58 protein-coding genes (2 of these 58 cut by a window edge) are annotated in these 57,671 nt (G+C 31.7%); 4 read left to right on the forward strand and 54 right to left on the reverse strand.

The features are described 5' to 3' along the window. A protein-coding gene (ptsG, locus tag AC0N0V_RS16800) for a glucose-specific PTS transporter subunit IIBC (protein WP_474459461.1) crosses the window boundary here: on the reverse strand, positions 1-567 show its beginning. It extends 1,503 nt beyond the left edge of the window; the window shows 567 of its 2,070 coding nt (coding positions 1-567); its start codon is at positions 565-567; its stop codon lies off the left edge, out of view. Positions 568-1,036: 469 nt separating this feature from the next. Beyond that, positions 1,037-2,467 carry an adenylosuccinate lyase gene (purB, locus tag AC0N0V_RS16805; protein ID WP_474459464.1) on the reverse strand — a complete coding sequence of 477 codons (1,431 nt, stop codon included), beginning with the start codon at positions 2,465-2,467 and terminating at the stop codon, positions 1,037-1,039. Positions 2,468-2,716: 249 nt separating this feature from the next. Here purB and AC0N0V_RS16810 point away from each other — a divergent pair, with 249 nt between their 5' ends. Continuing rightward, positions 2,717-2,935, forward strand: a complete 219-nt coding sequence (locus AC0N0V_RS16810) for a DUF378 domain-containing protein (protein WP_474459466.1) — start codon at positions 2,717-2,719, stop codon at positions 2,933-2,935. Between the two features lie 46 nt (positions 2,936-2,981). Here the strand turns inward: AC0N0V_RS16810 and AC0N0V_RS16815 are convergent, their stop codons facing one another. The 39 genes from AC0N0V_RS16815 to dprA form a co-directional block, all read right to left on the reverse strand. Beyond that, on the reverse strand, positions 2,982-3,242 hold the full coding sequence (locus AC0N0V_RS16815) for an HPr family phosphocarrier protein (protein WP_474459468.1): 261 nt from the start codon (positions 3,240-3,242) through the stop codon (positions 2,982-2,984). A 203-nt stretch (positions 3,243-3,445) separates the two neighbouring features. Next, on the reverse strand, positions 3,446-4,639 hold the full coding sequence (locus AC0N0V_RS16820) for a pyridoxal phosphate-dependent aminotransferase (protein ID WP_474459470.1): 1,194 nt from the start codon (positions 4,637-4,639) through the stop codon (positions 3,446-3,448). 53 nt (positions 4,640-4,692) lie between these two features. Further along, positions 4,693-5,538, reverse strand: coding sequence for a PHP domain-containing protein (locus AC0N0V_RS16825; protein ID WP_474459472.1), 846 nt, complete (start codon positions 5,536-5,538; stop codon positions 4,693-4,695). A gap of 204 nt (positions 5,539-5,742) precedes the next feature. Then, on the reverse strand, positions 5,743-6,099 hold the full coding sequence (locus tag AC0N0V_RS16830) for an SMR family transporter (protein WP_474459474.1): 357 nt from the start codon (positions 6,097-6,099) through the stop codon (positions 5,743-5,745). Next, positions 6,096-7,349: a hypothetical protein gene (locus AC0N0V_RS16835; RefSeq protein ID WP_474459477.1), complete on the reverse strand. Its 1,254-nt coding sequence runs from the start codon at positions 7,347-7,349 to the stop codon at positions 6,096-6,098. Before AC0N0V_RS16835 ends, AC0N0V_RS16830 begins: the two co-directional genes overlap by 4 nt. A 27-nt stretch (positions 7,350-7,376) precedes the next feature. Beyond that, on the reverse strand, positions 7,377-8,243 hold the full coding sequence (locus AC0N0V_RS16840; protein ID WP_474459479.1) for a decaprenyl-phosphate phosphoribosyltransferase: 867 nt from the start codon (positions 8,241-8,243) through the stop codon (positions 7,377-7,379). A 369-nt stretch (positions 8,244-8,612) separates the two neighbouring features. After that, entirely contained in the window at positions 8,613-8,873 is a 261-nt protein-coding gene (gene spoVS / locus AC0N0V_RS16845; protein WP_474459481.1) for a stage V sporulation protein SpoVS, read from the reverse strand. Between the two features lie 151 nt (positions 8,874-9,024). Then, positions 9,025-10,566 (reverse strand): ribonuclease Y, encoded by a 1,542-nt coding sequence (gene rny, locus AC0N0V_RS16850; RefSeq protein ID WP_474459483.1) that lies wholly within the window; start codon positions 10,564-10,566, stop codon positions 9,025-9,027. Between the two features lie 279 nt (positions 10,567-10,845). Further along, the gene (gene recA / locus AC0N0V_RS16855; RefSeq protein WP_474459485.1) at positions 10,846-11,907 is read right to left on the reverse strand and encodes a recombinase RecA; all 1,062 of its coding nucleotides are present in this window, start codon (positions 11,905-11,907) and stop codon (positions 10,846-10,848) included. Positions 11,908-12,350: 443 nt separating this feature from the next. Further along, positions 12,351-12,938: a CDP-diacylglycerol--glycerol-3-phosphate 3-phosphatidyltransferase gene (pgsA, locus tag AC0N0V_RS16860; RefSeq protein ID WP_474459487.1), complete on the reverse strand. Its 588-nt coding sequence runs from the start codon at positions 12,936-12,938 to the stop codon at positions 12,351-12,353. Next, positions 12,922-14,262 carry a 30S ribosomal protein S12 methylthiotransferase RimO gene (gene rimO, locus AC0N0V_RS16865; RefSeq protein WP_474459490.1) on the reverse strand — a complete coding sequence of 447 codons (1,341 nt, stop codon included), beginning with the start codon at positions 14,260-14,262 and terminating at the stop codon, positions 12,922-12,924. The genes pgsA and rimO overlap by 17 nt, the downstream gene beginning before the upstream one ends. 145 nt (positions 14,263-14,407) lie before the next feature. Continuing rightward, a complete protein-coding gene (locus tag AC0N0V_RS16870) occupies positions 14,408-16,666 on the reverse strand; it encodes an FtsK/SpoIIIE family DNA translocase (RefSeq protein WP_474459492.1) in 2,259 nt (752 codons plus the stop codon). A 125-nt stretch (positions 16,667-16,791) separates the two neighbouring features. Beyond that, entirely contained in the window at positions 16,792-17,520 is a 729-nt protein-coding gene (locus tag AC0N0V_RS16875) for a ClpP family protease (protein WP_474459494.1), read from the reverse strand. A 65-nt stretch (positions 17,521-17,585) separates the two neighbouring features. Further along, a complete protein-coding gene (gene dapG / locus AC0N0V_RS16880) occupies positions 17,586-18,791 on the reverse strand; it encodes an aspartate kinase (RefSeq protein ID WP_474459496.1) in 1,206 nt (401 codons plus the stop codon). Positions 18,792-18,847: 56 nt separating this feature from the next. After that, entirely contained in the window at positions 18,848-19,120 is a 273-nt protein-coding gene (locus AC0N0V_RS16885) for a YlmC/YmxH family sporulation protein (RefSeq protein WP_474459498.1), read from the reverse strand. A gap of 79 nt (positions 19,121-19,199) precedes the next feature. Then, the gene (locus AC0N0V_RS16890) at positions 19,200-20,498 is read right to left on the reverse strand and encodes a M16 family metallopeptidase (protein WP_474459500.1); all 1,299 of its coding nucleotides are present in this window, start codon (positions 20,496-20,498) and stop codon (positions 19,200-19,202) included. Between the two features lie 223 nt (positions 20,499-20,721). After that, entirely contained in the window at positions 20,722-22,833 is a 2,112-nt protein-coding gene (locus AC0N0V_RS16895; protein WP_474459502.1) for a polyribonucleotide nucleotidyltransferase, read from the reverse strand. Between the two features lie 169 nt (positions 22,834-23,002). After that, a complete protein-coding gene (rpsO, locus tag AC0N0V_RS16900; protein WP_474459504.1) occupies positions 23,003-23,266 on the reverse strand; it encodes a 30S ribosomal protein S15 in 264 nt (87 codons plus the stop codon). A gap of 123 nt (positions 23,267-23,389) precedes the next feature. Further along, on the reverse strand, positions 23,390-24,322 hold the full coding sequence (locus AC0N0V_RS16905; RefSeq protein WP_474459506.1) for a bifunctional riboflavin kinase/FAD synthetase: 933 nt from the start codon (positions 24,320-24,322) through the stop codon (positions 23,390-23,392). A 5-nt stretch (positions 24,323-24,327) separates the two neighbouring features. Next, the gene (gene truB, locus AC0N0V_RS16910) at positions 24,328-25,203 is read right to left on the reverse strand and encodes a tRNA pseudouridine(55) synthase TruB (protein WP_474459509.1); all 876 of its coding nucleotides are present in this window, start codon (positions 25,201-25,203) and stop codon (positions 24,328-24,330) included. A 36-nt stretch (positions 25,204-25,239) separates the two neighbouring features. Next, positions 25,240-26,199, reverse strand: coding sequence for a DHH family phosphoesterase (locus AC0N0V_RS16915; protein ID WP_474459511.1), 960 nt, complete (start codon positions 26,197-26,199; stop codon positions 25,240-25,242). Continuing rightward, the gene (gene rbfA, locus AC0N0V_RS16920; protein ID WP_474459513.1) at positions 26,186-26,551 is read right to left on the reverse strand and encodes a 30S ribosome-binding factor RbfA; all 366 of its coding nucleotides are present in this window, start codon (positions 26,549-26,551) and stop codon (positions 26,186-26,188) included. Before rbfA ends, AC0N0V_RS16915 begins: the two co-directional genes overlap by 14 nt. Before the next feature lie 46 nt (positions 26,552-26,597). After that, the gene (gene infB / locus AC0N0V_RS16925; RefSeq protein ID WP_474459516.1) at positions 26,598-28,676 is read right to left on the reverse strand and encodes a translation initiation factor IF-2; all 2,079 of its coding nucleotides are present in this window, start codon (positions 28,674-28,676) and stop codon (positions 26,598-26,600) included. A gap of 17 nt (positions 28,677-28,693) precedes the next feature. Next, complete coding sequence (locus AC0N0V_RS16930; RefSeq protein ID WP_474459519.1) at positions 28,694-29,008, reverse strand: ribosomal L7Ae/L30e/S12e/Gadd45 family protein; 315 nt, start codon at positions 29,006-29,008, stop codon at positions 28,694-28,696. Then, complete coding sequence (rnpM, locus tag AC0N0V_RS16935) at positions 28,998-29,267, reverse strand: RNase P modulator RnpM (RefSeq protein WP_474459521.1); 270 nt, start codon at positions 29,265-29,267, stop codon at positions 28,998-29,000. Before rnpM ends, AC0N0V_RS16930 begins: the two co-directional genes overlap by 11 nt. 40 nt (positions 29,268-29,307) lie before the next feature. Continuing rightward, complete coding sequence (gene nusA, locus AC0N0V_RS16940; protein WP_474459523.1) at positions 29,308-30,414, reverse strand: transcription termination factor NusA; 1,107 nt, start codon at positions 30,412-30,414, stop codon at positions 29,308-29,310. 18 nt (positions 30,415-30,432) lie between these two features. Then, complete coding sequence (gene rimP, locus AC0N0V_RS16945) at positions 30,433-30,897, reverse strand: ribosome maturation factor RimP (RefSeq protein ID WP_474459525.1); 465 nt, start codon at positions 30,895-30,897, stop codon at positions 30,433-30,435. 425 nt (positions 30,898-31,322) lie between these two features. Then, positions 31,323-32,372: a flavodoxin-dependent (E)-4-hydroxy-3-methylbut-2-enyl-diphosphate synthase gene (gene ispG, locus AC0N0V_RS16950; protein ID WP_474459528.1), complete on the reverse strand. Its 1,050-nt coding sequence runs from the start codon at positions 32,370-32,372 to the stop codon at positions 31,323-31,325. 145 nt (positions 32,373-32,517) lie between these two features. Further along, positions 32,518-33,528 carry an RIP metalloprotease RseP gene (gene rseP, locus AC0N0V_RS16955; protein ID WP_474459531.1) on the reverse strand — a complete coding sequence of 337 codons (1,011 nt, stop codon included), beginning with the start codon at positions 33,526-33,528 and terminating at the stop codon, positions 32,518-32,520. Between the two features lie 131 nt (positions 33,529-33,659). Continuing rightward, positions 33,660-34,817 carry a 1-deoxy-D-xylulose-5-phosphate reductoisomerase gene (gene dxr / locus AC0N0V_RS16960; RefSeq protein WP_474459533.1) on the reverse strand — a complete coding sequence of 386 codons (1,158 nt, stop codon included), beginning with the start codon at positions 34,815-34,817 and terminating at the stop codon, positions 33,660-33,662. Between the two features lie 457 nt (positions 34,818-35,274). Continuing rightward, complete coding sequence (locus AC0N0V_RS16965) at positions 35,275-36,072, reverse strand: phosphatidate cytidylyltransferase (protein WP_474459535.1); 798 nt, start codon at positions 36,070-36,072, stop codon at positions 35,275-35,277. Between the two features lie 202 nt (positions 36,073-36,274). Continuing rightward, positions 36,275-37,042, reverse strand: a complete 768-nt coding sequence (locus AC0N0V_RS16970; RefSeq protein WP_474459537.1) for an isoprenyl transferase — start codon at positions 37,040-37,042, stop codon at positions 36,275-36,277. A 99-nt stretch (positions 37,043-37,141) separates the two neighbouring features. Further along, entirely contained in the window at positions 37,142-37,696 is a 555-nt protein-coding gene (gene frr / locus AC0N0V_RS16975) for a ribosome recycling factor (protein WP_474459539.1), read from the reverse strand. Between the two features lie 21 nt (positions 37,697-37,717). Beyond that, positions 37,718-38,431 carry a UMP kinase gene (pyrH, locus tag AC0N0V_RS16980; RefSeq protein ID WP_474459541.1) on the reverse strand — a complete coding sequence of 238 codons (714 nt, stop codon included), beginning with the start codon at positions 38,429-38,431 and terminating at the stop codon, positions 37,718-37,720. Between the two features lie 91 nt (positions 38,432-38,522). Then, positions 38,523-39,443: a translation elongation factor Ts gene (gene tsf / locus AC0N0V_RS16985; protein WP_474459543.1), complete on the reverse strand. Its 921-nt coding sequence runs from the start codon at positions 39,441-39,443 to the stop codon at positions 38,523-38,525. Between the two features lie 75 nt (positions 39,444-39,518). Then, a complete protein-coding gene (gene rpsB, locus AC0N0V_RS16990) occupies positions 39,519-40,220 on the reverse strand; it encodes a 30S ribosomal protein S2 (protein WP_474459545.1) in 702 nt (233 codons plus the stop codon). Between the two features lie 308 nt (positions 40,221-40,528). Beyond that, positions 40,529-41,305: a GTP-sensing pleiotropic transcriptional regulator CodY gene (codY, locus tag AC0N0V_RS16995; RefSeq protein WP_474459547.1), complete on the reverse strand. Its 777-nt coding sequence runs from the start codon at positions 41,303-41,305 to the stop codon at positions 40,529-40,531. A 263-nt stretch (positions 41,306-41,568) separates the two neighbouring features. Beyond that, positions 41,569-43,719 carry a type I DNA topoisomerase gene (gene topA / locus AC0N0V_RS17000; RefSeq protein WP_474459549.1) on the reverse strand — a complete coding sequence of 717 codons (2,151 nt, stop codon included), beginning with the start codon at positions 43,717-43,719 and terminating at the stop codon, positions 41,569-41,571. 144 nt (positions 43,720-43,863) lie between these two features. Beyond that, the gene (dprA, locus tag AC0N0V_RS17005; protein ID WP_474459551.1) at positions 43,864-44,952 is read right to left on the reverse strand and encodes a DNA-processing protein DprA; all 1,089 of its coding nucleotides are present in this window, start codon (positions 44,950-44,952) and stop codon (positions 43,864-43,866) included. Between the two features lie 293 nt (positions 44,953-45,245). On the opposite strand from dprA, the gene AC0N0V_RS17010 reads away from it, so the two are divergent. Together AC0N0V_RS17010 and AC0N0V_RS17015 are read left to right on the forward strand one after the other, a co-directional pair. Further along, positions 45,246-46,049, forward strand: coding sequence for an MBL fold metallo-hydrolase (locus AC0N0V_RS17010; RefSeq protein ID WP_474459553.1), 804 nt, complete (start codon positions 45,246-45,248; stop codon positions 46,047-46,049). 147 nt (positions 46,050-46,196) lie between these two features. After that, positions 46,197-47,015, forward strand: coding sequence for a TIM barrel protein (locus tag AC0N0V_RS17015; RefSeq protein ID WP_474459555.1), 819 nt, complete (start codon positions 46,197-46,199; stop codon positions 47,013-47,015). Between the two features lie 103 nt (positions 47,016-47,118). Here the strand turns inward: AC0N0V_RS17015 and AC0N0V_RS17020 are convergent, their stop codons facing one another. Then, positions 47,119-48,636, reverse strand: coding sequence for a YifB family Mg chelatase-like AAA ATPase (locus AC0N0V_RS17020; protein WP_474459558.1), 1,518 nt, complete (start codon positions 48,634-48,636; stop codon positions 47,119-47,121). Positions 48,637-48,858: 222 nt separating this feature from the next. On the opposite strand from AC0N0V_RS17020, the gene AC0N0V_RS17025 reads away from it, so the two are divergent. Beyond that, entirely contained in the window at positions 48,859-49,227 is a 369-nt protein-coding gene (locus AC0N0V_RS17025) for a YraN family protein (RefSeq protein ID WP_474459560.1), read from the forward strand. A gap of 85 nt (positions 49,228-49,312) precedes the next feature. Here AC0N0V_RS17025 and AC0N0V_RS17030 read toward each other — a convergent pair whose 3' ends face one another. From AC0N0V_RS17030 to smc, 12 genes are all read right to left on the reverse strand, one after another. Next, on the reverse strand, positions 49,313-50,176 hold the full coding sequence (locus AC0N0V_RS17030; RefSeq protein ID WP_474459562.1) for a ribonuclease HII: 864 nt from the start codon (positions 50,174-50,176) through the stop codon (positions 49,313-49,315). Positions 50,177-50,196: 20 nt separating this feature from the next. Next, on the reverse strand, positions 50,197-51,042 hold the full coding sequence (gene ylqF, locus AC0N0V_RS17035) for a ribosome biogenesis GTPase YlqF (RefSeq protein ID WP_474459564.1): 846 nt from the start codon (positions 51,040-51,042) through the stop codon (positions 50,197-50,199). A 15-nt stretch (positions 51,043-51,057) separates the two neighbouring features. Beyond that, positions 51,058-51,624: a signal peptidase I gene (lepB, locus tag AC0N0V_RS17040; protein ID WP_474459566.1), complete on the reverse strand. Its 567-nt coding sequence runs from the start codon at positions 51,622-51,624 to the stop codon at positions 51,058-51,060. Between the two features lie 57 nt (positions 51,625-51,681). Beyond that, on the reverse strand, positions 51,682-52,032 hold the full coding sequence (rplS, locus tag AC0N0V_RS17045; protein ID WP_474459568.1) for a 50S ribosomal protein L19: 351 nt from the start codon (positions 52,030-52,032) through the stop codon (positions 51,682-51,684). Positions 52,033-52,184: 152 nt separating this feature from the next. Then, complete coding sequence (gene trmD, locus AC0N0V_RS17050; RefSeq protein WP_474464561.1) at positions 52,185-52,907, reverse strand: tRNA (guanosine(37)-N1)-methyltransferase TrmD; 723 nt, start codon at positions 52,905-52,907, stop codon at positions 52,185-52,187. After that, entirely contained in the window at positions 52,904-53,395 is a 492-nt protein-coding gene (rimM, locus tag AC0N0V_RS17055; RefSeq protein WP_474459571.1) for a ribosome maturation factor RimM, read from the reverse strand. The genes trmD and rimM overlap by 4 nt, the downstream gene beginning before the upstream one ends. A gap of 394 nt (positions 53,396-53,789) precedes the next feature. Then, complete coding sequence (locus tag AC0N0V_RS17060) at positions 53,790-54,017, reverse strand: KH domain-containing protein (protein WP_474459573.1); 228 nt, start codon at positions 54,015-54,017, stop codon at positions 53,790-53,792. Positions 54,018-54,036: 19 nt separating this feature from the next. Then, complete coding sequence (gene rpsP, locus AC0N0V_RS17065) at positions 54,037-54,279, reverse strand: 30S ribosomal protein S16 (protein WP_474459575.1); 243 nt, start codon at positions 54,277-54,279, stop codon at positions 54,037-54,039. A 74-nt stretch (positions 54,280-54,353) separates the two neighbouring features. After that, a complete protein-coding gene (gene ffh, locus AC0N0V_RS17070) occupies positions 54,354-55,706 on the reverse strand; it encodes a signal recognition particle protein (protein ID WP_474459577.1) in 1,353 nt (450 codons plus the stop codon). 10 nt (positions 55,707-55,716) lie between these two features. Next, entirely contained in the window at positions 55,717-56,058 is a 342-nt protein-coding gene (locus tag AC0N0V_RS17075) for a putative DNA-binding protein (RefSeq protein WP_474459579.1), read from the reverse strand. Positions 56,059-56,225: 167 nt separating this feature from the next. Next, the gene (gene ftsY, locus AC0N0V_RS17080; RefSeq protein WP_474459581.1) at positions 56,226-57,137 is read right to left on the reverse strand and encodes a signal recognition particle-docking protein FtsY; all 912 of its coding nucleotides are present in this window, start codon (positions 57,135-57,137) and stop codon (positions 56,226-56,228) included. 332 nt (positions 57,138-57,469) lie between these two features. After that, a protein-coding gene (smc, locus tag AC0N0V_RS17085; protein ID WP_474459583.1) for a chromosome segregation protein SMC crosses the window boundary here: on the reverse strand, positions 57,470-57,671 show its end. It continues 3,365 nt past the right edge of the window; only the last 202 of its 3,567 coding nucleotides appear in the window; its start codon lies off the right edge, out of view — the gene reads right to left on this strand; it ends in the stop codon at positions 57,470-57,472.

The raw sequence follows: 57,671 nt of genomic DNA on the forward strand, positions 1-57,671 counted from the left end.
TACAAGTATAATTCCTAAGAATATAGCTGATACTGCTGTTATAATTGGAACGAATCTTTTTCCGGCAAAGAACCCTAAATATGAAGGTAATTCTATATTATAGAATTTCTTATAAAGCTGTGCTGCCACAACTCCCATTAAGATACCACCAAATACACCTGTCTGTAATGATGGAATACCTAAAACTGTTGCATAAGCTGGATTACCAGTTGCTAATACTTCTGGAGTAACTCCTGCTACTATTCCTAAAGTTTTGTTCATTATTAAGAAACCTACGATTGCTGCAAGTCCCGCAACACCTTCTCCACCAGCAAGTCCTACTGCAACACCCACTGCGAATAGTAATGCAAGATTACCGAATACAATATCTCCTGATTGTTCCATAACTTTAGCAAAAGCTTGGAAAGCATGATTATTCAAAAATGATGCATGGCTTAAAAAAGCTGGGTTTTGGAACATATTACCAAAGGCAAGCAAAATACCTGCAGCTGGTAATATTGCAACTGGAAGCATTAAAGCTTTACCTATTTGCTGTAACTTACCAAAAAGACTACTATTTTTTGACATATAATTAACTCCCTTCAATTCTGTTTAATATATTGAATTAGTCTGAATCATTTTGTGTTAAAATCTTAAATTAATCCATTGTTGTAGATTATTGTGTAGTAAATAACAAAAGGCATGAGCAAAGTAATTCAGTATAGATTCATACCTATTTCACTAGTAAAAATAGATATAATCTAACTATAAAATTACTTTTGCTCATGCCTGATCGAATCAGTAACACGCAAATCATATTATTTGTCAGACGTAACGCTTTACATTACACTGTCATTAAGTAACTTGTCCGACTGTTGTGATATCATTATAGCAAGGTTTTTTTATTTTATCAATAGTTTTTTTAAAATTTTTGCTATCTCTTAGCAACAGTAAAATTTTCATTTACTGATAATTTTGACTTAAATTATAAATAATCAGATGAAAGCTAACTTCCATCTGATTAAAACTTTGTTCTATAAATTAATTCATAAATAAGCTATACACTTATTTCTACTTCCCCACCAATTAAATTCTTATTTTTTTCTATAATAGGCTTTATGACTTCTTCTATGAAATCAATTACTTGGCCTGATGCTCTACCAATAAATTTATTAGGATCTATTAGTGATAATATTTCTGCTTCATCCATATTAAAGAACTTATCATTTACTATTCTTTCTATTAAATCATTTTCCTTTCCTTCAACTTTAACCATTCTTCCTGCTTCCATAGAATGTTGTCTTATTCTTTCGTGAAGTTCCTGTCTGTCTCCACCTCTTTTTACAGCACCCATTATAATATTCTCTGTTGCCATAAAAGGAAGTTCGCTCTTTACATGTGCTTCAATTACCTTAGGATACACTACCATATTGCTAGAAACGTTCATATATAGATTTAAAACTCCATCTAATGCAAGAAATGCCTCTGATACTGCTATTCTTTTGTTAGCAGAGTCATCCAATGTCCTCTCAAACCACTGAGTTGAAGCTGTTATAGCTGGATTTAATGAATTTACAATTATGTATCTAGCTAATGCTCCCATTCTTTCGGACCTCATAGGATTTCTCTTATATGCCATAGCTGATGATCCTATTTGATTTTTTTCAAATGGTTCTTCCATCTCCTTCATACTCTGAAGTAATCTTAAATCATTACTAAACTTGTAAGCACTCTGAGCAATCTCTGAAAGAGTATTTAGAATTATAGAATCTAATTTTCTTGGATATGTTTGACCAGTTACCATATATTCATTCTTAAATCCCATTTTTTCTGTAACCATTTTATCTAAAAGTTTAACTTTAGCTTCATCACCGTTAAATAGTTCCATAAAACTTGCTTGAGTACCGGTGGTTCCTTTTACCCCTCTGAATCTCATATGATCAATTACAAACTCTAAATTCTCTAAATCAAGACATAGGTCCTGCATCCATAGAGTAGCTCTTTTTCCAACTGTAGTAAGCTGTGCTGGTTGCAGATGAGTAAATCCTAGAGTAGGTAAATCTTTATGTTCTAGTGCAAACCTACACAGTGAATTTATTGTATTTATTAGCTTTTTCTTAATTATGATAAGAGCTTCCTTCATAACTATTAAATCAGTGTTATCTCCAACATAACAGCTTGTAGCCCCTAAATGTATTATTCCTTTAGCTTTTGGACATTGAATTCCATATGCATAGACATGGCTCATAACATCATGACGAACTTCCCTTTCTCTTTGCTCAGCTATTTCGTAATTTACATTATCCACATTAGCTTTAAGTTCTTCAATTTGCTCATCAGTGATATTCAAACCTAACTCTTTCTCACTCTCCGCAAGTGCTACCCATAACTTTCTCCATGTCTTAAACTTCATTTCCTCTGAAAATAAATAACTCATTTCCTTAGAAGCATATCTTGTATTTAGTGGTGTATTATATGTATCTCTCATGCTAAAGCACCTCCACACGTATGTAATATTTAATTATGTGTTTTTCATTCATATTATAACATATATTACAGCTATTTTATATACTTTATATTCGTTATTTTTATATTTTAATTATTCTTAATTTACCATTTAGCTTTAAAATTATTCTTGAATTTATAACTTAATTTATTTATGTACAACCTGTTCTATTTTATTGATAACTTAATATAATTTAGTAGAAGCAAATTTATAGGGTTTTGGAGGTATTATATGTACAAGTTCAAACTTATAGACAAGGTTTCTTTGATTCTAGTAATCATCGGAGCAATAAATTGGGGACTTATAGGTTTATTTAATCTTAACTTAGTAGGTGCTCTCTTCGGGGAACCTGCCAATTTAATTGGAAGAATAGTTTATATTCTAATAGGTGTGGCAGGAATGGACATGTTGTTATTTTTATTTAAGACAAGACAAAGTTTTAAGCAATAAATAAAAGGCTCAAATTATATGAGCCTTTTATTTATATTAATTTCAATTATTCTTCTATTGATTCTATTAATTTAGCAACTTCCTCTGCAGCTAGTGCTTCATCATCACCAGATGCAATAACTTTTACAGTTGCATTCTTTGTAACTCCTAGTGATAAAACACCTATTAAACTCTTTACGTTTGCTTTTTTCCCATCAAACTCAATGCTTATGTCTGACTTAAAAGAAGATGCCTTTTTCACTAATAAAGTTGCTGGTCTTGCATGTAATCCAGTTGCACTTTTTACTGTAACTTCTCTTGTAACCATTCTATTCACCCCTGCTTTTATTATAAATTTAATAATATTTAACAAACTTACCCTTTTTATTATAACATTTTTTTTATATGTTTCAATAACTGTTTTCGATTGAAAATGATTACATAATAATAATTTTTATATTTTACTCATTACTTTATGCAATCATTTGCATATTAGTACCTTATTATTATTAGCACAAGATGAAATTAATATTACTTTAATTGTCTAACAAAGCTTTCAATCCTATCCAACCCATTTTTTATATTTTCCTTTGATGTAGCATAAGATAGTCTAACATAGTTATCTGTTCCAAAACCTATACCAGGTATGACTGCTACTTTTTCCTTTTCTAATAACATATCTGAAAAACTTAAGGAATCATTTACGTTTACATCATCTAATTTTTTACCAAATAATCCTGATATATTAACCATTACGTAAAAAGCTCCTTCTGGAGTTATACAAGATACGCCTTCTATCTCATTAATTCTGTTTACCATATAGTCCCTTCTATTTTTAAATTCAGCAACCATTAAATCCATCTCTGAAGTGTCGCTCTTTAATGCTTGTACTGATGCATACTGTGCAATAGAATTAGGATTTGATGTAGTATGGCTTTGTATATTTGACATTAATTTTACTATAGTCTCACTAGCTGCAGCATATCCTATTCTCCATCCAGTCATAGAATAAGCTTTAGAAACACCGTTAATAACTATAGTTCTTTTATATGCATCTTCTGAAAGACTAGCAATACTTATGTGTTTAGTAGTTCCATATATTAGTTTTTCATATATTTCATCAGATAAAATTAATATATCCTTTTCTTTAGCGAAGTTTGCCAAAGCTTCAAGTTCCTCTTTTGTATAAACGGTACCAGTAGGATTGTTTGGGCTGTTTATAAGTATCATTTTTGTTTTGTCTGTAACGATTTTATTTAAATCCTCAATTGTATATTTAAAACCGTTTTCTTCTTTTGTCTGAGCAAATACAGGTACTCCGTCCGCAAGCTTAACAAGTTCAGGATAGCTAACCCAATATGGTACTGGAATAATAACTTCATCACCAGGGTTTAGAGTTGCCGCAAAAGCATTTGCTAGGCACTGTTTAGCTCCTGTTGATACTATAATTTGAGAGGCACTGTAATTTAGTTCATTATCTTTTTTAAATTTTTCTATAATAGCCTCCTTTAATTCCATAATTCCTGATGCAGGGGTATACTTTGTATATCCATCTTTTATAGCCTTTATAGCTGCTTCTTGAATAAGTTCAGGTGTATTAAAGTCTGGTTCCCCAGCTCCAAATCCTATTACATCGATTCCTTCTGATTTCATCTTTTTTGCTTTAGCAGTTATAGCCAATGTAATTGATGGTGCAATTTGCTCTGCTTTTTTTGAAAATATCATTTTATCTCCTCCATATCTCATATATTTTAGTTTTAAAACTCACTATGCAAGTATTATCTACCTGCATAGCACAAAAATTTATATGTTAGTGCTTCATTCATACCAATAGTACCTAAAGTATAATCACCATTTACAATACTACCATGTGAGTCACTTCCTCCAGTTATAATTAATGAATGCTTTTTAGCTAAATTATAGTAATCGTTTGTTCCTTTTGAGGAATGTGCTGGATGAAACACTTCTAAACCTCTTAGTCCATATACTTTTAAATCCTTTATTATTTTTTCTAAGATTATATTCTTATATATTTCTCCTGGGTGCGCTAGTACCGCCATTCCTTTTGCATCATTAATGAGCATTAAAGCATCTTTATAGTCAATTTTCCACCTATCTACATAAGCTGGCTTCCCTTTTATAAGATATCTTTGAAAAGCATCCTTAGTATTATTTGCATATCCTTTTTTCACAAGAAGCTTTGCTATATGTAATCGTCCAATAGACCCATCATAATCCTTTTTCGTTATATCTTCTATAGAAATATCTACGTTTATTTCATTTAATTTTTTTATAATCTTATCTACTCTCTCTCGTCTACTATTCTTAATATTATGGAGAGTTAACTTCAATTTCTCATTTTCTGTATCAATAAAGTAAGCTAATATATGGATTTCAATATCCTTGTACTGAGAACTTATTTCCACACCAGAAATAACCTTAATTTGACTGTTATGCAATGCTTTATTAGCTATATATTGAGAATCTACAGTATCATGGTCTGTTATTGAAATACACTTTATTCCTCTCTTTATCGATAGTTTAACTATCTCTTCTGGCGATAATTTTCCATCAGAGTAGTTAGAATGAATGTGTAAGTCTGCATATAGCATTTTATCACCCATTTCTAAATTCAACAGGCCCTATAAACAGAGTTCTTGGCATCAAATGGAGTTGCACTACAACTGATACTCAGAAATCGTTATCCAGGGACGTAGCCGCTCTTTACTTTCCTTTGAAAAAAGGGAGTATTAGAGCGAGTAGTCATAGGATAAAATTAAGGCTCTGTTAAAATTTTTATAGTAACACTATCTTAAATTTACTTTTTGTTAACTTCTTGCTACCAATATTACTCCAGCAATAATTAGAATTACTCCAAATACTCTCATAACCGAAATATTTTCTTTGAATAAAAAATATGAAAAAAACATAACCAGTATATATCCTATGCTAACCATAGGATATGCATAACTTAACTCTACCTTACTCAAAACCTTTATCCATAATAGAAAACTTACTCCATAAGATATAATTCCACACATTACTGGTATGTTTTTTAGTATACTTACTATACTAGTAATTAAGTATTTTCCCGCAAAGTTCAATTCAAGTGCAGATGCCCCATATTTAACAAGTACTTGTCCAATAGCACCTAAAAAAACTGAAACTAAAATTAATACTATCATGATCTCGACTCCTTATATCTCCACATTATAAGCTTTATAAATAGATAGAAACAGAATATCATTATAAATGTTTCTGGAAAGGCATATCTACCTTGCCCCTCCGTTATAAAGTATATAGAAGTAAACATAAAAAATACTACTACTGTATATAAATTAAACTTATTTAATAATTCTGTTCTATTAGTTATAATACCCTTTAATGTTAGTATACTATACAATAGTATATATATAATCCCCGGAATAAATATTAAATTTCTTATATTATTAGTCATTGAAAAAATTATTGATCTTGTATATTCGTTTAGTCCTGTCCCATAAGTACTATATAAAACATCATCACCTAATAAATAGGTATTGTATAGCCTCTTAAATCCTAAGACAATAAATTCTTTTGGATGACTTTTAATCCACTGTTTTGCTCCATTGCCGAGCATTTTATTTTTTTCTGTCATATTTGCTCTATTATATTCTTCTGTATTTACTATAGAGTTTTCTACATCACTAGCTGCCATCCATCTTCCAAGTCTATTTTGTGAGTTATTGTTTATATATAATACTATTCCTCCATTATTTGATACATATGTAAATTGACCCACAAGTTTTGTATTTCTATATATCCAAGGTGAAATTACTATTGCACTTAAAATAAATATAACTAAAGAGTTCTTAATAGCTTTTAAGAATCTTTTTTCTTTTAATATCTCTACTAAAAATATAGCAAAAGCAAATATTATAAAAAAAGGTTTTACCATTGTATTTAATCCAGTTAATATTCCTATCAAAATGTATTTATATTTAGCCTTACTAAAATAAGCATTTGTTATCAAAAGCAGTATAGTTGTAAATATTATCTCTGTAGCCAAAATACTATTATAAAATATGCTGCTAGGTATAAATACAAATAAAGTAAAAATAATTTTCTTATCTTTTTCTTTTACATCTATTTTATCTAATATAGATAAAAAACACAGATCGTTTGTAAGTGTAAGTATTAAGTTAAATATTTTAGCATTAACTATACTTGCACCAAACAGTTTAAATATGCCTCCAAGTACTATTGAATATCCCACCGACGTGTAGGTATCTCCCCAAGGTAGTCCATTTGCTATGTTAACAGCAAGATCATAATAGTACTGAAAGTCCGAAAAAGGTTTAGTATCTATAAAAATCACCCAAAGAATAGATGCAGTTAAACCTAGGGCTAATACAACCCTATAGAATACATCTCTTCTTAAACTCTCAATATTCATAAGTTAAAATCCTTTCTATCACATATACTATAGTTTAAAGTATATTATTACGAAGATTGATGTTACCCATAATAATACATTAATTAAAAAAGGTGTATCTTTTTTAAATACATCTTCTGGTTTTCCACCTACATTTTTTTTATCTACTAAATACTCATATCTAAAAATCCCATATAAAACAAAAGGTATAGTGAATATCATCGTTTTACTTTGTACAGAACTAAATGTATAAAGACAATATGCCATTAGTATACTTGGTGTTACAATAGTAAGCATTTTATCAATCATATGTACAGAATATTCTTCTAGTATTTTTCTATGTGACCCACTCTTATCTTTTAAAGTTATTATTTCACTCTTCCTCTTATTGAGAGCCAAAAACAATGAAAGTAATATAGTGCATAAGAGAAGCCAAGGTGACACTAAAACCCCTGTAGCAATACTTCCACTTTCCACTCTTAAAACAAAGCCAAAAGTTATTATCATAACATCTATAATTACAACATTTTTCAACCTAAAAGAGTAAAATATATTAATTATTATATAGGCGATCAGTATTACAGCAATTCTTATATTTATTATAACATATGAGAAGTACATTACGCCTAAAAACATAAAAATGCATAATCCTATTGCCATATTTTTAGATACCCGTCCACTTGGAAGGGGCCTTCTTTTTTTCTCTGGGTGACATCTATCTTTTTCTATATCTACGATATCATTCAATACATATACTGCTGATGATGTAAAACAAAATAACACAAATGTTAGAATATTTATACTTAATATATTTAAATTCAAAAGATTTCCTGAAAAAATTATGGCTGCAAATATAAAAAAGTTTTTAATCCATTGCTTTGGTCTCATTAGTTCAAATATTGCTTTAACGTCCATTGGTTTCCCCCTTATAATATTTACCACGTATTTCTTATCTGCTTTATTTCATATTAAATCGCACCTTTCTACATTTTAACACAGCCTAAGATATAGTCAATATCATTAACATATATAGTATATTATATATCTATGAATACCAATTAAATAGTTAAAGGGACTTGAGTTTAAATCAAGTCCCTTTATATTCACTCCTCTGCTTATCTGTTGAATACCCGCTCTAATATTTACCCACAGAATGAATAAAGAGCGGCTACGTCTATAGATAACGATTTCTAAGTGTCAAAGACACTTAGAAATCTATTAACAAGCATAATATTGAATTAAAACCTCGCATTATGCCAAGAATTCTGTTTATATGAAAAAGTATTATCTTGGTTGAACTATTAACTTTATAGCTGTTCTTTCTTCTCCATCTATTTGAATATCAGTGAATGCTGGTATACAAATTAAATCGATTCCACTAGGTGCAACGAAACCTCTAGCAATAGCTACAGCCTTAATTGCTTGATTTAAAGCACCTGCTCCTATAGCTTGTATCTCAGCTACTCCTCTTTCTCTTAAAACCCCTGCTAATGCTCCTGCTACTGAATTTGGACTTGATTTTGCTGAAACCTTTAATACTTCCATAATAAACCTCCCATATATTATACTAACATTATTAGTTATTATTACTAATTTATAGTATTCTACAAAAAATTGAAAATTCCTTTTAAATTCTGTAAATGTTCTATATTTTACAAAACTTAAAAGGAAATTTTTAGATTTCATTAACTATTCACTATTTTGCATATTCTATTGAACGGGTTTCCCTAATTACATTCACCTTTATTTGGCCAGGATACTCTAACTCGCTTTCGATTCTCTTAGCTATGTTCCTTGCCATTTCAACGGAACCTGCGTCATCAACTTCTTCTGGTTTTATCATAATTCTAAGTTCTCTTCCCGCTTGAATGGCATACGACTTCTCTACACCTTCACATGTATTTGCTATCTCTTCAAGTTTCTCTAATCGCTTAATATAAGCTTCTAAAGTTTCTCTTCTTGCACCAGGTCTTGCAGCTGAAATTGCATCTGCAGCCTGAACAAGCACAGCTTCTAAAGATTGAAATTCTACATCTCCATGATGAGCTGCAATTGCATTTACTACTATAGAAGATTCGCGATATTTCTTTGCGACCTCTGAACCTAGGATAGCGTGAGGCCCTTCCATTTCATGGTCTACAGCTTTACCTATATCATGAAGTAAACCTGCTCTTTTAGCTATAGTTGGATCCATCCCGAGTTCTGATGCCATAAGGCCAGCTAAATAAGCAACTTCAATAGAATGCTTTAACACATTCTGACCATAACTTGTTCTGTATTTTAGTCTTCCTAGTAACTTAATTAATTCTGGATGAAGACCATGTACAGCAGTTTCAAAGGTTGCCTGCTCTCCTTCTTCTTTGATATCATTTTCAACTTCTTTTTTAGCTTTTTCAACCATTTCTTCAATTCTTGCCGGGTGAATTCTTCCATCGATTATTAGTTTTTCTAACGCTATCCTTGCTACTTCTCTTCTTATTGGATCAAATCCTGAAAGAATTACAGCTTCTGGAGTATCATCTATTATTAAATCAACACCAGTTAGGGTTTCAAGAGTTCTTATATTTCTACCTTCCCTACCAATTATTCTTCCCTTCATTTCATCATTAGGCAGTGAAACAACATGCACTGTAGTCTCAGCTACATGATCTGCTGCACATCTCTGAATTGCATAGGTAACGACTTCTCTAGCTCTCTTATCAGCTTCCTCTTTAGCCTTTGCCTCTACTTCCTTTATCATTATAGCAGCATCGTGTTTTATTTCCTTATTGATTTCTTCCAATAAAATTTGTTTTGCTTCTTCAGACGTTAAGCCTGATAATCTCTGAAGTTCTTCTCTTTGCTTTCCATATAGTTCTTCTACACTTGCTTGTAATTCATCGATTTCTTGTTGCTTTTTATTAATGTTTTCTTCCTTCTTTTCAAGCGCATCGCCCTTCTTATCGAGCAATTCTTCCCTTTGTATTAATCTTCTTTCTAGTCTCTGAAGCTCATTTCTTCTATCTCTTGACTCTCTTTCTAAATCAGTTCTTAATCTGTGAACCTCTTCTTTGGCTTCAATAATAGCTTCTTTCTTCTTAGACTCAGCGTGTTTCTCAGCCTCTTCTTTTAATCTATTAGACTCTTCAAGAGCCTGTGATTTTATAGCATTGGCTTTGTTCTTTGTTGTATTAAACTGAATAAATAAACCAATTGCTATTATTATACCAACAATAATTTCGTATATAATAGGTTCCACATGAACACCTCCTTCGCTTTTTTTTATCTATTTTTTATTTAATATACAAGCATAGAAAAGGTGCCATATCTATTCAATCGGTAATTTTAAATTCATGATAAACCAGAATTTGTCTTAATTTTATATTATAATTCAATTATTGTCAAGTTCATATAATTTTTATTCCTTATATTATGATTATATTTTTACCATTTCCTGCGCTATATCTAAATCATACTTTGCTAATTCCTGCAAAATAAAAGAATCGCAAGCTTTAACAACCTGCGACTCCATAATTAATTATTCGGCATCCACGCTTGCTTTTTCTTTAGCCATTGTTTTAGTATCTACTTGAGGTTTAATTGTTGGCAGTTCATGTTTTTCTCTTATTTTATTTTCTATTTCATAAAGAACATTTGGATTTTCTTTCAGGAACTGCTTAGCATTTTCCCTTCCCTGTCCAAGTCTTGTGTCATTATATGCGAACCATGCACCACTTTTTTGAACTAATTCTTCTTTTACGCCTACATCAACTACATTTCCCTCTCTTGATATCCCTTGATTATACATTATATCAAATTCTGCTTGTTTAAAAGGTGGGGCAACTTTATTCTTAGTAACCTTTACCCTCGTTCTGTTACCTACAACTGAATCACCTTGTTTTATAGAATCAATTCTTCTAATATCCATTCTCACTGAAGCATAAAACTTTAAAGCTCTTCCACCAGGCGTTGTTTCTGGATTACCAAACATAACTCCAACTTTTTCTCTTAACTGATTTATAAATACTGTTACACACTTTGATTTATTTATGGCACCTGTAAGTTTCCTTAGCGCTTGAGACATAAGTCTTGCCTGTAACCCTACATGAGAGTCACCCATTTCTCCTTCTATTTCTGCTTTTGGCACTAAAGCAGCAACTGAGTCTACTACTATTATATCAACTGCACCAGATCTAACCAATGCTTCTACGATTTCTAAAGCTTGCTCTCCTGTATCTGGTTGAGATACGATTAACTCATCTATATCTACCCCTAAGTTCTTAGCATATACAGGATCAAGTGCATGTTCTGCATCAACATATGCTGCAATTCCACCAGATTTTTGAGCCTCTGCAACTATATGTAGCGCTACAGTAGTTTTTCCTGAAGACTCTGGTCCAAATATTTCTATTATTCTTCCTTTTGGAACTCCCCCAATACCTAATGCTATATCTAAATCAAGACATCCTGTAGATACTGCTTCTACACTTAGTCCGCTTTGTTCTCCAAGTTTCATTACAGAACCTTTACCAAATTGCTTCTCTATCTGTCCCATAGCAGCCTCTAAAGCTTTTAACTTTTCAGCGTTAATATTCCCCACTGGGATCACTTCCTTTCCATCTTAGAACGTTTGTTCTAAATTAATTATATACTATATTAGTTTCTCGGTCAACAGTAATATAAACAGAATTCTTGGCTTAAACTCCATCTGAAGCTTAGAAGTCGTTATCCAGGGACTTAGCCGCTCTTTACTCCCAATTAAATAAAAGTAGAGAACTCAAATCTTCGATTTTGTGTGAATCACTTTCACAGAGTGCGTGAGGTATTAGAGCGGATAGTAATCGGATAAATTGAAAGTGCATATAAACTGTGATTTTAACTAGATGGTTATCTTAATTATAACCTAACTTAGCAATACTTTCTCAAATATTCTTAAAAATTTATACTTATCTGTTATCTTAATTATAGACAAACTTTCTTAATTTTAATCTGATGATAAAAACTAATTGAGAATTGAAGGCTTTCAATTCTCAATCATTATACTTACCTATCTGATTTCATTACTTCTCTATTCTTTGCAAAATAATCTAAACCAGAAATTATTGTAATAGTCACAGCAGCCGCCATTGCAATATTTGTAGTTAAATTTAAAAATTTATGAGGATAGGTAATATATTTTTTAATAATCCCGAGAGATACATGATTATAATTTAAGTTTACCAATGCTAGTATAATAGCAGTTATCTGTGTTACAGTTTTGGCTTTTCCCCAGGCACTAGCTGCAATCACTATACCTTCGGCAGCAGCCACTGACCTAAGACCAGTTACAGCAAATTCTCTAGCAATTATTATCATAGCTGCCCAAGCAGGTATAATATGAAATTCTACTAAAGAAATTAAAGCAGCTGTAACCAATAACTTATCTGCTAATGGATCCATGAATTTACCAAATCTAGTTATTTGATTTCTACTTCTTGCTATATATCCATCTAACGTATCTGTTATAGATGCTATTATGAATATAGCAATAGCTATAGGTTTTCCATAAGGTATATCTCTTATTGTAATGAATATTAAAAATACTGGAACTAATACAATTCTTAGTAATGTAAGCTTATTCGCAAGATTCATCACATACAACTCCCATTAAATCATATTCAAAGCTTTCTGTAATTTTTATATTTACCATAGTTCCTTTTTGTAATTTATCCTCAGATTTAAAATAAATTAACCCATCTATTTCTGGAGCCATCTCATAACTTCTTCCATACCAGGATTCCTTTTCTTTTCCTTCAACAATCACTTTATAAGTTTTACCTATCTTATTATTATTAACTTCTTTTGAAACCTTCTGTTGAAGTAACATTAATTCTTCTTCTCTTTTTTTCTTTGTTTCTTCATCAACTTGATTTTCCATCATAGCTGCAGGAGTTCCTTCTTCTTGTGAATATCTGAACACTCCTAGGTTATCAAGCTTAGTTTCTCTTATAAAATCCTTTAACTCCTCAAAGTTACTATCAGTTTCTCCCGGAAAACCTACAATGATAGATGTTCTTATTACTATACCTTTTACTCTGTCTCTTAATTTGTTTATGTTGTTTAGTATTTCTTCTTTTCTTCCTCTTCTTCCCATAAGCTTTATTATATCATCACTTATATGCTGAATTGGAATATCTAAATACTTACATATTTTATCATTGCTTGCAATCTCATCTATTAGCTCATCTGTAATTTCTTCGGGATAACAATATAATATTCTTATCCATTCAATACCTTCTATTTTAGAAATCTCACGAGCAAGATCAGGAAGCATTTTTTTGCCATAAATATCAATACCATATCTTGTGGTGTCTTGAGCAACAAGTATAACCTCTTTAACACCTTGCTCAGCTAGACTCCTAGCCTCTTCTAGTACACTGTCCATCTGTCTGCTTCTGTATTTCCCTCTAATTTTAGGAATTATACAATAAGTGCAGAAATTATCACATCCTTCAGCAATTCTTAAATAAGCTGTAGCTGTTTGTGTAGTCAAAATTCTCTTACCTTCATTTATAGTTGAGTCACTATAATTAAAACTATAAACTTTATTTTCCTTACCTCTTATACATCTATCAATGCTCTCATTTAGCTTATTATAATCATTAACTCCAAGCATTATATCTGCTTCTGGAAGTAATTCAGTAAGTTCTTTACCATATCTTTGCGTTAAGCATCCAGTTACAACAAGAAGTTTACAATTATACTTATTCTTATACTCCGCCATTTCAAGTATAGTTTCTATAGACTCCTGTTTTGATGATTCTATAAAACCGCATGTATTTACTATTATTACATCCGCTTCTCTTGGATCATTCACTATAACATTCTCTGCATTTATTTTACTTAGAATTATCTCTGAATCTATTCTATTCTTATCACATCCTAAGCTGATAAGTCCAATTTTTAATTTTTCCACCTTAGTTCCTCCTGTTTATGTAATGTTGTTTAAGTAAACTCATATTTTATTTTAAATCTACTTTTTATATTTTACAAGTTAAAATTTTATTACTACATTTGAAATAGACCAAATTATTCTGTTGACAAATTATTTTTAGAGATACCTAAAACTCTTCTCTTTTAGCTAATACTTGTCTTGGCTTACTTCCATCCCTTCCAGATATTATTCCACGTTCCTCCATCTGCTCAATTATTCTAGCAGCTCTATTGTAACCAATTCTAAGTCTTCTCTGAAGTAATGACGTAGAAGCCTGTCCGACATCTATTACAATCCTAGTAGCTTCCTCTAATAAATCATCGCTATCAGAATCATTAGAGTTTGAATCCGTATCAATTTGCTGTATTATATGATTCTCATAGCTAGGTGCGCCTTGTTGGTCCTTAATAAAATTCACTACATTTTCAACTTCACTTTCCGAAATAAATGCTCCTTGAATTCTTATCGGCTTTGCCTCACCTACTGGATAGAAAAGCATATCTCCTTTTCCTAGAAGCTTTTCCGCTCCCGCTGTATCAAGTATGGTCCTAGAGTCAATCTGACTGGATACTGCAAAAGATATTCTAGAAGGTATGTTTGCTTTGATAACTCCTGTAATAACATCTACAGATGGTCTCTGCGTAGCAATGACTAGATGCATTCCAGCTGCTCTTGCCATCTGAGCTAAACGGCCTATGTAATCTTCAATATCATTTGGACACACCATCATTAAATCTGCAAGTTCATCAATAATTATTACAACGAAAGGAAGCTTGTTTTCGACTCTTCCCTTATGAACTAGGTCATTATAACCTTCGATATTTCTAACACCATTGTCAGCAAATAGCTTATATCTTCTTGTCATTTCCTGAACAGCCCAATTTAAAGCTCCTGCAGCTTTCTTAGGATCAGTAACTACAGGTATTAATAGATGTGGAATTCCATTATAAACACTTAACTCAACTACCTTAGGGTCTATCATTAACAGTTTAACATTATCCGGTGAATACTTATACAGTAAACTTATAATAAGGGTATTTATACATACACTTTTACCAGAACCAGTAGCCCCCGCTATAAGCATATGCGGCATCTTTGAAAGATCTGAAGCGACACAATTACCACCTATATCTTTTCCCAGGCAATATGCTAAATTTTTATTCGAATTAGTAAATTCTACTGACTCTACTACCTCTCTTAAGTACACTGCAGTAAGTTCCTTATTAGGTACCTCTATTCCTATGGCAGACTTTCCTGGTATTGGAGCTTCTATTCTTACACCAGAAGCTGCTAGACCTAGAGCTATATCATCAGATAAATTTACAATTTTACTTACCTTAACTCCTGGATTGGGTTGCAATTCAAATCTTGTAACTGAAGGGCCTTTGCTCACTTGGATAACTTTAGCTTCTACTCCAAAACTACTTAATGTTTCCTCCAACTTATTTGCATTATTTATTAACTCTTTTTTGTCCTCTCTATTCAATTTAGATTGAATGTTGGGCTTTAATAGGTCTACAGGAGGAAAATTGTATTCTAATTTTGGAATATTAACTGTACCAGTCATCTGTTTTGCTAATTCCTCTTTTATAGAATTATCTTCTAATTTATCTGATGCATATTCAACCTCCGTGTTATTTTTTATGTTTTCACTACTCATTTTAACATTATCATTTTTATCTGATAAATTTGCATCATCTTTTTTGTCTGCTGATTTCATAAAATCTAGTATCTTAATTCTGTTATTTATATTTTTAATAAAGCTTTCCTTTTCTCCTCCTTGTGTAACATCTGTAGCCTTTACATCATCCTTATCTTGAATTAGTACTTCATCATCTTGAGATCTACTCTCCATTAATGTCAATTTGATTGTATGTAATATATCATATATGGTAACCCTACTCATCAGGATAAAGGATATTATATATACTGATAAAAAGATCACGTAACAACCGACGTTTCCGAATAACTTAAATAATGGCACATCAATTAGAAAACTAATAATTCCCCCGTGCATCATGGTATCTGACTCATACAATTTTCTAATTCCAAAGGTTACATCATCATTTATGTAATAGTTGGATAGTATAACCATTTGAAAAAATAAAAGAGTGTTTACTAGGAAAAGTATGATTCCATAAAACTTTCTACTAAAATTTATTTTATTCTTTTTTGCTATTGAACAAAAACCCACAAAAATTATTAAGGCAGGAAAAACAAACGCACCTATCCCCATAATAGCTATTAACAATCTTCTAATAATTTTTCCAACAATTCCTGAAGATGCTGATGAAAAAACACTAATTATCATTAGTACTCCTATGGTAACCAGTAAAATTCCTTTAATATCACTATTTAGTTCATATTTCTCTGTTTTTTTAGTCATGTCAAATATCACCTCCGATAGTAAAACAATTAGGTGCTAATTAGTTTTACCTATTACTATTTCTACACAATATAAACATTTCCTTTTATATTTAAGTATAAATAGAAATTACCATAGGAAATATCCTATGGCTGTTGTACCTTCTTATGTTCTTTTATAAGCTCCTCTAGTTTCTTTAAAGCATCGCTTATCCCACCCACTTGATCAATCAACCCTTCATCTACTGCTTGTTTTCCTATTAGAATAGTTCCCATATCATTTAAAAGTTCATCGGTTTGAAGCATTAGGTTTTTCAGTCTACTCCTATCTATTTTAGAAGTTCTCACTACAAAATCATTTATTCTCTCTTGCATTTTATTAAAATACTCAAAAGTTTGTGGAACTCCTATAACAAGACCAGTCATTCTGATAGGATGAACAATCATAGTAGCCGTAGGTGATATAAAGGAGTAATCTGCTGAAGTAGCAAGTGGAACTCCTATTGAATGTCCTCCGCCTATAACTAAGGAAACAGTAGGCTTACTTAAGCTTCCTATCATTTCAGATATAGCAAGCCCTGCCTCCACATCTCCACCTACTGTATTAAGTATAGAAAGCACCCCCTCAACGCTAGGGTCATTTTCTATCGCAATCAAATGTGGTATAACATGTTCGTATTTAGTGGTTTTGGTTTGAGGTGGCAAGACCCCATGTCCTTCAATCTGGCCAATAATAGGTAGTATCTGAATCCTATCTCTACCTTTGGGAATATTGGGAACTCCCAATTCTTTTATATTCTGTAGCTCTTTATTATCTTTTAGATCTACATCTTCCTTGTTTTCCTTAACCTCTTTATTCTCTTTTTCATCTGACATATAGTAATCCCCTCCTTGCATAGTTCTATTTTGTGCATCAAAGGGGATTCATATACATCTTAATTTTATTCTCCGCCTAATTTAAATTCTCTGTGAAGCGAATTAATTGCTTTTTCTGTATTCTTACTTTCTACTAGACACCATATGGTAGTATGTGAGTCTGCTGTTTGAAGGACATCAATATTTTCTCGTGCTAATGTCTTTAATATCTTTGCCATAACTCCTGGAATACCTCTCATTCCAGCTCCAATCAGTGAAATCTTAGTGCATTGCTCTATATAAGAATATTGTAACCCCAAATTCTTCATTATTATTTTCAGGTTGTCCATATCCTTTTCGTCAATAGTAAATATCTTTTGTTTAGTAAATACATTTATTAGATCTAAGCTTATTGATTTATTGGCTAATTCGTCAAATAATACCCAATAGTTCTCATTACTTATATTGTTATCACACTGAACTGTAATTTGTACCCTCTTATCCATAGATGTTATTCCATCTATAACGCTATTAGAATTTTGAGTTGCTCTATTACTTATAACCGTTCCTTTACAATCATTCATAGTATTCTTAATAACAACCGGGATATTGCCTTTCATAGCTATTTCCACTGCACGAGGATGTATTACCTTTGCACCTTGATCTGCAAATTGAAAAACCTCGTTATAACTAATTTCCTCGATTAAGGATGCATCTGAAACTATTCTTGGGTCTGCTGTCATAATTCCATCTACATCTGTGTAAATTTGAACTTCCCCAGCCTGAAGTGCTACTCCAAGAAGAGATGCCGTAGTATCGCTTCCACCTCTTCCTATAGTAGTTACGAAGCCCTTTTCACTTACCCCTTGAAAACCAGCAACAACAGGAATCTTCCCATCTTTTAATATACTTAATAAATTTTCAGTATCAACTCTTAAAATAGATGCATTATTATAATTATCATCTGTTATTACGCCCGCTTGTCCTCCTGTCATAGGTACTGCTTGTAAATTATTTTTAGCTAGCTCATCACTCACTACTACCGTACTTATAATTTCACCACAACTCATAAGCAGGTCTACACCTAATGTATTTTTCTTTCTAAATTCATCACTTATTAAAGAAAGAAGGGTATCTGTTGCGTATGGCTGCCCTTTTCTTCCCATAGCTGATACTACCACTACGGTTGAAAAGCCTTCCTCTACTGCTTTAATTATTTTATTAACTACTTGTGCTCTTCTTTCATGGGTGGATACAGAAGTTCCTCCAAACTTTTGTACTAAAATCTTCATTGTTTACCCTCCATCAAATTCTCTAATATTAGTATATTAAAGAGATCCGTAATTTGTTAACGAGATCTCTTAAGCATTTTTTCTTCTGCATCAAATATTATAGTTTTTGAACCAATTTTTTTTACATATTCCCAAGGTACCTCAACAAACTCACTTTTAGAAAATAGTCCAAATTTAGATTTATTATCATTTAAAACCAATAGTTTTAAATTTCCATCCTCATCAATAACTATGTCGTTATTACCTAAGCAATTAAATTTGTCTCCGTCATTAACATTAATTATTTCATACTTTTCCATATCACTATATAATTTTATATTTTCCCCCACTACTAAATACCTCCTTAAATATTATGTATCTTTTACTTTACATACTATGAATAATATTAAGGAGTTATTCCCAGCTCAATTATATAGACTCGCTTTTCCTACTTTCAAAAGCTATCGTTTCTTTTTCAAGAATGTTATTTAAAATATCTATGTCAACATTCTCACCTACAAAAGCTGAGTTTATTATACCATGTGCAAAAGTTTTTTGCATAACTTCATCTAATTTAGTTCTATCTATTCTATTTATTTTTTCTATTAAATCACTAGGTGTATTTATTCTATCCAAGAATAATACAGACTTACCATTATTGAACATTCTACTACTAGTACTCTCTAATCCTAAGAGATAACTTCCTTTTAATTGTTCTTTTGCCTTTATAAGCTTTTCATTACTTATGCCATTTTTCACAAACTTATTAATTTCTTCTTTTATCATAGTAAGAGCATCTGCTGAATATTTTGAATTAAGCCCTGTATATATACTTATTACACCTGTGTTTACAAAAGCAGAAATATAGGAGTAAATTGAGTAACATAAACCTTTTTCTTCTCTAATTTTTTGAAAAAGTATAGATGATGCTCCTCCGCCAAATACATTACTTAAAAGCAATAAAGTATACAAATCTTCATTTCCTGTCTCTATACCTGGTAGCGCAAGGCTCATATGAAGCTGTTCAATACTCTTTTTCTTAAATAAATTATTTCTTAAAATCTCTGGTTTAGAATACTCTGTTAACCTTTTGTTACTGCTATTCCAATTGCCAAAATATTTTTGTACAATTTTTTCAATGTTTTGAGAATCGAATTTCCCAGAGATAGATATAACCGAATTTTCTGGTATATAATAGTTAGCAATATACTCCAAAATCTGATTTCTAGTAAAGGATCTTACTGTTTCCTCTGTTCCTAGTATTGGTAATGATATAGAGTTTTCTCCCCAAATAGCTGCACTATGAAGATCGGATAGAACATCTTCAGGTGAGTCTTCACTCATATTTATTTCTTCAATTATTACACCTTTTTCCTTCTCTATATCCTCTTGTAAAAATTTACTATTGAATAACATATCTGAAATTACATCTAGAGAAAGTTCTAAGTAAGAATCCAAAGCTCTTATATAAAAGCATGTAGCCTCTTTTCCTGTAAAAGCGTTTATTTGGCCACCTACATCTTCTATACACTCTGCTATTTGGAGTGCAGTTCTATCGTTTGTACCTTTAAAAAACATATGTTCAATAAAATGAGATATTCCATTATTTATTTTATCTTCATTTCTCGAACCATTTTTCACCCATAATCCTACACTAACTGAATTAACATAATCTATATTCTCCACAACTACTCTTAGTCCATTGTCTAGTTTAAATAAATTATACATCAGTGCCTCCTCAGGAATTTATATTTTTTCCGATAACTCCCCGCCTTAATGTGCACACATTATTCAAAGTGTGAACAAAGAGCGGCTATGTTCCTAGATTCGTTCAGATAATAATCGGATACATCTCTCACTTCTTCCGATTATTACTTTCACTTCATAAGTATATACTATTCCCCACTATAATATACAAAAATAAAAAGGCATCATAATGCCCTTCTATTTTTTACTCTTCTGTTGTCTCTTTCTCTTCTGAATCCTTTATAGCATCTTTTCTAGAAAGGTTAACTCTACCTTGATTATCTATTTCTGTTACCTTAACTAGTATTTCGTCTCCAACAGAAACTATATCTTCTACTTTATTTACTCTAGCAAAGTCAAGTTTTGATATATGAACCAATCCTTCTTTACCTGGAAGTATTTCTACAAAAGCACCAAAAGTGGTTATTTTAGTAACTTTTCCAAGATATATTTCTCCTGCTTTTACTTCTCTAGTTAGGTCATCTATAATCTTTAATGCTCTCTTAGCACATACGCTATCATCAGACATTACGAATATCTTTCCATCTTCCTTTATATCGATTTTAACACCAGTTTCAGCTATTATTTTATTAATAACCTTTCCACCAGGTCCTATTACGTCTCTAATTTTATCTGGATCAATACTCATTGTATAAGTTTTTGGTGCATATTTTGATAAATCCTCTCTTGGCTCTGAAATACATTCATTCATTTTTTCTAAAATGTGCATTCTAGCCCTTTTTGCACCATCTAAAGATTTTCTAATACAATCATTAGATAAACCTTTAATTTTTGTATCAAACTGAATAGCAGTAATTCCAACCTCTGTTCCAGCAACTTTGAAGTCCATATCGCCAAAGAAGTCTTCAATACCTTGTATATCTGTTATTACTTCTTCCTTAGATAAATCATCACTAGTAATAAGTCCCATTGCTATTCCTGCTGCAGGTCTCTTTATAGGAACTCCTGCATCTAATAATGCTAAAGTACTTGCACATACACTTGCTTGAGAAGTCGAACCATTTGAACTTAACACTTCTGACACAAGTCTAACTGTATATGGGAATTCATCTTCGTTTGGAATTAGCGGTTCCAACGCTTTTTCTGCTAAAGCACCATGACCAATTTCTCTTCTTCCTGGTCCTCTTAAAGGTCTTACTTCTCCTACACTATATGATGGGAAGTTATAATGATGCATATATCTTTTAAATTCCTCTGAACCAAGGCCATCTAAAATTTGAACATCCCCTAAAGCACCTAAAGTCGCTACAGTCATTACTTGAGTTAATCCTCTTGTAAATAGTCCTGTACCATGTGTCCTTGGAAGTAATGCTACATCACAGCTAATAGGTCTTACTTCATCAAAAGCTCTTCCATCTGGTCTTCTATGCTCATTTAAAAGCATATTCCTTACAACTTCTTTTTGGATTGTATATACGATATCTGCGATATCTGCACCATTATCTGGATACTTTTCACTGAACAGTTCACTAATTCTTTTCTTTACAGTGTTCATCGCTTCATTTCTTTGATCTTTATCTGTTATGTACATAGCATCTTTAATTATATTAAATGCAAATTCTCTAACATCTTTTTCAATAGTCTCATCTACTTTATATAATTCAACTACTTGTTTTTCTTTACCAAGCTTTGACATAACCTCTTCTTGGAATGCTACTATCTTCTTACATTCCTCAAGACCAAACATAATGCCATCATACATTACGTCCTCTGGTATTTCCTGTCCACCCGCTTCTACCATCATAACTCTTTCCTTAGTTGCACATACAGTTAAATTTAGAGAACTTTTTTCCCTTTCCTCTAAAGTTGGATTTATAATAAATTTATTATCTATTAATCCAACTGATACAGCTGCAACTGGTTTTTCAAAAGGTATGCTAGATAAACATAAAGCTAATGATGCTCCATTTATAGCCAATATATCTGGGGCATTGTCTTGTTCTACTGACATTACAGTACACACCACTTGAACATCGTTTCTATATCCCTTGGGAAATAATGGTCTTATAGGTCTATCAATCGCTCTCGCATTCAAAACTGACCTTTCAGAAGGCTTACCCTCTCTTTTTATAAAACCACCAGGAATCTTACCTACAGCATATAATCTCTCTTCATACTCTATACTTAAAGGGAAGAAATCAACCCCGTCTCTTGGCTTATCTGAAGCATTTGCATTAATAAGAATTACCGTATCACCATAGCTTACAAGTAATGCACAATTTGAAAGCATTCCCACTTTACCATATTCAACTTTGAAAGTTCTTCCAGCTATAGTAGTTTCCATTACTTTACTCATAAATTAACCTCCTTTCACAGGTTACAATATTATTATCAATATTTATCAATATTATTATACAATTTAAATTAATAATTTTTAATATATTTTTGGATTTTATACCATTAAAATTGAATTTTATACCAGTGATTTTTTTTAAAATAATAGAGCGGTTTTCGCCGCTCTAAAATTATTTTCTTAAATTTAACTGTTGGATAATAGCACGATATCTTTCAATATCTTGAGCCATTAGGTAGTTTAGAAGACCTCTTCTCTTACCAACCATCATTAAAAGACCTCTTCTTGAGTGGTGGTCTTTCTTATGCATCTTTAAATGATCATTTAGATGATTGATTCTTTCAGTAAGTAGTGCTATTTGCACTTCTGGAGAACCAGTATCTCCTTCATGTCTTGCGTATTTTTTCATTAATTCTTCTTTCATTGCCTTTTCCATTAATCGACACCTCCAATTGTAAAATCCCCTTTATCCCAAGAAAACCGTCGGCATGTCGGATTTCTTAGCATAAGGATCACGAATGTAATTATAGCAAATAAAAATAAAATTGTAAATTAAATTTTAAAAATTAATTTCTAACTTTTGTTTCATTGCATATTTTTTATCTTTCTTTAATTGTTCTGCTAATTCAAGTAAAGAATTGAACTTTTTCTCATCTCTCATTCTTTCTATAAAATAAACTTTTATATTTTCTCCATATACATCTTTATCAAAATCCAATATGTGAGTTTCAATACTTAGTTTATTGTCTTCTGTTGTCGGATTATATCCTACATCTGTAATTCCTTTAAATATATTGTCCTTGTACTCAACTGCAGTATAGTAAACCCCACCTCTTGGTAAAATAAATCTTTTATCATAATCTAAGTTGACTGTAGGAAATCCGAGTGTCCTACCAAGCTGCTTTCCTTTTATAACAGTTCCCTGCATCATAAAAGGTCTAGTGAGAAGCTTGTTAACCTTCTTTATATCACCTTCATCAGCAATTATACTCCTAATATAAGAACTGCTTACTATCTGATCTCTATATTTTACTGGTTCAATTACATGTAGGGTAAATCCATACTCATTGCTCATCTTCTTTAGCAATTCAACATCCCCATGATTTTTATATCCAAATCTGTAATTAAAACCAACTATTAACCCCTTAGCACCATAGCATCTTACAAGATTGATGACAAAATCCTCAGGAGACATCCTCATAAATTCTTTATTAAAGTCCACCATATTTATTATGTCCACACCTAAGTTTTTTAATACATCAACTTTGGAATTATTATCCATGATGAGTTTAGGTGCTAGTTCTGGATTTATTGTCATTAATGGATGGTTTTTAAATGTAAAAATCATACTCTTTGCTTTGTACTTTTCTGCTAGTTTAACGGTTTTACTAATTAAACCTATATGTCCTATATGTAGCCCATCAAAACTTCCTAGAGCAATATAGGTATTCTCTTTAAAACTTTTTTCAAAGCTATCTTCTATTATAACCATATTAACTACCTCTGAATCAATAATTTTTCCATTTTAAATCCAAGGTTATTTCTCATTCCAATTCCAATAAATTCATTATCTCTTACATAAACTCTATATAATTTATTCATTTCAACCTTATTTAATAGATGAGGATTTTTAATTACTACTCCATTAAATATCAATTTTTCGTAATGACTTTCTATTAATAGTTTAGGATAGCTTTCTAATGATTTATCCATTGGAATTAGATATTCATGAATGTTATCAATATTTAAATCTTCAAGTTTTATCGAACTAGAAATATTAAAACTTCCTGTTTGAACTCTCTGAAGATTCCACATCGTTCCACCGCATTTAAGTTTTTCTCCAATATCATAGCAAAGACTTCTAATATAAGTCCCCTTAGAACATTTAACTAAAAAACTTGCATTAGGTAAATCTATATTTAATATATTTATATCATATATATTAATTTTTCTAGATTTTCTTTCAACCTCTATACCCTTCCGTGCTAGAGAATATAACCTCTCTCCATTTACCTTTAAAGCAGAGTACATAGGTGGAACTTGATCTATTTCTCCTATAAAACTTAAAATTGCATTTCTTACTTCTTCATCTGTTAAATTAACTTCTGCAGTTTCAAGTATTTTTCCTTCTCTATCATATGTATCAGTTTTAATGCCAAGTCTTAGTTCGACTTTGTAAACTTTGTAGTCATTCATTATATAGTCTACAAGCTTAGTTGCACGTCCAATACATATTGGTAGTACTCCCGAAGCCTCAGGATCAAGAGTACCAGTATGCCCTACCTTCCCGGTTTTCGCTACACTTTTTACTTTTCTTACAACATCAAAAGATGACATCCCTGTAGGTTTGTTAATATTTAGTATTCCATCCATATACATCAACTCTTCTTCTAATATTTTGCTCTACTACTAAAGAGCTTTCTTTAATTCTTCTACTACTAAGCTTTTAACTTCATCTATAGTTTTATTCTCAATTGCAAATCCTGCTGCTCTGATATGGCCACCCCCACCAAATCTTTCAGCAATTTCTCTTACATCTACCTTAGACTTAGATCTTAAACTAACTTTTACAACATTGTCTTTTTCTTTTATAATTGCCGAAGTTTCTACAGTATCTATTTGCATACCAATATTTACAATGTCACCTGAATCAGTATTTTCGTCTATGCCAATTTCAGAAAGCATTTCTTTGGTAACAGTAATTACACATATTTTCTCATCAAAAAGTTCAAGATTGTCAATAGCTTTTCCATAGAGTTTTATTGTCTCAAGTTTCTTATTATCAAAGACAATCCTATGAATCTCACTAAAATCAATTCCAGTGTTAATTAAATCTCCAGCTATAGCATGACTAACTGAAGTAGTACTTGAGTATTTGAAAGAACCGTTGTCTGTTATTAAAGATGTATAAAGACATTTAGCCATGTCTTTATCTATTTCTATTCCCATGATGCGCAGCATCTGGTAAACAGTCTCTGACATGGCGGATGCATTGGTATCTACGTAATTTAAATCTCCATACAACTCATTAGTTACATGGTGATCAATATTTATTAAAGTATAATCTTTATTATCAAAATCTAAATCTGCATTTATTCTCTTTACATCTCCACAGTCTAGAACTATTACACATTCTGTATCCGGAATTACTTTGAAATTTTCACCGTTTATTAGTTGAGAACAAGGCAAAAACTTGAAACTCTCAGGAATTTCTTCTTTGGAAAGTATGTAAACTTCCTTACCTTTTTTGCTAAGTCCCTGCATTAAAGCTAAAGAAGTTCCTAATGAATCACCGTCAGGTGATGTATGGAAAGTAATAGCAATTCTATTACTTTCCTTTATTTTCTTTAAAATATTATTCATTATCATGATGCTCTTTCTCCTTAATTTGGTGTAAAAGCGCATCTATGTGCATACCTTGTTCTATACTATTATCCAATTCGATTATTATTTCTGGTGTGTATCTTAAACTTACTCTATGCCCTACTTCTTTTCTTATAAAGCCTGCAGAACTTTTTAGTGCGTCTAAAGTACTTTTCTTAGATTCATCATTTCCAAAAAGACTAACAAATACCTTGGCATATCTAAGGTCTTTGGTTACATCTACTCTAGTAACACTTATCATAGCGCTAAGTCTAGGATCTCTTATATCATCACGAATAATATTGCTTACTTCTTTTCTCATCTCTTCATTTATTCTGTTATTTCTATATTTAGCCATTAAATTCTCACCCCATGTCTGTAAAAAATTGTGCCTATCATTTGTCTTATAGTTGTTTTTTCTTAATTTCTTCCATAGTATATGCTTCTATTATGTCGCCTTCTTTTATATCATTGAACTTTTCGATTGCAAAACCACATTCATAACCTGCGGCAACTTCTTTTACATCATCTTTAAATCTTTTTAAGGAAGCAAATTGTGATTCAAAAATTACTATACCATCTCTTATAACTCTTACACTGCTATGTCTTGTTAGCTTTCCATCTAGTACATAACCACCTGCTATTGTACCTATATTAGATATTTTATATATCTGTCTAATTTCAACTTTTCCAAGCACTACTTCCTTATATTCTGGTTCTAGCATTCCGACCATAGCAGCTTTTATGTCATCAATTGCATTATATATGATTCTGTAAGTTTTTATATCTACAGCATCTTTTTCAGCTGCTGCAACTGCATTACCATCTGGTCTAACATTGAATCCTATAATTATAGCATTAGATGCAGAAGCTAGAGTTACGTCTGTCTCTGTTATAGCACCAACTGCTCCATGTATAACTCTAACCTTTACTTCATCAATAGATAACTTTTGAAGTGATTGTTTTAAAGCTTCTATAGAACCCTGAACGTCTGCTTTAACAATTATATTTAACTCTTTAACTTTTCCTTCTTTTATTTGACTATATAAGTCTTCAAGCGAAACCTTGTGTGTTGACTGTAAATATTCTTCTCTTACCTTATCTTTTCTCTTCTCAGCCATTTCTCTTGCAGTCTTTTCATCCTTAACTTCATGGAATCTATCACCTGCCGCTGGAACTTCTGAAAGTCCTAGTATCTCAACCGGTATAGATGGTCCTGCAGATTTTATTTTCTTCCCTTTATCGTCAAACATAGCTCTAACTCTTCCGTATGTTGATCCTACTATTATAGAATCTCCTACATGCAATGTACCATTTTGAACAAGTAAAGTAGCAACAGGTCCTCTTCCTTTATCTAACTTTGATTCTACTACTGTTCCTCTTGAGTTTCTGTTAGCATTAGCCTTTAACTCTTGCATTTCTGCAGTTAAAAGAACCATTTCAAGCAAAGTATCTATTCCTTCTTTAGTGTGAGCTGATACTGGTACAGTAATAGTGTCTCCACCCCAGTCCTCTGCTACTAATCCATATTCAGTTAATTCTTGTTTTACCTTATCTGGATTTGCTCCTGGTCTATCAATTTTATTAATTGCAACTATCATTGGAACATTAGCTGCTTTACAGTGATTTATAGCTTCTGCAGTTTGAGGCATTATTCCATCATCTGCTGCAACAACTAAAATAACTATATCTGTAATTTGTGCACCTCTTGCTCTCATAGCAGTGAATGCTTCGTGTCCTGGAGTATCTAGGAAAGTAATCCTTTCTCCATTAAGTGTTACAGTATAAGCACCTATATGTTGTGTGATTCCACCTGCTTCTGTTTCTGTAACCTTAGCTTTTCTAATTGCATCTAGTAATGAAGTTTTACCATGGTCAACGTGACCCATAACAGTTATTACTGGCGGTCTCTTTTCTAAATTAGTATCTTCTAATTCATCATCTTCTATTTCTTCTTCTTGGTCAGTATCTGCTTCCTTTTTAACTACTAACGCTTCAAACTTTTCTGCTAGCTTCTCAGCAGTTCCAAAATCTATTTCCTGATTTATTGCTGCCATTACGCCCATCATTATTAACTCTTTTATAACTTCTGTAGAGGACTTCCCTAATTTTTCAGATATCTCTTTTACTGTTATCGTTTCATCCATCTCAATTATTTTTTCTTCAACATATTTCTCATTTGTTTCGCTCACATCATCACCATCATCATTCCTATTATTTTTTGTTCTATTATTCTTACGACTCTTTTTAGTATTGTCTACAACTAAATGTTCATACTTTTCTTTTATGTCTTCACTTTTTGCTTTGTCTTCTTCTTTCTCTTTTTCCGCAAAAAGTTCTTTTATTAGCTCAGCATCTTCTTCTTCAATTACGCTCATATGATTTTTCACTTCAATGCTAAATTCTTCTTGCAAAATAGTAATTAATTCCTTACTTGTTGTTTCTAGCTCTTTAGCTAGTTCATAAACTCTTATTTTTGACAAATCATTCACCCCCGAAACTAAAGTTCGATCTTTTCTTTCCATAGATGAAGCAACCGTTCGCTCATTTTTTTATCTGAGATACCTAGAATTTTTATCTCCGGTAATCCTAACGCATTACCTAATTCTTCTTTACTATATCCACGTAGAACAGGCACTTTATATCTATCGCAATATACTAAAAACTTATCTACCGTATTTTCTGAAGCATCTGATGACAGAATTATAAGATGAATATTTCTTCTTTTTATTGCATCCTCACATTTATTATAACCTTCTTGGAGCTTTCCTGCACGTTTAGTTAAACCTAGAAATTGAAGAAATTTATTTATCATTTTGTATTTCTTCCCTTAATCTATTATATATTTCATCACTTATCTGTGTTTCCAAGTTTCTTTGAAGCCTCTTAGCCTTAAATGCTTTTTCTAAACATTCAATGTTTCTGCATATGTAAGCTCCTCTTCCATTTTTCTTTCCTGTTAAATCAACAGAAAGCTCTCCTTCTTTAGTTCTAACTACCCTTATCAGCTCTTTTTTAGGTTTCATCTCCATGCATCCTGTGCACATTCTCTGTGGTACTTTTTTTACCTTCATTTTAAACACCACCTCATGAAAACTAGATGTTTTCATTATTTTATTCTAACATTAATTCAATATCATCTTCAAATGAAGATTCATTTGTTGGTTTTACTTCTCTATCAGCCTGAGACTTACTTTTAATGTCAATCTTCCAACCTGTTAACTTAGCTGCAAGTCTTACATTTTGACCTTCTTTACCAATAGCTAGTGACAGTTGGTTGTCATCAACTATTACTTGCGCAAACTTGTTGTCCTCGTCTAAGGTTACATCTAACACTTTTGCTGGACTTAAGGAATTTGCAATATACTCTTCCGGAAATTTACTCCATTTAATAATGTCTATTTTTTCATTCTTAAGCTCATTCACAATACTCTGAACTCTTACCCCTTTAGGACCTACACATGCACCCATTGGATCCACATTTTCATCATTGGATGCCACTGCTATCTTTGTTCTAGAACCTGCTTCCCTAGCTACTGACTTAATTTCAACAGTACCATCGAATATTTCAGGGACTTCTAGTTCAAATAATCTCTTTATAAGGCCCGGATGAGTTCTAGAAATTACGATTTGAGCACCTTTAGTACCATTCTTGACTTCTACGATATATAACTTTATTTTATCATTAAATATATATCTTTCACCAGGCATTTGTTCATTTGGCCCTAAAACGGCCTCAGTCTTACCCAAATCTACAAGTACATTATTCTTATCTTTTCTAATAACAGTTCCAGTTATTATGTCATCTTCTTTCTCAGCAAAGTCAGTATATATAATTCTTCGTTCTTCTTCTTTTATTCTTTGAATAACTACCTGCTTTGCTGCTTGAGCTGCAACTCTTCCAAACTTCTTAGGAGTTACCTCTATACTTACTATATCTTCCATATCATAATTTGGATTTATTTCTTTAGCTTCTTCTAAACTTATTTCATTTACTTCATCAATTACTTCATCTACTACTACTTTTTGAGAATAAACATGAATTTCTCCATTTTCTCTATTCATTGTAACCTTAACATTTTGGTTATTTCCGCCATGATTAGCATAGTTTTTCTTGTATGCAGCAACCAAAGCATCTTCAATAGTAGTAAATAGCAAGTCTTCGCTAATTCCCTTTTCTCTGACTATTTCTTTTAAGGCTTCTATAAATTCTTGATTCATTTCCTAATATACCCTCCCTTAAAGCTCTTCACTCAAACTCACGTTTGAAACCTTATTCCTTGGAATAGCGATTTCTGTTTCTTCAAATTTTATTTTTAACTCTTCGTCCGTAAAATCTAGCAACTCACCTTCATACTTTTTCTTTCCGCTTAAAATGCCTGAAAGCTTTACTAAGACTTTATGTCTGATATATCTCTTCAAGTGCTCATTTGTGTGAAGTACTCTAAATACCCCAGGTGAAGAAACTTCTAAATAATAACCTTCAGTTATTGGATCCTCAACATCAAGCATATCACTTACTGCTCTGCTTACCTTTTCACAATCCTCTAATGAGATACCGCCACTTTCCTTTTCTATGTATATCCTAAGATAATTCTCATTTCCTTCTCTTACAAATTCTAAATGATATAATTCATAATTTAGATTTGTCACTATAGGTCTTACTAAATCCATAAGTTTATCTATTAAAGCACCTTTATTCATGTTTAATCCCTCCTTACATATATATCTATATATTCTGCAATTTTAAATAAAATAATGACCTATTATAGGAATATTGCATAAAATATTAAGCTAATTTTAAAAACGCAACTTTCGCTGCGTTTTTGTACAAATAGAAAGAGCGGGCTCAAACCCACTCTTTCGTGTTTCATGAACTTCTGTAGATTTACTAAAGTTATTTTAACACACTAGTATAGTTATTTCAAGAAAAAGTTAACAACTACCAAAAACTAAAGGTTAAATAAAGAAAATTTATTAGTTTATGGTAATCCATTACTCTTTTTCTATTAGCAATTGTGTGGAGTTTCTTAGATTTTCTCAAATTTTAATTTCAGACTCATTAAAAGCATTTATAGCACGTAAGAATTGGTAACATATCGCTAACTTTGTAACTTAATAAATCTATGCTACATATTCTTTATTTGCTCTATCAATTCATCTACTAACTCTTCTTCTTTTACCTTTTTAACTATCTCACCTTTTCTAAAAATAAGCCCTTCTCCTTTTCCACCTGCTATACCTATATCTGCTTCCCTAGCCTCTCCTGGGCCGTTAACTACACAGCCCATCACTGCAACTTTTATATTCTTATTATAATTTACAAGTCTCTTTTCAACCTCTTCTGCTATCTTTATCAAATCAATCTGAGTCCTTCCACAAGTAGGACAAGAAATAAATTCAATTCCTTCATTCAAATATCCAAGAGATTTTAAGATTTCTCTTCCAACTCTTACTTCTTCTACAGGATTTCCAGTTAAGGATACTCTTATAGTATCACCTATTCCATCTGCCAGCAGAGTTCCTATACCTATACTAGACTTTATTGTCCCTCTCCATATTGTTCCAGCCTCTGTAACCCCTAAATGAAGTGGGTACTTTACCTCTTTTGAAATCAATCTATAGCTTTCTATCATTTGCTGAACATTAGAAGATTTTATAGATATAACAATATCATCAAAATTTACATTTTCTAATATTCTTACATGCTCTAATGCACTTTCTACTAAAGCTTCAGGACATACTTTCCCGTATTTCGCTAAAGTATCTTTTTTAAGAGACCCTGAGTTAACTCCAATTCTTATGGGAACTCCCTTATCCTTAGCGGCTTTAGCTACTTCTCTTACCTTCTCTATTCCCCCAATGTTACCTGGGTTTATTCTTAATGCAGATACTCCATTTTCTATTGACTGTAACGCCAGCCTGTAATCGAAATGAATATCTGCAACCAATGGAATTCCAATACCTTTTACTATTTCTTTTATAGATGCACAAGCATTCATATCAGGTACCGCACACCTTATTATATGACAACCAGCCTTTTCAAGCTCATGTATCTGATCTATAGTTTTCTGCACATCTCTAGTATCGGTATTAGTCATAGATTGAACGGTTATTGGTGAATCTCCACCTACATATATATTTCCAACTCTTATTTTTTTTGTTTTAATTCTACTCATTTACCTCAACTCCTTCGTAAAATTAGGAATAGGGAACTGAGAAAAATACCTTTTAATCTCACTTCCCCATTATAATTAATCTTATAGTGTATATACTTAATTAAACAATTAATTGATATTTCTGCCATACCTTATTCTACTAAATCTAAAACTTAATAGGGTATAGTATATCTTTTATAGTAACCAATACCATTAATGTCATTAAAATAGCAAAACCTATATAGTTTATAATCCCTACCTTGTTATCATCAACCTTTTTACCTGTTATTATTTCAAATAAGAATAATAATATATATCCTCCATCTAAAGCAGGGAAAGGTATAATATTAAATATAGCGAGCTGGATACTTATATATGCTGCAAAGGCAGTAAGGCTTAAAATTCCTGCTTTAGCAGCTGCTCCGGAAACCTTTATTATAGTTAAGGGTCCTCCTACATCATTAACGGAAGCTTTTCCTTTAAATAAAGTCTTAAAAAAACTAAAGGTTTGTTTAATTAATGAATTAGTTTCTCTAAATCCATATGCTATAGATTGAGAAATAGTTGGATTTTGAACTGAGCTAGGGTATATTCCCACTACGAATCTATTTTCATTAGGATCTTTTACCGGTGTTACTCTAACAGTATTTGTTTTATTATCTCTAATATATGTTAGATCTAACGGGTTTCCGTTTGCTGTATATACTACTGTTACAAAATCTTCCCAAGTTGAAATTTTAGAATTATTAACTTTTGTTATTTTATCACCAGATTTTATTCCCATTACATCTGCTGGTTGATTAGGTACTACTTTGTCAACAACTGGTGATAAATATCCTCTAGCACCAGCTATAATAGCAAAAAGAACTATTCCAAGTATAAAATTCATTATTGGTCCTGCAATAACTACACTTAGCTTTTGAATAGGTTTTTTATTATTGAAAGCTCTAGGGTCTGTACTTTCTCCTTCATCTCCAAGCATTTTTACATATCCACCTATTGGTAATAATTTAATAGAATAAGTAGTTTCCTTACCTTTCACGCCCAAAAGCTTTGGCCCCATTCCTATCGCGAATTCCTCTACTTTTATTCCGTTAAGTTTAGCCAAAGTAAAATGACCGAGTTCATGAATGATAATTAAAACACCAAAGGCGATAATCGCATATATAATATACAAATAATATTCCTCCCAACTATTTTAGGTTATTTAATCTACTTACATTATGTATAATCTTATGTAGATTAGCTATATGAACATTTTACAAGTTTTGTACATAACCTAAGTGTTATTTCCATTGAAGGTTGTTTTTAATTGTGAAATTTATTCTTAACATATTCCTTCACTCTTGAATCTACTTCTAACACCTCTTCTAAGTTATACTCATTCTTGTTAGTAAATTTATTCATACATTCTTCTAATATATTTCCTATTTCCAAAAATTTAATTCTCTTATTTAAAAACAATTCCACCGCAGCTTCATTTGCAGCATTTAATATTGCAGGCATTGTGCCTCCAGTTTTTCCAGCTTCATAGGCAAGTTTAAGAGGTTTGAAGGTACTCATATCCGGTTTTTCAAAAGTTAAACTCTCCATATCATAAAAATTCAACTTTTTTGCTATGGCCTCTTTTCTTACCGGATAATTGAGTGCATATTGTATAGGAAGCCTCATATCTGTACTTCCTAGTTGTGCTATAATGCTACCATCCTTATATTCAACCATGGAGTGTATTACACTTTGAGGATGGACTATAACTTTAATATTATCATAGTCAATCCCGAATAGCCAATGTGCTTCTATTACTTCAAGTCCTTTATTCATTAAGGTAGCTGAGTCAATAGATATCTTTTTTCCCATATCCCATCTTGGATGTTTTAACGCTTCATCTACTGTAACATTTAAAAGTTCTTCGCTTTTCTTGCCTCTAAACGGCCCTCCTGATGCTGTAAGCAATATGTTATCTATTTCGCATTTTTCATTGCCTTGTAAACATTGAAAAATAGCACTATGTTCCGAGTCTACAGGAAGTATTTTAACCTTGTGCTTTTTTGCCTCAGACATAACTAATTGACCACCAACTACTAATGTTTCCTTATTTGCTAGGGCTATGTGTTTTCCAGCATTAATTGCTTTTAAAGTAGGAACCAACCCTATCATTCCAACAACGGAAGTTACTACTATATCAACCTCCTCTAAACTAGCTATCGTATTTAGTCCTTCCATTCCAAATAAAATCGTAGTTTTTAAATTATTATCTAAACAAAACTGTTTTACTATTTCATAAGCTTTTTCTTCTGTTAACACTGCATAAGATGGACTAAATTCATTAATTATATCAATAATTTTATCATAACTATTGTTAGCAGAAACAGCAATTAGTCTAAAATTTTCTTTTTCTTTTCTTATTACACCAAGTGTTTGTGTTCCTATAGAACCAGTAGCACCAAGTATCGAAAGTCTTTTCATTTTAACATCTCCTAATTACAATTAGTCTTTAGTATTTATTATTTCGTTTGTATAAACTTATGTCTAATTAAAAACTTCTTTTTAAAATTTAGCATTTAGTCATACAAACAATATAATAGTTTTGAAACTATAGAACTTGATTATAGCATGAAATTTTTAACATTATTAACTATATCATATTTGCTTATTAAAATAAAGTAAGTAACCACTTAGACCTTACTTAAACTGTTAAATAACTGTTAAATATTGTAGAAAACTTCATTACACTATATTATATTCATGGATACTATTATATATTAATTTTGTAATTATTATATATTGGTATATTATTATCACCAACATAAGAAATAAAGTTTAGATTGATAACAGTCCACTAAATTCTTAGGTAAAATCTGCTCTAAAGTAAATATAAAAAAGAGAGATTTTCAAACTAAAAATCTCTCTTTTTAAAACTTTATTAAATTCCAATAACAAAAGTTAAGTAATAGTAAACTATTACTGAGGCGAAAAGAACACTGTCAAACCTATCCAAAATCCCACCATGCCCTGGAATTAAGTTACTATAATCCTTTACTCCGACATATCGCTTTATTGATGAGGCAGCAAGATCGCCAAATTGACAGAATATTCCGCAAACTGCACCTATAATTATAAAATGAACTGGTGATATTTGTATTCCTCTTGATACCATAAAAAATCCAAATGCTCCACAGGCTACAGCACTTCCAAGCATACCTCCAATGGACCCTTCAACAGTCTTTTTAGGGCTTACTTTTGGATTTAATTTTCTTTTCCCGAAAGCCCTCCCTGCATAGTACGCCGTAGTATCGCAGAGCCATGATGAAATAAATATTAACCACACTAAATAATTACCATAATTCTTATAATTAACTAGAACTATAAAGCTAAAAAATACTGCTACATATAGGAAGCCAAGCAAAGTAATACCGGCATCAATAAAATTATACTCTATATCCATAACAGGGATACACATAGCTATGAAAACCGCTATAATCAAAAGAAAAAATATCAATTCTATATTTATTTCTCTATTTAGAGTTATGTAGTAAACTATACATAGTACATAGCCAATTGGACTTATTGCATGTATATTTTTTTCCTTTATTACCTTATAAAATTCGTGCATACCTAATAGAGATAAAAGCATTAATCCATACTTTAAATATATACTACCTAAAAATAAAAATATAATGAATGGTGCTAGTATTAGTGCTCCTACATATCTACTATTCATAATATCATCTCCTAAATTCTAATTTTATCGGATGATTACCCACTATTTTCACCAATTTATTTAAAACGCATCAAATGGTGGGTAAGCGTCTAGGCTTGTGCAACTGAGAATTAAGTTATTTCTAATTTTATATAATTCAAGTTTCACATCATCCGAATTAGGAGAAAAATCAGTTATACATTTTTAATTCTCCATATAATCATTATTTAACTCGTCCAAATCTTCTATCTCTGCTTTGGTAATCATATATAGCTTTATGCAAATGTTCCTTCTTAAAATCAGGCCATTTTATATTAGAGTACCAAAATTCTGAATAAGCACACTGCCAAAGCAAGAAGTTACTTATTCGCTGTTCTCCACTAGGTCTTATTATCAAATCAGGGTCTGGCATATTTTTGGTATAAAGATAGTTTGAAATAATATTTTCATCTATATCTTCTTCACGTATTTTTCCTTCTTTTACATCCTTTGAAATCAACTTAAAGGCTCTTATCAATTCGTTTCTTCCACCATAATTTAATGCTAAATTTAATGTTAATCCAGTATTATTTTTGGTGTTCTTATAAGCTATTGTTAATTCCCTCTCACAGATTTCTGGTAATTGTGAAACATCACCTATATTATTAATAACAACATTATTATTATTTAACTCTTCGAATTCTTTTCTTAAATACTGAACTAGAAGGTTCATAAGTGCATTCACTTCATCTTCTGGTCTATGCCAATTTTCTGTAGAGAACGCATATAAGGTTAGGTATTTCATTCCTAAGTTACTGCATTCCTTTACAATATCTCTTATTGTTTCTACCCCAGCTTTATGTCCCATAGTTCTTGGTAGGTTTCTCTCTTTAGCCCACCTACCATTACCATCCATTATAATAGCTATATGTTTTGGAATATTGTTTAAATCAATACATACTTCTTCTATATTGCTCTTCTTATCTTTTTTTGAATTAAAAAAGTTTAACATATGCCATTCTCCATTCATATTCATACTAAATACTAAAACAAATTCAAGTTTAATTTTATCAACAAAAACCTGCGAATTCGCAGGTTTAAATGGATCACATTATATTGACATAATTTCTTTTTCTTTAGCTTCAACTAACTTTTCTATTTCTTTGATGAAATTATCAGTTCTCTTTTGAATTTCGTCTTCCGCCTTTTTAATTTCATCTTCTGAAACTTCATTTTTCTTTAAAGCCTTTATCTTGTCATTACAATCTCTTCTTATTCCTCTGATAGCAACCTTCGACTCTTCGCCATCCTTCTTAACGTTTTTAACTAAATTTTTTCTCGTTTCTTCTGTAAGCTCAGGTATAACAAGTCTTATTAATTCTCCATCGTTAGAAGGGTTTATTCCTAAGTCAGATTTTAGTATAGCCTTCTCAATTGCTTTCATCGAGCTTTTATCCCATGGCTGAATAGCAAGTATTCTTGGTTCTGGAACAGATATATTTGCTAATTGGTTTATTGGCGTCATTGCTCCATAGTATTCCGCTTCTATTCTATCTAGCATAGCAGGGTTTGCTCTTCCGGCTTTCAATGAAGCTAATTCCTTTTTCAAAACGCCAATAGTCTTAGTCATTTTTTCATCAGCGACCTTTAAAATGTCTTTAATCATACAAAAATACCTCCCTTATAATTATTCTTTAGAAACTAAGGTTCCAATTTTCTCTCCTAGCACTGCTTTTCTTATGTTGCCTGGATTATCTAAGCCAAATACTAAAATAGGTATGTCATTATCCATACATAACGATGTTGCTGTAGAGTCCATAACTTGAAGCCCTTTTTCTAAAACCTCAATATAATTTAACTTATCAAACTTTTTAGCATCATTGTGCTTATGAGGATCTTTATCATATACTCCATCAACCTTTTTTGCAAGAAGTATAACATCTGCTTCTATTTCGGCTGCTCTCAATGCTGCCGTAGTATCTGTGGAAAAATATGGATTTCCAGTACCTGCTGCAAAAATAACTACTCTGTTCTTCTCTAAGTGTCTCATTGCTCTTCTTCTTATAAAAGGCTCCGCAACTTCTCTCATTTCAATTGCAGTTTGAACCCTAGTATTTACTCCAATGTTTTCTAAGGAGTCTTGAAGAGCCAACCCATTTATACATGTTGCAAGCATTCCCATATAATCTGCAGTAGTCCTATCCATTCCTTCTCCGCTTCTTCCTCTCCAGATATTTCCGCCACCTACAACTGCTCCTACTTCTACACCCATATCTACTAATGCTTTGATTTCTTTTGCTATTTCAGTCGTAACATCAAAGTCAATTCCATACCCTTTGCTACCTGCCAAAGCCTCACCTGAAAGTTTTAGCATTACTCTCCTGTATTTAGCATTATACATATATTATACCTCCAAATTGTCAAAAATTACATATCTAATTAAAGTTCGTACTTTAAAAAAAGAGAACACGCAGTGTTCTCTTTTTCAGTTACTATTTACCCTGTATCTGCTTAGCAACCTCTTCAGCGAAGTTCTCTTCTTTCTTTTCGATTCCTTCACCTTTTTCAAATCTTACGAAAGCAGCTACCTTTATTGGAGCACCAACTTCTTTTGCCTTTGCTTGAAGGTATTTTTCAATAGTTAAATCAGGATCTTTTACGAAAACCTGCTCAACTAAGCAATTTTCCTTATAGTATTTTTGAATTCTTCCCATAACCATTTTTTCAACGATATTTTCAGGTTTTCCTTCATTTAATGCTTGCACTCTGTATATTTCTTTTTCTTTTTCTAATGTATCTGTATCTACTTGAGTTCTATCTAAGAATAAAGGATTAGTTGCAGCTACTTGCATTGCAACGTCTTTAGCTATAGATCTTAGCATTTCACTTTCTTTTTCACACTCTAGTTTTACAAGAACACCTATTCTTCCGCCACCATGAATATAACTTTCTATTGCTCCCTGCTCAACAGTTAACTTTTCAAATCTTCTAACAGCCATATTTTCTCCAATTTTTGCAATTAAAGCTGTTACAGTTTCATTAATTGTTTTGCTATCATCAGCTATGTACTTTTCTTCAACTAATTCTTCTATAGTGTTAACATTTGTTTTAGCCGCTTGCTTAGCAACATTATCTGCAAACGCAACGAAATCTTCGTTAATTGCAACGAAGTCAGTTTCACAGTTTACTTCTACTATTGATGCAATTTTTCCATCTTCTGAAACATATGTTTTAACTATACCTTCAGCTGCTATTCTTCCAGCCTTCTTAGCTGCAGCTGCAAGACCTTTTTCTCTTAATATTTCTACAGCTTTTTCAGCATCACCATTAGCTTCATTTAAAGCCTTTTTGCAGTCCATCATGCCTGCTCCAGTTCTCTCTCTTAACTCTTTTACCATCTGTGCAGTAATCATTGTAAATTCCTCCTAATTCAAACTTAATTTAAAAGGTAAATGAAGAAACCTTAGTTCTTCATCTACCCCAGTAAATTATTCAGCTAGTTGTTCACCTTGTCTTCCCTCTATAATAGCATCTGCAATCTTAGCTGTTATTAATTTTACAGCTCTTATTGCATCATCATTTCCAGGTATTACGTAATCAACTTCATCTGGATCACAGTTTGTATCTACTATTGCTACAACTGGGATTCCAAGAATCTTAGCTTCTGATATAGCATTTTTTTCTTTTCTTGGATCAACAACAAATAGCGCACCTATTTTGCTTGCATCCATTACTTTAATTCCGCCTAAGTTTTTCTCTAATTTTTCTTGCTCATTCTTAAGCTTTATAACTTCTTTCTTTGGAAGAACCTCGAATGTTCCATCTTGCTCCATTCTTTCTAATTCTTCTAATTTACCTATTCTTGCCTTTATTGTTTCAAAGTTAGTCATCATTCCACCAAGCCATCTATTGTTAACAAAGTGCATACCTGATCTAACTGCTTCTTCTTTAATAGCTTCTTGAGCTTGCTTTTTAGTTCCAACGAAAAGAATATCTTTTCCTTCAACAGCAACGCTTCTTACGAAATCATAAGCTTCTTCTACTTTTTTAACTGTTTTTTGTAAGTCGATTATGTATATTCCGTTTCTCTCTGTGAAAATGTATGGAGCCATCTTAGGGTTCCATCTTCTTGTTTGATGTCCAAAATGAACACCTGCTTCTAATAATTGTTTCATTGAAATAACTGACATAATATTTTCCCTCCTAGGTTTTTCCTCCATCACCGTCATATTCGTAAAATACCCTTTCGAGCACCGTTTTACAAATTGGGTAATGTGTGTATTTTCTTACCTAATGTAGTATATCATAAGGTATAAAGGTATTCAACAATATTTTTAAATTTATAATGCTAAATTTGCAAATATTAATTTAAATTTCTAATTACAACCAAAAATGATATGCTTTTTTCATTAATATATTATTAACAAATTTATTTATCTTTATGCCATGGAAAAAATAAAAGTTTAGATTAAGTTAACTTAATCTAAACTTTCTTTTGTTACTTTATTTTTTTCAATTCATCCAATAATTTTTCATTTAATATTCTTATATGCGTACCCTTCATACCTAATGATCTAGATTCAATAACACCCGCACTTTCGAATTTTCTCAATGCGTTTACTATTACTGATCTAGTAATTCCAACCTTATCAGCTATTTTAGACGCTACTAACAATCCTTCATTTCCATCTAACTCATTAAAAATATGTTCTACTGCTTCTAATTCTGAATATGATAGGGTGCCTATTGCAAGTTGTACAACTGCTTTTTTTCTTGCTTCATCTTCTAGTTCATCATGCTTAGCTCTTAATATTTCAAGACAAATAATTGTAGCACTATACTCTGCAAGTACTAAATCTTCATCTGTAAACTCATCATCAAATCTTGCAATCAGTAATGTTCCAATTCTTTCTCTATTTCCGATTATAGGAACTATTGTTGTTAGCTTATTGTCTATTCCACAATCCTTCTCCTCATCAAACACACATTCTCCATGATTAGTTAGGTTTGAAAGAGTTTCATGTATGTTTAACAACTTATTATTATAATGTTCTGGGAATCTCATTTCACTGATTACCTTATCTTTAACAGAATCACATTCAAATCCTGATGAGAAATTATAACCTAGTATTTTTCCTTTTCTACTTATAATATAAACATTGCATGTTAATACTTCGCTTAACAAATTGCATATATCATCAAAAACCACTGGTTCAGTTCCTGACTTTTGTAGTATCTTATTCAACATTCTTGTTTTATTTAACAATGATGTCATTTGTATTCCTCCTTATCATTTCTTTATACTCTAATAACTGTAACTTGCATACTAATTCTATTTTAAACCTTATAAAAAGTTATCTTGCAAAGTTGGATGATTATAAGCTAAATAGAGTTATAAAACTAACAATTTTGACTTTTTTAAATATTTAGAATTATTTCCTGTTCTTTTATAATGATAACATAATAATTATTACTTTTCAACATCATTTTTGTAAAATTCGACATATTAATTATTTTTTCTTATAATTTAAGCTATTATTATTGTTTTCCTTCATTTTTTTCATTTTCAACACTATTAATAAGTTCATTACCTGTAACTTTACTGTTTTTAATAGACTTATCTTCGATGTGTTTGCATTCATTATTACTACATTGTAAATAGTCACCTTTGGATTTACTATACTTTTTCACGATAAAACTACCACACTCTGAACATTTTTCTTCCGTAGGTTCAAACCAACTTACAAAATCACATTCTGGATAATTACTACATCCGAAAAATTTTCTACCTTTTTTACTTTTCTTAACTAAAACTTTCCCTTCACATTTTGGACACTTGACATTTAATTCTTCAACAATAGGTTTAGTATTTTTACAATCTGGATACCCTGGGCACGCAAGAAAGTCTCCAAATCTTCCTTGTTTAATGACCATATTTCTCCCACATTTGTCACATAAAACATCTGTAACCTTATCTTCTATTGTAATCTTTGCAACCTCTTTTTCTGCAATTTCAATAGCATCTTTCAAAGGCGTAAAAAATTCATCTACTACTCTATTCCAATTTTCGCTGCCTTCCTCCACGTTATCTAGCTTTTGCTCCATTTCAGCTGTAAATTCTAAATCAACTATTTGCTTGAAATATTCACTTACTATATTATTAACTATTTCTCCAAGTTCAGTTGGACTTAATATCTTCTTTTCTCTTTCTACATACTTTCTATCTAATAGTGTTGATATAATCGGAGCGTACGTACTTGGTCTTCCAATTCCATTTTCCTCAAGAGTCTTTACCAGCGTAGCTTCTGAAAACCTAGGTGGCGGCTGAGTAAAATGCTGCTTTCCATCTATTGATTTCTTTATAAGATTCTCGCCTTCATCTAATTGAGGTAGATTTATGTCCTCTTTTTCTTCTTCTGTTGCATATTCGTATACTTTCATAAATCCATCAAACTTTATTATAGATCCGCTAGCCTTTAAACCATATTCTCCGTTAACAATATTTACTGAAGTAACATCCATTACACAGGTTGACATTTGGCTTGCTACAAACCTATTCCATATAAGTGAATACAACTTGTATTGCTCATCTTTTAAACTCCCTTTGGCAAGTTCAGGTGTTATTTCAACATTAGTAGGTCTAATAGCTTCGTGCGCATCTTGAGCATTCTTTTTACCTTTAAAGCTCCTTGGTTCTTTTGGAATATATTCTCCACCAAATTTATTAGAAACGAATTCCCTGCATGCATCTTGAGCCTCACTTGATACTCTTACTGAATCCGTTCTCATGTATGTTATAAGACCTACAGCTCCATGTCCTTTAATATCTACACCTTCATATAATTGCTGCGCTATAGACATAGTCCTTTTAATTGCAAAATTCAGTTTTTTATTCGCATCTTGCTGTAAAGTACTGGTAGTAAATGGAGGCAGCGGATTTTTATTCTTGGATGTTTTTTTAATCCCTTTTACTATGAATTCTCCGCTTTCCAAATTCTTTATTATGTCATCAGCTTCCTCTTTATTATTTATTTCTAGTTTCTTTTTATTTAAAGTAGTAAGTTTTACTATAAAAGATTTCTTGTCCTTTGCCTTGTGTAATGAACATTCTATTGTCCAATATTCTTTTGGTTCAAAACTTGTTACTTCTTTTTCTCTATCGCATATCATTCTAAGCGCAACAGACTGAACTCTTCCTGCACTTAATCCCCATTTTACTTTACTCCACAGTATTGGACTTATTTTATAACCAACAAGTCTGTCTAAAACTCTTCTAGCCTGCTGTGCATTAACTACATTTATATTTATCTCTCTTGGGGACTTTATAGCATTTTTAATTGCAGTTTTAGTGATTTCATTAAATTCAATTCTACATTTTTCCGTTTCATCTAACTTAAGAATATGGGCTAAATGCCATGAAATAGCCTCACCTTCTCTATCAGGGTCCGTTGCAAGATAAATCTTTTCACTCTTTTTAGCTTCTTTTCTTAACTTATCTAATAATTCCCCTTTTCCTCTTATAGTTATATATTTAGGATTATACTCATTATCTATATCAACTCCCAATTGACTTTTAGGAAGATCCCTAACGTGACCCATAGATGCTTCTACTACATAATTTTTCCCTAAATATTTTCCTATGGTTTTTGCCTTTGCTGGTGATTCAACTATAACCAATTTCTGTCCCATCTTGTACCCTGATAAATAATGACATTATCAGAGCGTCTACACCCCCTTGTTTTAAAATATAACTATTATTCATATTTTCTTTACATTTACTAAATACTATTCTCTATTTAAATAAATATACCTTATTTCATTATGTCAGCTTAATTATGCGGTCTCTTCCACTTTTACATAATAGTTCCCCGAAAGACATATTACTACATTTTCAAGCTGCAATTCAAATAATACCTCATATAATTGTTTTATGTCAATATTTGTTCTTCCTAATATATGATCAATATGTATTGGTTTATCAGTTAAAATATCATAAACTTTCTTTTTTTCACCTTCTATTTTCACAATCTTTGAATTATTTTTCATTCTATAATCCAAATTTAAAAGGCTAAATAAATCTTCAAAATCCGTAAACGGATATGCTCCATCTCTAATTAGCCTGTTTGTGCCTCTGCTTTGCTCCGAAAATATCGATCCTGGTATAGATATTATATTTTTCCCCTGTTCTAAAGCTAGATTAGCTGTAATCAATGACCCGCTTCTTTCGCAAGCTTCTACAACTATTATAATTTCACTTAAAGCACTTATCACTCTATTTCTTATTGGAAAATTATATTGATAAGGTTTAGTTCCCGGCAGAAATTCGGATACTACACAGCCACTTTTAGTAATACTATCATATAATTCTTTATTTTCTCTAGGATATATTACATCTATTCCTGAGCCTAGCACAGCACAAGTATAACCACCGTTCTCCAAACAACTCTTATGTGCATGGGTATCTATACCTCTTGCCATTCCACTTACTATACTGATACTATTAATTGAAAGTTCCTTACTTATTGAGCAGGCTGCATTCCTGCCATAAGTGCTGCAATTTCTAGAACCTATTATTGCTACATTTTTGCTCACGTTAAGTTTATTTATGTCTCCTTTATAAAATAATATACTTGGTGAATCTTCATAATTTCTTAAAGAATTTGGATATGAGCTATCATTGAAATTAGTTATCCTTATATTTTGGCTTTTAATTTTTCTTAATAAGGCCTCAAATTCTACTTTATCCCAAGCTTTCCTTAAATAAAACTTAATTTTATTCTCGTTTTGACTTAAATCTATATTTTTTTCCTGTGAATTAGCATACCTCCATATTCCTTCAGTAGTCCTATATTTTTTTATTAAACTTATTTTAATTGTATTTGACAATTTCACTGAACAAAACCATAAATCATATATATTCATATTTTTCTCCTTACTTGATTTTACCCACCAATTGATTTATAATACTTGGTCCGTCTGCATTAGCATGCTTAGATTAAGCCTATTCTTTTAAAAATTAATATTCATTAGTAGGCTAGATCAGTTTTATTTCTAGTTTAAATCAGCTTTAACTTGATGTAACAATTCTTGTCACAATTTATTACTTTTATTCATATTTATAATTTTTAATAGAAATTTCTTTATTGTATATTTAGTTTTATGTTATATTATTATTTGTTTAAGAACTAAAAGGGTTTGAAAGGAGTTTATTAACTTTGGAAAAAATAACTATATTGGGTACAGGCTCTGCTATGGTTACTAAGTGTTATAACAGCTGCTTTACGCTTTCAGATAACAATGAGTATTTCCTTGTAGATACAGGTGGAGGTAATACTATTTTAACTAACTTAGAAAAATCAGATATACAGATTAATAATATACATCACGTATTTATATCACATAGCCACAATGATCATATTACAGGAATTATTTGGATTATTAGAGCAGTTGCTCAACAAATTTTAAATGGAACCTATAGACAAAACTTATACATATACTGTCATCAAGACGTAGAAAATATAATTAGAACAATTTGTAATCTACTTTTGCAAAAGAAATTTATAAATTTTATCGACGATAGAATAGTATTTATCCCCATTGAAGAAAATAGTTCTTTTAATATAATTGATTGGACTTTTAATTTTTTTGATATTAAAAGCAACAAGCATCTTCAATATGGATTTACTACTAAACTAAAAAGTGGTAAAATATTAACCTTCTTAGGTGATGAACCTTATAATGATAACTTACTCAAATATGCAAATAATGCAGATTATCTTATACATGAGGCTTTTTGCTTATATTCACAGCGAGATATCTTTCATCCTTATGAAAAATTTCATTCTACGGTGAAAGATGCTTGTAAGAATGCACAAAAACTTCATGTAAAAAATGTAATCTTAATTCATTCAGAAGATAAGAATCTAGAGAATAAAAAGAAACTCTACACCGAGGAAGGAAGCCAATATTTTAATGGGAATATAATAGTCCCTAATGACCTTGAAGTAATTTATATTTAAACATATTAGGATTTAGAATAATAATTGTAATTTTGCTATTGGTTAAGTTAAAATAAGAATTTAGATGATGGATGCTCGCTTAAACTACAGGTATTACCTACCTAATTATATAGCTTTCAATCATCCTCTCAGAAAGGTTGATTTTATATGGATAAATTATTGTTTGGAATATCCGGACTCCCAATTGGAGATGATTCACAGAAATTCAATTATGCATCAGGCATAAAATACTTAAAATCATTGGGTCTTGACGCTATGGAACTTCCTTTTGTTCGTTCTGTAAATATAACTGATAAGAACAAAGACTTGGTGCTAAAAACTAAATTAGAAAATAACTTTTATCTTTCAGCTCATGGGTCTTATTATATAAATTTAAATGCTGACGAACTTGAAAAGCAAAATCAATCACTAGAAAGAATATTAAAAGGTGTAGATGGTTTGCTTAAAGTACAAGGACGAAGTCTTATTTTTCATGCTGGTTTTTATCTAAAAGATTCAAAGGAGGAAACTTATAATACCATAAGAGATAACTTACTTAGACTTCCGAACCTAGGAGTAAACTATAGACTAGAGACTACGGGAAAAGCAACTCAATTTGGTAACTTAGAAGAATTAGTCTCCCTATGCAGTGAGATTAGTTCTTGTAGACTATGTATTGACTTTTCTCATATCCATGCTAGATATAACGGCAAACTAAAGTCTTATGACGATTTCGCTCAAATTCTTCAATATATACAGGAAAACTTAGGAAAAAATGCTTTAGAAGATTTACATATGCATATTTCAGGAATAAATTATGGTGAAAAAGGTGAGAAAAATCATCTTCCCTTTCTAGAAAGTGACTTTAACTACGTAGAGTGTTTAAGAGCTTTAAAAAACTTTGGTGTGAAGGGTTGCTTAATATGTGAAAGCCCTCTACTTGAAAATGATGCGCTCTTACTAAAGGAAACTTATAGTAAACTATAGTATCATCCTTGTAACAAGTAACACTTACAAAAACTGCTACACATATTGGTAACTAATATGTGTAGCAGTTTTCACCATATCATATCAAAGTCTTTTTGCCTAACTAAATAATATCCTCATTCAAAAACCTTCTATACTGAAGCGCCTCTATAATATCACTTTCTATTATATCTTTTCTATCATTTAAGTCTGCTATGGTTCGTGCTACTTTCAATATCCTACTATAAGCCCTAGTGCTTAACCTGTACTTATTGTAAATTTTTTCTATTATTTTACTACTTTTATCATTTAACTTGCAGTATGCTCTTATAAGTTTTCCATCCATCTGTGCATTACTATATATGCGTTCTCCTTTAAATCTATTTTTTTGTATTTCTCTTGCCTTCTCCACCCTGATTCTAATTTCAGTAGAAGATTCACCTTTAGATTTCATTTGAATCTCATTGTAAGATAATGGATTTACAAATGTAAATAAATCTATTCTGTCTAGGAGAGGCCCCGATAGCTTACTTACATAACGCCTTCTCTCAAAGTCTCCACATGTACACTGTTTTGAAGATCCATAGTATCCGCAGGGACAAGGATTTGTTGAAATTACAGTCATAAAATTACTTGGATATACTACTGCTCCATTAGCTCTGGAAATCCTTATGACTCTATCTTCTATAGGTTGTCTTAATACCTCCAAAACACTTCTTTTAAATTCTAGAACTTCATCTAAAAACAAAACTCCATTATGCGCAAGGGATACTTCACCTGGCATCAAGCTATTTCCTCCACCTACAAGTGCTGCACGTGTAGTAGTATGATGTGGACTTCTAAAAGGTCTGTTATGCATTAATCCTTTTGTTTTTTCCAAGTTACCTGAAACACTATAGATTTTGGTTACTTCTAAACCTTCTTCGTAGCTAAGCGATGGTAGTACTGTTGGTATTGTTTGCGCTATCATAGTCTTACCTGATCCCGGTGGCCCAACCATCATCAAATTATGATTCCCTGCTGCTGCTACCTCTACCGCTCTCTTGCAACTTTCTTGACCTAATATATCTTCAAAATCTACTTTACTTTCTAAGACATCTATTTTCCCACTATACTCATAAGGCATTAAATCTCTATATCTTATATATCCCATCACTTGTTTCAAATTTTCAAATGGATAAACCTTAGCACCTTTCACAACAGAACATTCCTCTGCATTATCTTGAGGCAAAATAAAATTATTTATATTATTACTTATACCTTCAATAGCTATAGGCAGCACTCCTCTAATTCTTTTCAAATCTCCTGATAGAGATAACTCCCCCATTATCAAAAACTTTTCAGCATCACAAAATGACACTTGTTCTGTGGCAATTAAAATACCTATAGCTATAGGTAAGTCAAATAGAGCTCCTACCTTTCTTATATCTGCTGGCGCGAGATTAATTACCATTCTTTTTACAGGAAACTCAAATCCAGAATTCACAATTGCAGCCCTAACTCTCTCTTTCGACTCTTTTACAGAGGTATCTGGTAGACCTACAATATTAAAAGATGGTAAACCTCTTTCAATATCTACCTCAACAGAAACAAGAACTCCATCAATACCTGTAAAAGCAGCAGTATTAATTTTAACGGCCATAATATCACCTCTACTAAAGTCTTGACATGTTAAGTTCTTTATATACGCTACCGCTAACTAAGTACTTATTAAAATACTGGTGAATTAGCATATCTACTGTATTTACAAATAGAAACAATATTGCTAAAATTAAAACATAGTAATAGATTAAAGATTTTTAAAATATATATTCATAAGGATACTAATAGAATTATATTGATAATCTATGAAAGGAGCGAATTTATGCATTCTTTTAACAAGGATATTGGTTCCCTGGGCGAAGATATTGCTGAAACTTATTTAAGACAAATAGGCTATACAGTACTGGATAGAAACTTTAGATGTAAAATTGGTGAAATTGATATAATCGGAAAGGATGGAGATTACATCTGTTTTATAGAAGTTAAAACCAGATATGGGTCACTATACGGAAATCCCTGTGAAGCTGTTACTTATTCAAAACGTCATAAAATTTATAGAACCGCGGAAGCATATATTATGCGTAAAAAACTTTTTAAATTTGACTTTAGATTTGATGTTATTGAAATTATATTAAATAACTCTAACAACACCCCATCAATAAGACTTATTAAAGATGCTTTTCAAATATAAACATATATCAAGTTTTTTTATTCATAAAAAAAGAATGACACTTTGTACTAGAAAGTGTCATTCAAATATTGCAATACTTAAAAGCTTATAGTATGTTTTTTAAGAAGCTCATCCTGTGTATTTTACACACACCATGTTTCTTTATAGCATGTACGTGTTCACTGGTACCGTATCCAGCATTGTTATCAAAACCATATTCAGGATACATCTTGGAGTATTCTTTCATTAAGTTGTCTCTGTAAACCTTAGCTATAATAGATGAACACGCTATGCTAGCACTCTTTACATCGCCTTTTATAATAAATTCGTTATCAATATCTAAATTTTTTACAGCATATCCATCTGATAATACAATGTCAGCTGGTATCTTAAGTCCTTTAACAGCTCTTCTAAGAACTTCATTATTACACCAAGCTATACCTCTCTCATCTATTTCAGAATTATTTATTACTGCTATATTATAACTAACGGCCTTTTCTTTTATTATTTGTGATAAATTCTCTCTAGATTTTGCTGAAAGCCTTTTAGAGTCCTTTATCCCTAGTATTAACTCTCTATCTTCCTTGTACTTTAAGTTTAGAACCACTGAAGCAGCCGCAATAGGCCCAGCTAAAGGTCCTCTTCCTACTTCGTCAACCCCTGCAGTATATATATAATTACCAAAGCTTCTATCGAAATTGTACATATCTTTAACTCTGTTTATTTCATTCTCTGTTCTTATTAAAAACTTATCTAAACTAACTGCCAAACCTTGTACATTTTTCCTACCGTCTTTATTCAAAGATGCTATGACTTTATAATATCTTTCTTTATCAGTATTAAAATAATTTTCTTGTAAATAAGCTACATAAATTTTAAGGCTGCTAAAATTTACTTTAGCAGTCCCCTCAATTAAGCTAGCTTCTATTTCATTAAAATCACGCTCTTTATCTACTGTAACTATATCCATTGTAGAGTTCTCCATTTCATTTATTCAGGCCTTTCTAACGAAATATTCCCGAGTTTTCCACCTCTAAATTCATCTAAAAGAAGCACAGCTACTCTATTATAATCTATTTGTCCACCTGAAATAACAGCTCCTCTTTTTCTACCTATATTATTCATGTTTTCAAGTGGATCTTCGCTTAACTCTGTAAGCTTATATCTTGTCATCAATCTATCAGGATATGCACCTTGAAGTTTTTCTATTAGCTTTAGAGCAAGTTCCTCAATATCCATAATCTCATCTTTTATTGCCCCAGTAAAGGCAAGATTTAACTGTGTCTCCTCACTTTCTAGCTTAGGCCAAAGTATTCCAGGTGTGTCCATTAACTCCATTCCCATTTTAGTTTTAATCCATTGTTTACTTCTGGTAACTCCTGGTCTATCTCCTGTTTTTGCAATATTATTTTTAGCCATCTTATTTATAAATGTTGATTTACCTACATTGGGTATACCCACAACCATAACTCTATCCGTTATATTAACAATACCCTTTGCTTTCATTCTTTCGTGCTTTTCTTTCAAAAGTTCATTTAATATCGGTCTAATTGCCTTTAACCCTTCTCCAGTTAAACAATTTACACCAGTTAGCCTTATATTATCCTTAGAAAGAGTTTTAATCCATTCTTTAGTTATCCTCTCTTCACTTAGGTCACTTTTATTTAGTAATATAATCCTCGGTTTATTTCCACATATATCATCTACATCAGGGTTTTTGCTTGATCTCACAATTCTTGCATCCCTGATTTCTATTACAGCATCTACTAGTTTTAAGTTTTCTTTCATTTCTCTTCTAGTTTTCGCCATATGCCCAGGAAACCAATTTATAGCCATGTTATCATATCCTTTCTAGTTAGCCAGATCTAATGATGCAAATCCGTTAAGTATATTATCATTCTGTAAAGAGGTTAATCTTCCAAACCTACTAAATGGGAATATTCTTAACGCAGCTCTTCCTACTACCATATTAAAATTTACAAAACCTACATCTGCATATCGACTATCTCTACTATTATTTCTATTGTCTCCTAATACAAAAACTGTATTCTGAGGTACCGTCACTTCGTTAAAATCTCTCATGTTGTTTTCTAGTATATAGGGTTCATCCTTTGGAACATTATTTATATATAACTTATTATTTTCAATTCTTACTTTATCTCCGCCTACTGCAACTACTCTTTTAATAAACTTTTCCCTCGGATCCGCTGGATATTTAATTACTACTATATCTCCTGGCTTAGGATCAGTAAAACGATAAGTAACTTTTTCTACAATAAGTCTATCTTTATTATTTAGTGTTGGGTCCATAGAGTGTCCATCTACGCTTACAGATTCAAAAACAAAGGTTATGATAAAAAATGCTGCTATGATAGCTATAATCATAGATTTTCCGAGTTCAATTAATTCTTTAACCAAAGTTCTACACCACCTTAATATACAAAAAAAGGGACTTATAAAGCCCCATTCTTATTATTATCTTACTAATAACTCTTTTACTTTTGCTGCTTTACCAACTCTATCTCTTAAATAGAATAGTTTAGCTCTTCTTACTTTACCTCTTCTAACTACTTCTATCTTTTCGATGCTAGGAGCGTTAACTGGGAAAGTTCTTTCAACTCCAACATTGTAAGCTACTCTTCTTACTGTGAAAGTTTCTCTTAAACCACCGTTTTGTCTTTTTAATACTGTTCCTTCAAAAACCTGAACTCTTTCTCTGTTACCTTCTTTGATTTTAACGTGAACTTTTACAGTATCTCCTACGTTGAATACTGGTAAATCATTTCTAATTTGTTCTGCTTCGATTTGTCTTATTATTTCTAACATTGTGCATTACCTCCTAAAAATTATTCGACGTTCATGCCCAGCAGTTTTGCAGGCAGCGGAGCGCCTGTGTAGCACGAAGAATATTTTATCATATGTATATACTTTTTTCAATATATTTTTATATTTTTGGCAAATTTCTAAACAAGAACCTACTATTTTGTCAGTTTTTCACTATTTAATAATTTTTTATCTTCTTTGTTAAGTATTAATTTATCAAATAAATCAGGCCTTCTTTTCTTAGTTAATATTAAAGATTGAAGACGCCTCCATTTTCTTATATTCTCATGGTGTCCAGAAGTTAATACCTCAGGTATACTCTTACCTTCAAAAACTTCCGGCCTAGTATATTGAGGATATTCGAGCACACCATTATAAAAAGACTCTTCTGTATAACTTTCGCTACTTGATAGGACTTCATTTACAAGTCTACATATACTATCTACAATGGGAATGCAAGCCATTTCCCCACCAGTTAGAACAAAATCCCCTAACGATATTTCCATATCAATATAACCGTATACTCTTTCATCTATTCCTTCATAATGGCCACACAAAAAAATCAATTCTGATTCTCTTGAAAGTTCCTTAGCCATATCCTGACTAAAGGTTTTTCCTCTTGGCCCTAAAAAAATAACCTTTCCCTTATTAATCTGTTTAACATCTCTTATGCAATCTACTATGGGTTGAGGAGTCATTACCATTCCAGTTCCTCCACCATACGGATAATCGTCAACCTTCTTATGCTTATTCAGCGTATAATCACGTATATTAGTGGTATTTATCTCAACAATGCCTCTTTCTCTTGCTTTTCCTATTATACTGTGGTTAAATATTTGAAACATTTCAGGAAAAAGTGTTAAAATATCTATTTTTATTGCCATGTTTCCACCGGTTTTATGACTATTTGTTTCTTTTCAATATCTATGTTAACCACAATATGACCTAGCACAGGTATTAAAAGTTCCTTTCCCTCTTTAATCCAATAAACATCATTACTATGTGTCTGAATTACATCATAAATCTTCCCATAGTTAACTCCATCTTCATCTAATACTTCACATCCGATTATATCTGCTATGAAATATCTTCCTTCTGGGAGCTCGATTGCTTCTTCCCTAGAAACTTCTAAGTACTTTTGTTTATATTTAATAGCATCATTCATGGAGTCTACACCTTCTATTTTCAATATTACTCTATCAGGCGGTTGTATTTTGCACCAAACTACCGTCCTTTCAACTCCATCTATAAAAGCCTTTTTAAGCTTTCTAAATCTTTTTATATCGTCCGTTAAAGGATATACTTTAAGTTCTCCTTTAATTCCATGAGTATTTATTATTTGACCAATAGCCAAAAACTCCTTCATAGGATATATCCTCCTGATTATATAATTATTATATTTTATTGTTATTATATTTACCATTATTACAATCTTAATACCTTAGTTTAAATTTATCTAATGACTCTTCGTTCCAATACCTTCCTTTTTATGAACGTATATATCTCGAGCAGTTATCCTCTTGAGTAAGTTTAATAGAAATAGGTATGTACCTAACCTAAACTGATTCAAATTTGATTTTATCCGATGACTACCCGCTCTTTACTCATCCCTGGATAACGAGTTCCCCTAAAGGATAACGATTTCTAAGTGTCGAAGACACTTAGAAATCTATTAATAAGCATCAGGTGGAGTTAAAACTTCATCTGACGCTAAGAACTCTGTTTATCTCAAAAATAAAAGAGTTAGGTGCACCTAACTCTTATATTATCTCAACAACAACTCTTTTATTTTCTTTTATAGCTGCTGCTTTTACAACAGTTCTTATAGCCTTAGCTATCCTTCCCTGTTTTCCTATTACTTTTCCCATATCTTCTGGTGCAACTTTTAGCTCAAGAATTATAGATTGCTCTCCAGCAATTTCATTAACTTGAACTAAATCTGGGTTATCAACTAGTGATTTAGCTATAATTTTAACTAATTCTTTCATTATATTACACCCCCAGTGACTACTTTAATCCAGCTTTTGTTAAAAGCTTCTTAACGATGTCTGTTGGTTGAGCACCATTACTTATCCACTTAGCAACTTTTTCTTCATCAAACTTTATAGTTGTTGGTTCAGTTGTTGGGTTGTAATAACCTATTTCTTCTACGAATCTACCATCTCTTGGAGATCTTGAATCTGCTACAACTATTCTATAAAATGGAGCTTTTTTAGCACCCATTCTTCTTAATCTCATTTTAACTGCCATCTATTTCACCTCCTTCTAATAGTAAAACACCTTTTCATCTTAAGTTATCAACTTATTACTATATGTAAAACCCTTTAAAAAGGTAGTTTGCCAAATAATCCTTTTTTATTAAATCCTTTTTGCATACCCTTCATTTGCTTCATCATTTTCTTCATATTTTCAAAATCCTTTAGAAGCTTATTAACTTGTTGCACTGTTGTACCTGAACCTTGTGCAATTCTCTTTTTTCTTGATGGAGAACCACTTATAAGTGAAGGGTTTCTTCTTTCTTTTATAGTCATTGAATTTATTATTGCTTCTATTTTAGCTAGTTCCTTTTCGCTTGAGCTTAAATCAATGCCTTTGAGTTCTTTAGCATTCGCCCCTGGCATCATTTCAATTAATTTGTTAAGAGGACCAAGCTTTTTCATTTGCTGCATTGAAGCTAAGAAGTCTTCTAGATTGAACTCTTGACTCATCATACGGCTTCCTATTTTCTTTGCTTCTTCTTCATCTATACTTTGCTGAGCCTTTTCTATTAAAGAAAGTACATCTCCCATACCAAGTATTCTTGAAGCCATTCTATCTGGATGGAACACCTCAAAGTCGCTCATCTTCTCGCCTATTCCGATGAATTTTATAGATTTACCAGTCATAGCTCTTATCGAAAGGGCTGCTCCACCTCTCGTATCACCATCTAATTTAGTAAGTATCACTCCACTTAAGTCAAGTTGATCATTAAAGCTATTTGCAACATTAACTGCATCCTGACCTGTCATCGAGTCTACCACTAACATAATTTCATCTGGTTTAACATTTTCTTTAACATCTTTTAGTTCATTCATTAATTCTTCATCTATATGAAGTCTACCTGCTGTATCTATTATTACTACGTTTAAACCATTATTTTTTGCATATTCAATTGCACCCTTAGATATATCTACTGGTGACACCTTATCACCCATAGTAAATACTGGAACATCTATTTGTTTTCCAACTACTTGAAGTTGCTTTATAGCTGCTGGTCTATATATATCACAAGCAGCAAGTAAAGGTTTCTTGTTCTTCTTTCTTAACTGAAGAGCAAGCTTTCCTGCCATAGTAGTTTTTCCTGCCCCTTGTAGCCCAACCAGCATTATAATAGTTATTCCACTTGAAGAATACTGAATACCGCTTTCGTTACTACCCATTAAGCTAGTAAGTTCTTCATTTACTATTTTAATAACGTGCTGCGCTGGAGTTAAACTCTGAAGAACTTCTTCTCCAAGGCACTTTTCACTAACTGTTTTTATAAAATCTTTTACAACTTTATAATTAACATCTGCTTCTAAAAGTGCAAGTTTTACTTCTCGCATAGCATCTTTAATATCTTTTTCAGAAAGCTTACCTTTGCCTCTAAGCTTTTTTAGGGTTTCCTGAAGTTTAGAAGCTAATCCTTCAAAAGCCATGCTATTCCTCCTAAATATTATCAATTATGTATTCTCTAATTTCTTTTAACATACTTATGTTTTTATCATCATTAATATCTAACAAATCAATGGATTTTAATAATGAAAATCTTACTTTTTCTATTCTAAGTTTTTCTTCCATCAGGCCAAGCTTTTCTTCGTACTGCATTAAAAGCTTATTGCATCTTTTAATAACATCATGTACAGCCTGCCTGCTAGTACTTGTGAGTTCTGATATTTCGGCCAATGATAAATCGTCATTATAATATAAATCCATAATATCTTTTTGTTTTTCTGTTAAAAGCTCACCATACATATCTAATAGTATAGAAAGCTGAATTCTTTCTTCCATGAGATACTCTGCAACCTTAAAGTTACATTTCCACTCCCTTATTTTTTTATTAATAATGTATCCGAAGATATATTATTAACTCAACGAAGACTATGATATCAAAGTTTAGAACCTCTGTCAAGTATTTTTACTTAACAGATAATTTTTTTCAAATATATAATAATGCATTAAAATAAAGCGTCAGCAAAATCTCCTGGATTAAATTCCTGTAAATCTTCTATTCCTTCTCCAACTCCAATTAATTTAACCGGTATGTTAAGACTATGCTTTATAGAAATTACAATTCCACCTTTTGCTGTACCGTCAAGCTTTGTAAGAATTATTCCATCTATAGGACATACCTCCATAAACTGCTTAGCTTGCTGAACTGCATTTTGCCCTGTTGTAGCGTCTAGTACCAATAATGTCTGCCTATGAGCCTCACTAAACTCCCTATCAATTACTCTGTTTATTTTTCCAAGCTCATCCATTAAATTTTTCTTATTATGGAGCCTTCCAGCCGTATCGCACACCAAAACGTCTACTTTTCTTGCCTTCGCTGCTTGAACAGCATCAAAAACTACTGCGGCAGGATCCGAACCTTCTTGATGTCTAATAATATCTACACCAGCTCTGCTACTCCAAACCTCAAGTTGATCAATAGCCGCAGCTCTAAAAGTATCCGCAGCTGCCATTAGCACTTTATATCCATCATACTTTAACTTTGCAGATATCTTTCCAATAGATGTTGTTTTACCAACTCCATTTACCCCTATAATTAATACTACCTCTGGAGTTTTTTCAGGCTTTATAGTACCATTCTCTTCACCCAAAATATCCACAATAACTTCTTTTAAATAATCCTTTACTAAAGAAGGATCCTTTACTTTGTTCTCTCTTATCTTTGCTTTCAGTCTATCTATGATTTCTAGTGTAGTTTCTACACCAATATCTGCAGTTATCAATATTTCTTCCAACTCTTCATACAAATCATCATCAATAGTCATTGCACCACTTAACATATCTGTTATTTTCTCTGTAAGATTTGTCTTAGTCTTTGTAAGTCCTTCTTTTAACTTATTAAAAAATCCACCAAACATATGTACATCCTCCAATTTTATAAATTTAGTTCTATAACTATAGAACTTCTGATTGTAAACTTAACTTATACATAGGGATATGCTGCTAATTCTGAAAGCACATTTAAATACTTTTCTATGAGTCTTAGCGAAGCTATTATGAGTCTTAGCGAAGCTATAAGGAAAAGCTTAGAACTTTGATGTGTCTGAGCGATAGCGAGTTCATCAAAGTTCTTAGCTTTTTCTTATAGCCGAGCTTTAGACTTATTAAAAAGTATTTATAGTGCAGAAGAATTAGCAGTATATCCCGGTGTATGAGTGGAGTTTATGAATTAGAATCCTATATAACTTCTCTATGATGCTTCCCTAGTTAAATCCACTGAAACTATCTTGGATACACCTTTTTCCTCCATTGTAACCCCATACAAGGCATCACTAGCTTCCATAGTTCCCTTTCTATGAGTTATTACAATAAATTGTATATTTTGTGAGAACTTTTTTAAAAACTCCGCATATCTTATTACATTTGCGTCGTCTAATGCTGCCTCTATTTCA

Source organism: Clostridium sp. CS1-1 (assembly GCF_056135525.1).

Bases quoted from the DNA above. Each gene is read 5' to 3' on its own strand.
- AC0N0V_RS16825 (WP_474459472.1), bottom strand. From the start codon at position 5,538: ATGGGTGATAAAATGCTATATGCAGACTTACACATTCATTCTAACTAC.
- purB (WP_474459464.1), bottom strand. From the start codon at position 2,467: ATGAGAGATACATATAATACACCACTAAATACAAGATATGCTTCTAAG.
- rnpM (WP_474459521.1), bottom strand. From the start codon at position 29,267: ATGAAGGTAAAAAAAGTACCACAGAGAATGTGCACAGGATGCATGGAG.
- AC0N0V_RS16890 (WP_474459500.1), bottom strand. From the start codon at position 20,498: ATGTATAATTTATTTAAACTAGACAATGGACTAAGAGTAGTTGTGGAG.
- nusA (WP_474459523.1), bottom strand. From the start codon at position 30,414: ATGAATCAAGAATTTATAGAAGCCTTAAAAGAAATAGTCAGAGAAAAG.
- rpsP (WP_474459575.1), bottom strand. From the start codon at position 54,279: ATGGCAGTTAAAATGAGATTAAGAAGAATGGGTGCTAAAAAAGCTCCA.
- AC0N0V_RS16835 (WP_474459477.1), bottom strand. From the start codon at position 7,349: ATGAATATTGAGAGTTTAAGAAGAGATGTATTCTATAGGGTTGTATTA.
- ffh (WP_474459577.1), bottom strand. From the start codon at position 55,706: ATGGCTTTTGAAGGATTAGCTTCTAAACTTCAGGAAACCCTAAAAAAG.
- AC0N0V_RS17015 (WP_474459555.1), top strand. From the start codon at position 46,197: ATGGATAAATTATTGTTTGGAATATCCGGACTCCCAATTGGAGATGAT.
- spoVS (WP_474459481.1), bottom strand. From the start codon at position 8,873: ATGGAAGTATTAAAGGTTTCAGCAAAATCAAGTCCAAATTCAGTAGCA.
- AC0N0V_RS16840 (WP_474459479.1), bottom strand. From the start codon at position 8,243: ATGGACGTTAAAGCAATATTTGAACTAATGAGACCAAAGCAATGGATT.
- AC0N0V_RS16875 (WP_474459494.1), bottom strand. From the start codon at position 17,520: ATGTCAGATGAAAAAGAGAATAAAGAGGTTAAGGAAAACAAGGAAGAT.
- dxr (WP_474459533.1), bottom strand. From the start codon at position 34,817: ATGAAAAGACTTTCGATACTTGGTGCTACTGGTTCTATAGGAACACAA.
- rpsB (WP_474459545.1), bottom strand. From the start codon at position 40,220: ATGTCAGTTATTTCAATGAAACAATTATTAGAAGCAGGTGTTCATTTT.
- pyrH (WP_474459541.1), bottom strand. From the start codon at position 38,431: ATGTATAATGCTAAATACAGGAGAGTAATGCTAAAACTTTCAGGTGAG.
- AC0N0V_RS16895 (WP_474459502.1), bottom strand. From the start codon at position 22,833: ATGAGTAAAGTAATGGAAACTACTATAGCTGGAAGAACTTTCAAAGTT.
- codY (WP_474459547.1), bottom strand. From the start codon at position 41,305: ATGACATCATTGTTAAATAAAACAAGAATGTTGAATAAGATACTACAA.
- AC0N0V_RS17030 (WP_474459562.1), bottom strand. From the start codon at position 50,176: ATGGATATAGTTACAGTAGATAAAGAGCGTGATTTTAATGAAATAGAA.
- rplS (WP_474459568.1), bottom strand. From the start codon at position 52,032: ATGTTAGAAATAATAAGACAAATCGAAGCAGAACAAATTAGAAATGAT.
- dapG (WP_474459496.1), bottom strand. From the start codon at position 18,791: ATGAAGATTTTAGTACAAAAGTTTGGAGGAACTTCTGTATCCACCCAT.
- AC0N0V_RS16810 (WP_474459466.1), top strand. From the start codon at position 2,717: ATGTACAAGTTCAAACTTATAGACAAGGTTTCTTTGATTCTAGTAATC.
- AC0N0V_RS16830 (WP_474459474.1), bottom strand. From the start codon at position 6,099: ATGATAGTATTAATTTTAGTTTCAGTTTTTTTAGGTGCTATTGGACAA.
- AC0N0V_RS16870 (WP_474459492.1), bottom strand. From the start codon at position 16,666: ATGACTAAAAAAACAGAGAAATATGAACTAAATAGTGATATTAAAGGA.
- AC0N0V_RS16815 (WP_474459468.1), bottom strand. From the start codon at position 3,242: ATGGTTACAAGAGAAGTTACAGTAAAAAGTGCAACTGGATTACATGCA.
- rimM (WP_474459571.1), bottom strand. From the start codon at position 53,395: ATGAAGGAGTTTTTGGCTATTGGTCAAATAATAAATACTCATGGAATT.
- frr (WP_474459539.1), bottom strand. From the start codon at position 37,696: ATGATTAAAGACATTTTAAAGGTCGCTGATGAAAAAATGACTAAGACT.
- ylqF (WP_474459564.1), bottom strand. From the start codon at position 51,042: ATGGCTATAAATTGGTTTCCTGGGCATATGGCGAAAACTAGAAGAGAA.
- rbfA (WP_474459513.1), bottom strand. From the start codon at position 26,551: ATGGCTAAATATAGAAATAACAGAATAAATGAAGAGATGAGAAAAGAA.
- tsf (WP_474459543.1), bottom strand. From the start codon at position 39,443: ATGATTACTGCACAGATGGTAAAAGAGTTAAGAGAGAGAACTGGAGCA.
- ispG (WP_474459528.1), bottom strand. From the start codon at position 32,372: ATGAGTAGAATTAAAACAAAAAAAATAAGAGTTGGAAATATATATGTA.
- AC0N0V_RS16820 (WP_474459470.1), bottom strand. From the start codon at position 4,639: ATGATATTTTCAAAAAAAGCAGAGCAAATTGCACCATCAATTACATTG.
- ftsY (WP_474459581.1), bottom strand. From the start codon at position 57,137: ATGTTTGGTGGATTTTTTAATAAGTTAAAAGAAGGACTTACAAAGACT.
- AC0N0V_RS16915 (WP_474459511.1), bottom strand. From the start codon at position 26,199: ATGATAATGAATAATATTTTAAAGAAAATAAAGGAAAGTAATAGAATT.
- AC0N0V_RS17060 (WP_474459573.1), bottom strand. From the start codon at position 54,017: ATGAAAGAATTAGTTAAAATTATAGCTAAATCACTAGTTGATAACCCA.
- pgsA (WP_474459487.1), bottom strand. From the start codon at position 12,938: ATGAATCTTGCGAATAAGCTTACATTACTAAGAATTGTATTAGTTCCA.
- AC0N0V_RS16965 (WP_474459535.1), bottom strand. From the start codon at position 36,072: ATGAATAGTAGATATGTAGGAGCACTAATACTAGCACCATTCATTATA.
- AC0N0V_RS17075 (WP_474459579.1), bottom strand. From the start codon at position 56,058: ATGGAAGAAAGAATTCAGCTTTCTATACTATTAGATATGTATGGTGAG.
- dprA (WP_474459551.1), bottom strand. From the start codon at position 44,952: ATGAATATATATGATTTATGGTTTTGTTCAGTGAAATTGTCAAATACA.
- AC0N0V_RS17025 (WP_474459560.1), top strand. From the start codon at position 48,859: ATGCATTCTTTTAACAAGGATATTGGTTCCCTGGGCGAAGATATTGCT.
- truB (WP_474459509.1), bottom strand. From the start codon at position 25,203: ATGGATGGAATACTAAATATTAACAAACCTACAGGGATGTCATCTTTT.
- rimP (WP_474459525.1), bottom strand. From the start codon at position 30,897: ATGAATAAAGGTGCTTTAATAGATAAACTTATGGATTTAGTAAGACCT.
- AC0N0V_RS16970 (WP_474459537.1), bottom strand. From the start codon at position 37,042: ATGTTAAACTTTTTTAATTCAAAAAAAGATAAGAAGAGCAATATAGAA.
- AC0N0V_RS16930 (WP_474459519.1), bottom strand. From the start codon at position 29,008: ATGATAAATAAATTTCTTCAATTTCTAGGTTTAACTAAACGTGCAGGA.
- topA (WP_474459549.1), bottom strand. From the start codon at position 43,719: ATGGGACAGAAATTGGTTATAGTTGAATCACCAGCAAAGGCAAAAACC.
- AC0N0V_RS16905 (WP_474459506.1), bottom strand. From the start codon at position 24,322: ATGGTTATAATAGAAGATAGCTTTGAAAAAAGTTTTAAAGAGAATACC.
- rpsO (WP_474459504.1), bottom strand. From the start codon at position 23,266: ATGGAAAAGGCAATGAAAGAAGAATTAATGAAAAAATACGCAAGACAT.
- AC0N0V_RS17020 (WP_474459558.1), bottom strand. From the start codon at position 48,636: ATGGCCGTTAAAATTAATACTGCTGCTTTTACAGGTATTGATGGAGTT.